Origin of the sequence: Streptomyces sp. NPDC053079 (assembly GCF_044546695.1) — a bacterium.
GTDB lineage: Bacteria > Actinomycetota > Actinomycetes > Streptomycetales > Streptomycetaceae > Streptomyces.
Window position 1 is genome coordinate 1,412,898 of record NZ_JBITZJ010000001.1, and the last position, 56,775, is coordinate 1,469,672.

General features: G+C 70.9%; 50 protein-coding genes (1 of these 50 cut by a window edge). 19 read left to right on the forward strand and 31 right to left on the reverse strand.

Annotated features, from left to right (window positions below; genetic code table 11):
- Window positions 1–121: 121 nt before the first annotated feature.
- Window positions 122–1,060 (reverse strand): LysR family transcriptional regulator, encoded by a 939-nt coding sequence (locus ACIGXW_RS05905; RefSeq protein WP_399570225.1) that lies wholly within the window; start codon window positions 1,058–1,060, stop codon window positions 122–124.
- Window positions 1,061–1,144: 84 nt separating this feature from the next.
- On the opposite strand from ACIGXW_RS05905, the gene ACIGXW_RS05910 reads away from it, so the two are divergent.
- On the forward strand, window positions 1,145–2,371 hold the full coding sequence (locus ACIGXW_RS05910; protein ID WP_399570227.1) for an amidohydrolase family protein: 1,227 nt from the start codon (window positions 1,145–1,147) through the stop codon (window positions 2,369–2,371).
- A gap of 1 nt (window position 2,372) precedes the next feature.
- Complete coding sequence (locus ACIGXW_RS05915; protein ID WP_399570229.1) at window positions 2,373–3,317, forward strand: amidohydrolase family protein; 945 nt, start codon at window positions 2,373–2,375, stop codon at window positions 3,315–3,317.
- A gap of 82 nt (window positions 3,318–3,399) precedes the next feature.
- Here the strand turns inward: ACIGXW_RS05915 and ACIGXW_RS05920 are convergent, their stop codons facing one another.
- Window positions 3,400–3,792 carry a MarR family winged helix-turn-helix transcriptional regulator gene (locus ACIGXW_RS05920; protein WP_399570231.1) on the reverse strand — a complete coding sequence of 131 codons (393 nt, stop codon included), beginning with the start codon at window positions 3,790–3,792 and terminating at the stop codon, window positions 3,400–3,402.
- A gap of 21 nt (window positions 3,793–3,813) precedes the next feature.
- On the opposite strand from ACIGXW_RS05920, the gene ACIGXW_RS05925 reads away from it, so the two are divergent.
- Window positions 3,814–4,686, forward strand: coding sequence for an MFS transporter (locus tag ACIGXW_RS05925; RefSeq protein WP_399570233.1), 873 nt, complete (start codon window positions 3,814–3,816; stop codon window positions 4,684–4,686).
- Between the two features lie 310 nt (window positions 4,687–4,996).
- On the forward strand, window positions 4,997–6,313 hold the full coding sequence (locus ACIGXW_RS05930) for a hypothetical protein (RefSeq protein ID WP_399570236.1): 1,317 nt from the start codon (window positions 4,997–4,999) through the stop codon (window positions 6,311–6,313).
- Between the two features lie 24 nt (window positions 6,314–6,337).
- Here the strand turns inward: ACIGXW_RS05930 and ACIGXW_RS05935 are convergent, their stop codons facing one another.
- The 3 genes from ACIGXW_RS05935 to ACIGXW_RS05945 form a co-directional block, all read right to left on the reverse strand.
- Window positions 6,338–7,240: an alpha/beta fold hydrolase gene (locus tag ACIGXW_RS05935; RefSeq protein ID WP_399570238.1), complete on the reverse strand. Its 903-nt coding sequence runs from the start codon at window positions 7,238–7,240 to the stop codon at window positions 6,338–6,340.
- A gap of 158 nt (window positions 7,241–7,398) precedes the next feature.
- A complete protein-coding gene (locus tag ACIGXW_RS05940; protein ID WP_399570241.1) occupies window positions 7,399–8,997 on the reverse strand; it encodes an amidase family protein in 1,599 nt (532 codons plus the stop codon).
- Window positions 8,998–9,309: 312 nt separating this feature from the next.
- Complete coding sequence (locus ACIGXW_RS05945; protein ID WP_071967230.1) at window positions 9,310–9,780, reverse strand: DIP1984 family protein; 471 nt, start codon at window positions 9,778–9,780, stop codon at window positions 9,310–9,312.
- A 232-nt stretch (window positions 9,781–10,012) separates the two neighbouring features.
- Between ACIGXW_RS05945 and ACIGXW_RS05950 the strand changes: the two genes are divergently transcribed.
- The 3 genes from ACIGXW_RS05950 (at window position 10,013) to ACIGXW_RS05960 (ending at window position 13,876) form a co-directional block, all read left to right on the forward strand.
- On the forward strand, window positions 10,013–10,318 hold the full coding sequence (locus tag ACIGXW_RS05950; protein ID WP_399570243.1) for a hypothetical protein: 306 nt from the start codon (window positions 10,013–10,015) through the stop codon (window positions 10,316–10,318).
- 268 nt (window positions 10,319–10,586) lie between these two features.
- Window positions 10,587–13,325 (forward strand): BTAD domain-containing putative transcriptional regulator, encoded by a 2,739-nt coding sequence (locus tag ACIGXW_RS05955; protein ID WP_399570246.1) that lies wholly within the window; start codon window positions 10,587–10,589, stop codon window positions 13,323–13,325.
- A 143-nt stretch (window positions 13,326–13,468) separates the two neighbouring features.
- The gene (locus ACIGXW_RS05960; RefSeq protein ID WP_071967233.1) at window positions 13,469–13,876 is read left to right on the forward strand and encodes a hypothetical protein; all 408 of its coding nucleotides are present in this window, start codon (window positions 13,469–13,471) and stop codon (window positions 13,874–13,876) included.
- A gap of 298 nt (window positions 13,877–14,174) precedes the next feature.
- Here ACIGXW_RS05960 and ACIGXW_RS05965 read toward each other — a convergent pair whose 3' ends face one another.
- Window positions 14,175–14,708: a GNAT family N-acetyltransferase gene (locus ACIGXW_RS05965; RefSeq protein WP_399570249.1), complete on the reverse strand. Its 534-nt coding sequence runs from the start codon at window positions 14,706–14,708 to the stop codon at window positions 14,175–14,177.
- A gap of 13 nt (window positions 14,709–14,721) precedes the next feature.
- Window positions 14,722–15,099 (reverse strand): SDR family NAD(P)-dependent oxidoreductase, encoded by a 378-nt coding sequence (locus ACIGXW_RS05970; RefSeq protein ID WP_399570252.1) that lies wholly within the window; start codon window positions 15,097–15,099, stop codon window positions 14,722–14,724.
- Between the two features lie 31 nt (window positions 15,100–15,130).
- On the opposite strand from ACIGXW_RS05970, the gene ACIGXW_RS05975 reads away from it, so the two are divergent.
- On the forward strand, window positions 15,131–15,421 hold the full coding sequence (locus tag ACIGXW_RS05975) for an ArsR/SmtB family transcription factor (protein ID WP_399570254.1): 291 nt from the start codon (window positions 15,131–15,133) through the stop codon (window positions 15,419–15,421).
- Window positions 15,422–15,497: 76 nt separating this feature from the next.
- On the opposite strand, the gene ACIGXW_RS05980 is transcribed toward ACIGXW_RS05975, so the two are convergent.
- Together ACIGXW_RS05980 and ACIGXW_RS05985 are read right to left on the reverse strand one after the other, a co-directional pair.
- Window positions 15,498–15,731 (reverse strand): helix-turn-helix transcriptional regulator, encoded by a 234-nt coding sequence (locus ACIGXW_RS05980; protein WP_071967236.1) that lies wholly within the window; start codon window positions 15,729–15,731, stop codon window positions 15,498–15,500.
- Window positions 15,731–16,285 (reverse strand): DUF2975 domain-containing protein, encoded by a 555-nt coding sequence (locus ACIGXW_RS05985; RefSeq protein ID WP_399570256.1) that lies wholly within the window; start codon window positions 16,283–16,285, stop codon window positions 15,731–15,733. The genes ACIGXW_RS05980 and ACIGXW_RS05985 overlap by 1 nt, the downstream gene beginning before the upstream one ends.
- 261 nt (window positions 16,286–16,546) lie before the next feature.
- Between ACIGXW_RS05985 and ACIGXW_RS05990 the strand changes: the two genes are divergently transcribed.
- Window positions 16,547–16,672 (forward strand): hypothetical protein, encoded by a 126-nt coding sequence (locus tag ACIGXW_RS05990; RefSeq protein WP_399570258.1) that lies wholly within the window; start codon window positions 16,547–16,549, stop codon window positions 16,670–16,672.
- A 500-nt stretch (window positions 16,673–17,172) separates the two neighbouring features.
- Here ACIGXW_RS05990 and ACIGXW_RS05995 read toward each other — a convergent pair whose 3' ends face one another.
- The 8 genes from ACIGXW_RS05995 to ACIGXW_RS06030 form a co-directional block, all read right to left on the reverse strand.
- Window positions 17,173–18,450, reverse strand: coding sequence for a hypothetical protein (locus tag ACIGXW_RS05995; protein ID WP_399570260.1), 1,278 nt, complete (start codon window positions 18,448–18,450; stop codon window positions 17,173–17,175).
- Window positions 18,451–19,232: 782 nt separating this feature from the next.
- The gene (locus tag ACIGXW_RS06000; RefSeq protein ID WP_399570263.1) at window positions 19,233–20,576 is read right to left on the reverse strand and encodes a cytochrome P450; all 1,344 of its coding nucleotides are present in this window, start codon (window positions 20,574–20,576) and stop codon (window positions 19,233–19,235) included.
- Entirely contained in the window at window positions 20,560–21,774 is a 1,215-nt protein-coding gene (locus tag ACIGXW_RS06005) for an acyltransferase family protein (RefSeq protein ID WP_399570265.1), read from the reverse strand. Before ACIGXW_RS06005 ends, ACIGXW_RS06000 begins: the two co-directional genes overlap by 17 nt.
- A 29-nt stretch (window positions 21,775–21,803) precedes the next feature.
- On the reverse strand, window positions 21,804–22,802 hold the full coding sequence (locus ACIGXW_RS06010; protein WP_399570267.1) for a hypothetical protein: 999 nt from the start codon (window positions 22,800–22,802) through the stop codon (window positions 21,804–21,806).
- A gap of 11 nt (window positions 22,803–22,813) precedes the next feature.
- On the reverse strand, window positions 22,814–24,229 hold the full coding sequence (locus ACIGXW_RS06015; protein WP_399570270.1) for an FAD-dependent oxidoreductase: 1,416 nt from the start codon (window positions 24,227–24,229) through the stop codon (window positions 22,814–22,816).
- 230 nt (window positions 24,230–24,459) lie between these two features.
- Window positions 24,460–24,990 carry an SMI1/KNR4 family protein gene (locus tag ACIGXW_RS06020; RefSeq protein WP_399570273.1) on the reverse strand — a complete coding sequence of 177 codons (531 nt, stop codon included), beginning with the start codon at window positions 24,988–24,990 and terminating at the stop codon, window positions 24,460–24,462.
- 442 nt (window positions 24,991–25,432) lie between these two features.
- Window positions 25,433–26,116, reverse strand: coding sequence for a hypothetical protein (locus ACIGXW_RS06025; protein ID WP_399570275.1), 684 nt, complete (start codon window positions 26,114–26,116; stop codon window positions 25,433–25,435).
- 367 nt (window positions 26,117–26,483) lie between these two features.
- Window positions 26,484–26,999, reverse strand: a complete 516-nt coding sequence (locus ACIGXW_RS06030; RefSeq protein ID WP_399570278.1) for an EF-hand domain-containing protein — start codon at window positions 26,997–26,999, stop codon at window positions 26,484–26,486.
- 246 nt (window positions 27,000–27,245) lie between these two features.
- On the opposite strand from ACIGXW_RS06030, the gene ACIGXW_RS06035 reads away from it, so the two are divergent.
- Both ACIGXW_RS06035 and ACIGXW_RS06040 read left to right on the forward strand, forming a co-directional pair.
- On the forward strand, window positions 27,246–27,779 hold the full coding sequence (locus ACIGXW_RS06035) for a hypothetical protein (protein WP_399570281.1): 534 nt from the start codon (window positions 27,246–27,248) through the stop codon (window positions 27,777–27,779).
- A gap of 689 nt (window positions 27,780–28,468) precedes the next feature.
- The gene (locus ACIGXW_RS06040; protein ID WP_399570283.1) at window positions 28,469–30,451 is read left to right on the forward strand and encodes an ATP-binding cassette domain-containing protein; all 1,983 of its coding nucleotides are present in this window, start codon (window positions 28,469–28,471) and stop codon (window positions 30,449–30,451) included.
- A 316-nt stretch (window positions 30,452–30,767) separates the two neighbouring features.
- Here the strand turns inward: ACIGXW_RS06040 and ACIGXW_RS06045 are convergent, their stop codons facing one another.
- From ACIGXW_RS06045 to ACIGXW_RS06070, 6 genes are all read right to left on the reverse strand, one after another.
- On the reverse strand, window positions 30,768–31,664 hold the full coding sequence (locus tag ACIGXW_RS06045) for a hypothetical protein (RefSeq protein ID WP_399570286.1): 897 nt from the start codon (window positions 31,662–31,664) through the stop codon (window positions 30,768–30,770).
- Window positions 31,665–31,679: 15 nt separating this feature from the next.
- Complete coding sequence (locus ACIGXW_RS06050) at window positions 31,680–32,534, reverse strand: papain-like cysteine protease family protein (RefSeq protein WP_399570288.1); 855 nt, start codon at window positions 32,532–32,534, stop codon at window positions 31,680–31,682.
- A 35-nt stretch (window positions 32,535–32,569) separates the two neighbouring features.
- Complete coding sequence (locus tag ACIGXW_RS06055) at window positions 32,570–33,178, reverse strand: hypothetical protein (protein ID WP_071967250.1); 609 nt, start codon at window positions 33,176–33,178, stop codon at window positions 32,570–32,572.
- A gap of 86 nt (window positions 33,179–33,264) precedes the next feature.
- Window positions 33,265–35,292 carry an RICIN domain-containing protein gene (locus tag ACIGXW_RS06060; protein ID WP_399570291.1) on the reverse strand — a complete coding sequence of 676 codons (2,028 nt, stop codon included), beginning with the start codon at window positions 35,290–35,292 and terminating at the stop codon, window positions 33,265–33,267.
- A 671-nt stretch (window positions 35,293–35,963) separates the two neighbouring features.
- Window positions 35,964–37,091, reverse strand: a complete 1,128-nt coding sequence (locus ACIGXW_RS06065; protein WP_399570293.1) for a PP2C family protein-serine/threonine phosphatase — start codon at window positions 37,089–37,091, stop codon at window positions 35,964–35,966.
- Window positions 37,092–37,872: 781 nt separating this feature from the next.
- On the reverse strand, window positions 37,873–38,313 hold the full coding sequence (locus tag ACIGXW_RS06070; protein ID WP_071967266.1) for a nuclear transport factor 2 family protein: 441 nt from the start codon (window positions 38,311–38,313) through the stop codon (window positions 37,873–37,875).
- 162 nt (window positions 38,314–38,475) lie between these two features.
- On the opposite strand from ACIGXW_RS06070, the gene ACIGXW_RS06075 reads away from it, so the two are divergent.
- Entirely contained in the window at window positions 38,476–38,907 is a 432-nt protein-coding gene (locus ACIGXW_RS06075; RefSeq protein WP_399570296.1) for a VOC family protein, read from the forward strand.
- Here ACIGXW_RS06075 and ACIGXW_RS06080 read toward each other — a convergent pair.
- Window positions 38,874–39,830 (reverse strand): LysR family transcriptional regulator, encoded by a 957-nt coding sequence (locus ACIGXW_RS06080; RefSeq protein ID WP_399570299.1) that lies wholly within the window; start codon window positions 39,828–39,830, stop codon window positions 38,874–38,876. The genes ACIGXW_RS06075 and ACIGXW_RS06080 overlap by 34 nt on opposite strands.
- A gap of 146 nt (window positions 39,831–39,976) precedes the next feature.
- Between ACIGXW_RS06080 and ACIGXW_RS06085 the strand changes: the two genes are divergently transcribed.
- The 4 genes from ACIGXW_RS06085 (at window position 39,977) to ACIGXW_RS06100 (ending at window position 44,417) form a co-directional block, all read left to right on the forward strand.
- Window positions 39,977–41,221 carry an MFS transporter gene (locus tag ACIGXW_RS06085; RefSeq protein ID WP_399570840.1) on the forward strand — a complete coding sequence of 415 codons (1,245 nt, stop codon included), beginning with the start codon at window positions 39,977–39,979 and terminating at the stop codon, window positions 41,219–41,221.
- 102 nt (window positions 41,222–41,323) lie between these two features.
- Complete coding sequence (locus tag ACIGXW_RS06090; RefSeq protein WP_399570302.1) at window positions 41,324–42,139, forward strand: DUF899 domain-containing protein; 816 nt, start codon at window positions 41,324–41,326, stop codon at window positions 42,137–42,139.
- 246 nt (window positions 42,140–42,385) lie between these two features.
- A complete protein-coding gene (locus ACIGXW_RS06095) occupies window positions 42,386–44,326 on the forward strand; it encodes an asparagine synthase-related protein (RefSeq protein ID WP_399570305.1) in 1,941 nt (646 codons plus the stop codon).
- Window positions 44,268–44,417, forward strand: a complete 150-nt coding sequence (locus tag ACIGXW_RS06100; protein ID WP_104531824.1) for a lasso RiPP family leader peptide-containing protein — start codon at window positions 44,268–44,270, stop codon at window positions 44,415–44,417. The genes ACIGXW_RS06095 and ACIGXW_RS06100 overlap by 59 nt, the downstream gene beginning before the upstream one ends.
- Window positions 44,418–44,574: 157 nt before the next feature.
- On the opposite strand, the gene ACIGXW_RS06105 is transcribed toward ACIGXW_RS06100, so the two are convergent.
- Window positions 44,575–45,045: a hypothetical protein gene (locus ACIGXW_RS06105; protein WP_399570308.1), complete on the reverse strand. Its 471-nt coding sequence runs from the start codon at window positions 45,043–45,045 to the stop codon at window positions 44,575–44,577.
- Between the two features lie 920 nt (window positions 45,046–45,965).
- On the opposite strand from ACIGXW_RS06105, the gene ACIGXW_RS06110 reads away from it, so the two are divergent.
- The 3 genes from ACIGXW_RS06110 to ACIGXW_RS06120 all read left to right on the forward strand — a co-directional run bounded on the left by ACIGXW_RS06110 (window position 45,966) and on the right by ACIGXW_RS06120 (window position 49,257).
- Window positions 45,966–46,247, forward strand: coding sequence for a hypothetical protein (locus ACIGXW_RS06110; RefSeq protein WP_399570311.1), 282 nt, complete (start codon window positions 45,966–45,968; stop codon window positions 46,245–46,247).
- Between the two features lie 134 nt (window positions 46,248–46,381).
- A complete protein-coding gene (locus tag ACIGXW_RS06115; RefSeq protein WP_399570313.1) occupies window positions 46,382–47,071 on the forward strand; it encodes an ABC transporter ATP-binding protein in 690 nt (229 codons plus the stop codon).
- Window positions 47,068–49,257, forward strand: a complete 2,190-nt coding sequence (locus ACIGXW_RS06120; RefSeq protein ID WP_399570315.1) for a hypothetical protein — start codon at window positions 47,068–47,070, stop codon at window positions 49,255–49,257. Before ACIGXW_RS06115 ends, ACIGXW_RS06120 begins: the two co-directional genes overlap by 4 nt.
- Here the strand turns inward: ACIGXW_RS06120 and ACIGXW_RS06125 are convergent.
- The 6 genes from ACIGXW_RS06125 to ACIGXW_RS06150 form a co-directional block, all read right to left on the reverse strand.
- Window positions 49,233–53,054, reverse strand: coding sequence for a helix-turn-helix domain-containing protein (locus tag ACIGXW_RS06125; protein ID WP_399570317.1), 3,822 nt, complete (start codon window positions 53,052–53,054; stop codon window positions 49,233–49,235). The two genes, ACIGXW_RS06120 and ACIGXW_RS06125, sit on opposite strands and share 25 nt — an antisense overlap.
- A 180-nt stretch (window positions 53,055–53,234) precedes the next feature.
- Window positions 53,235–53,705 (reverse strand): DUF2867 domain-containing protein, encoded by a 471-nt coding sequence (locus ACIGXW_RS06130; protein ID WP_399570320.1) that lies wholly within the window; start codon window positions 53,703–53,705, stop codon window positions 53,235–53,237.
- Window positions 53,706–53,765: 60 nt separating this feature from the next.
- Window positions 53,766–54,302 (reverse strand): S26 family signal peptidase, encoded by a 537-nt coding sequence (locus ACIGXW_RS06135; RefSeq protein WP_399570322.1) that lies wholly within the window; start codon window positions 54,300–54,302, stop codon window positions 53,766–53,768.
- 12 nt (window positions 54,303–54,314) lie between these two features.
- On the reverse strand, window positions 54,315–56,177 hold the full coding sequence (locus ACIGXW_RS06140) for an ABC transporter ATP-binding protein (protein WP_399570325.1): 1,863 nt from the start codon (window positions 56,175–56,177) through the stop codon (window positions 54,315–54,317).
- Window positions 56,174–56,725: a TlpA family protein disulfide reductase gene (locus tag ACIGXW_RS06145; RefSeq protein WP_399570327.1), complete on the reverse strand. Its 552-nt coding sequence runs from the start codon at window positions 56,723–56,725 to the stop codon at window positions 56,174–56,176. The genes ACIGXW_RS06140 and ACIGXW_RS06145 overlap by 4 nt, the downstream gene beginning before the upstream one ends.
- A 2-nt stretch (window positions 56,726–56,727) precedes the next feature.
- On the reverse strand, window positions 56,728–56,775 hold the 3' end of the coding sequence (locus ACIGXW_RS06150) for a MauE/DoxX family redox-associated membrane protein (RefSeq protein ID WP_399570330.1). It continues 513 nt past the right edge of the window; only the last 48 of its 561 coding nucleotides appear in the window; its start codon lies beyond the right edge, outside the window; the stop codon is at window positions 56,728–56,730.

Below are 56,775 nucleotides of genomic sequence, written 5' to 3' on the forward strand. Positions count from 1 at the left end.
GCGCCTTCGGCGCCCGCCCCCCCCCCCCCTTCATCCCCCCGGGCCCCCCCCCCCCCGCGGCCCCCCCCCCCCCCCGCCCGCCCCCCGCCCCCCCCCCCCGCGCGGCGCCCGACGGGGGTCTTCAGGTGACGGCTTTGCAGACGAGGGGCTCTTCCGCCTCGAGCCGGCGGGCGGTGTCGTGGGTGAGGGTGCGGAACCAGCGGTGGCCGGTGTCGTGGGTGTGGACGGGGTGCCACCACAGGGCCTCGTTGATCGGTCCCGCGTCGAAGGGGCAGGGGAGCACGCGCAGGGTCGGTGGGAGGGGTACGGCCCTGGTCAGGCGTCGCTGGATGACGGCGACGCGGTCGGTGCCGGCCACGTACAGGGGCAGGGCCAGGAAGCTGTCGGTGACGGCTTCGGGTTGGAGCTGGAGGCCGCTTTCGGCGAGGCGGTGCAGCATGAAGCGGGAGTCGCGCGGCTCGAACTGCCCCAGGACCCATCGAAGTTCACCGATGTCGTTCGCACCGGGTGTGGCGCGGGTGAGGGGGTGGTGCTGGTCGGCGATGAGGACCCATTCGTCGGAGAAGAGCGCCAGGCTCGGCAGTCCGCTCACGCCGCTGTCCCGGGGTGCGATCAGCCCGTCCACCGCGGAGGCGCCGGCTTCGTCGTGCATGGCTTCGGGGGTGCCGAACTGGCGGAATCGCAGCCGGGCGTGCGGTGCCCGCTCCTGGAAGGCGGTCAGGAGCCGGGGGCCGAGGACGGCCATGGCGTAGTCGGAGACGTGGAGGGTGAACTCTCGCTCGGTGGTGGCGGGTTCGAAGTGGGATTTGGTGGCGAAGAGCCGGTCGGACAGCTGCAGGACGCCGCCGGTCTGTTCCTGCAGCTGCTGTCCGAGCGGGGTGAGCCGGTAGCGGTTGCCCTCGCGTACGAGCAGGTCGTCGCCGAAGTGTCGGCGCAGGCGCGCGAGCATGGCGCTGGCCGCCGGCTGGCTGACCCCGATCCGCTCGGCCGCGCGGCTGACGTGCCGCTCTTCGAGCAGGGCCTGGAGGGCGATGAGCAGGTTGAGATCAGGACGGGCCACCCCCCCGACGCTATCAGCTGGACTGATAAACCCATATGGATCATTGATTTCCTTTATGTCGTGTGCGGCAGAAGACTCGATGACATGAACCAGCACGAACCGAGCATCGCGCTCACCAACGCTCTCCTCATCGACGGCACCGGCGGGCCCGTGATCGACGGCGCGACCGTCGTCATCTCCGGCAGCCGGATCGCCGCCGCCGGGACCGACATACCGGTCCCTCCCCGGGCGACGGTGGTCGACCTGGAGGGCAAGGCGGTCCTTCCGGGGCTGATCGACGCCCATGTGCACCTGGGCGGCTTGGGGTTTGGCAGTACGCCGCCGTTCGGCGGCCGGGCCGTCACCGACGACTACGCCGCCGCCCGCGAGGGGGCCTTGCGCTACGGGGTCACCACCCAGCGCAGCCTGGGCGACTTCCTCCACGACAGCATCGCCCTACGCGACGGCATCGAGAACGGCACGCTGACTGGGGCCCGCATCGTGACCAGCGGGCCGAGCTTCCAGGTCGAGGGCGGGCACCCCAACGCCACCGTCTGGGGCAGCGACCCGGCGGCCGTACGGGAAGGCGCCCGCATGCCGAAGACGGCCGAGGAAGCCGCCCGGATGGTCGACGAGCTCGCCGCCGCGGGCGTCGACCTCGTCAAGATCATCATCTCGAACAACGCGATCTTCGGCCCGGCCCGTCCCGAGCTGAAGATGCCCTGGCACCTCACCGAGGCCATCGCCGGTGCCGCTCACGCCTACGGCCTGCGGGTCGCCGCCCACACCGAGACCGTCGAGGACGCCAGGGATGCGGTCGAGCGGGGTGTCGACGACATCGAGCACCTGGTGCTGCGTGCGGAGGAACCGCAGGACGAGGCGGCCGCCGAGGAGCTGTTCGCCCTCATGGCGGACCGCAGCACCTACCTCGTACCCACGATGGTGGCGCACCAGTTCGAGGCGGCCCCCAACGGGGACGCCCGCACCCTGCGCTACGGCAACCACCTGGTCCGCCGCGCCTACGAGGCGGGCGTACGGCTCGGGGTGGGCTCGGACGCGCACTCCCCGGGGCTGCACGGCTGGAAGCTGCGCGACGAGCTGGTGATGATGGTCCACGACCAGGGCATCCCGGCCCCCGCGGCCCTGTCCATGGCGACAAAGGCCAATGCCGAGCTGCTCGGCATCGCCGACCGCCTGGGCACGGTCGAGGCGGGCAAGCTCGCCGACCTGCTGATCGTCTCCGGCAACCCGGCCCAGGACATCACCGCCATCGGCCGCGTCCACCAGGTGATCCGAAGCGGCCGGGTCGTCGTCGAGAGCGAGGGGGCGTGACGTGACGAAGATCGATGTCCATCACCACTTCCTGCCCGACTTCTACCGCCAGGCACTGATCGACAACGGGCACTCCCGCCCCGACGGCATCTGGGGCATCCCCGACTGGGACGAGACCTCCGCCCTTCGCATGCTCGACGAGGCCGAGATCGCCAAGGCGTATCTGTCGATCTCGTCCCCCGGAGTCCACTTCGGCGACGCGGCCGCGGCCCGCGCCCTGGCCCGGCGGGTCAACGAGGAGGCCGCGCGGCTCGCGCGAGCCCACCCGGGCCGGTTCGGGTTCTTCGCCTCGACGCCGCTGCCCGACATCGACGGAGCCCTGACGGAGATCACGTACGCCTTCGACGAGCTCGGCGCCGACGGCGTGGTCTTCGAGACCAACTTCGACGGCCTCTACCTGGGCAACGAGCAACTGGAGCCGGTCTACGCCGAACTCGGCCGCCGCAACGCCGTGCTGTTCCTGCACCCCACCAGCCCTGCCGCCCCCTGCACCGGGCACGCCCCGGCCCTGCCGTATCCGCGGCCCATGCTGGAGTTCCTCTTCGACACCACGCGGACGGTGACCGACATGGTGCTCTCCGGTGTGCTGGAGCGTCACCCGGGTCTCCGCGTGATCGTCCCGCACGCCGGTGCCGTCCTGCCCGCCGTCGCCTCGCGCGTCGACGTCATCGGCGCGCGCACGGCCGGCAAGGAACACAAGCAGCCGCTGCGCAGCGCCCTGCGCACGCTCCACTTCGACCTGGCGGGCATGCCCCTGCCCGAGATGCTGCCGGCCCTGCTGAACGTCGCCGACCCGACCCGTCTCCACTACGGCAGCGACTGGCCCTTCACCCCGCTGCCGGAAGTCCTCAACTGGGCCGAACGCCTCCAAGCGGCCACCACCGCCCTAGGCGAGGACGGCCTCGCCAAGGCCCTGCGCACCAACACCGAGGCGCTCTTCAGCTGAGCATCCGAACATCGCTGCCTGCCGGCTGCACGCGCAGCCGGCAGGCAGCCCCGCACCGCGTGGTGAGCGCGCGGGCGGCCCGTCAGCGCCGACGGTCGCCGGCCGTCTTCTCGACGTGGTCGCCCATCACCTCGGCGAGACGCTCCAGCGCCTCGAGCACCTCGGCGCGGGTCCCGCCCAGCGCCTGGAACATCTCGGCCTCCACCGCCAGGCGCCGGGGAAACAGCGAGTCCATCAGGCGCTTGCCTTCCTCGGTGATGGTCACCAGCGAGGCGCGCCGGTCGGCCGGATTGGGCGTGCGCTCGATCAGCCCCCGCCGCTCCAGCTTCGCCAGCGCCTTGCTCACCGCCGCCTGGGTCAGCCCCAGGTCCTCGGCGAGCCGGCGCGCGATCACCGGCTCCCCCTCGTAACGCAGCGGCACCAGGAAATCCAGCTCCTGCAACGTCAGACGCTCCTGATCCTGCGCCTGTTCCAAGGCGTCGCGGCCGCCACCGGCATGGTCCTTGCCCGCGCTGTCCTCACCGACCGCTTCGACGGCCCCGAGGTCCCCCGCTACTTCGCCCTGCTCGCCCAGGTCCTGGGCATCGCCCCCGTGGCAGCCCCCGTCCTCGGCGGCGCCATCCTCGGCGTGACCGCCTGGCGCGGCATCTTCGTCGCCCTCGCCCTGGCCGGCGCCCTGCTCACCGTGGCGGTGCTGGCCAAGGTCCCCGAGACCCTGCCCCCGCAGAACCGGCAGTCACAGGGGCTGGCAAACACGTTCCGCGCCATGGGCGGCCTGTGCCGCCAGCGCGCGTTTATGGGCTACGTACTCGTCCTCGGCCTCACCTCGGCCGCACTGTTCGCCTACATCAGCGGGTCCAGCTTCATCTTCGAGCACCTGCACGGCGTCTCGTCCACGGCCTACTCCCTGATCTTCGCCACCAACGCCGTCGGCATGCTGATCGCGGGCTTCGCCTTCAGCAGGCTCTCTCGGAAGATCAGCCTCAACACCATGCTGACCACGGGCGTCGCTGTATGCGGCCTCGGAGTGACCGGCCAGCTGGCCATCCTCGGCACAGCCGGTGAAACCCTCGCCGGCACCTGGGCCAGTCTCTTCGTCACCCTCCTCGGCGTCGGACTGATCTTCCCCGCCGCCACCACCCTCGGCCAGGCCCTCGGCCGCACGGCCCCCGGAGCCGCCTCCGCCCTCCTCGGCGGCCTGCAATTCCTCTTCGGCGCCCTCGCCTCCCCCCTCGTCGGCCTGTTCGGCGAAACCAGCTCCACCCCCATGGCCCTCATCATGCTCATCGCCGTCGCCCTCGCCGCCCTCGCCCTGATCACCCTCGCCCGCCCCTGGCTCCGCCACGGCGAAACGCTCACAGACAGCTGACCCCCACTGGGGTCAGGAGCCCACGAACCGTGCCCTGCCTCCGGGCCCCGTGGTGGCCGGAGAGGACCCGAATGCTGAGCGGCCAACCATCCCGCCACAAACGGGCCAACCACGGATCCACACGGCCGCCTGATGTGCGGGGAAGCGAAGACTGCCGACCATCTATCGCTCAACGTCACAGACGCCCCCTGCCGCAATCGCCGTATCCATGACGGATCACGCCCTCCGGTCCATTGACCGCCGCATCCGAGCGGGGTTGGCTGCACCGGCGCCGGTCGGGCGCATGTGTGCGAGTCCACAGGGGGACATGATGCGTTACTTCAGACAGGCCGCCGTGGTCACGGCGCTCCTGGGCGCCTGCGCCACGGTCTTACCCGCGGCCGCGGAAGCGGCCGGGCACCTCCCGCACATCGAGCGGGTGAGCACCGCCGCCGACGGCAGCCAGGCCGACGGGGATTCCGACGCGCCCGTCGTCAGCGCGGGCGGCCGCCACCTCGCCTTCACCTCACGGGCGACGAATCTGGTGCCCGGGGTCCGCGACGGCAGGTACCACCTCTACGTCAAGGACATCCGGACCGGGGCGATCGACCTCGTCGACGCGGCGAGCGACGGCACGCCGGCCGACGGCGAGTCCTACGGCAACTCGATCAACGGCGACGGGCGGTACGTCGCCTTCGCCTCACGGGCCACGAACCTGGCCCCGGGCCGGCACAACACCCTCGGACCCGACGTCTACGTCCGTGACCGGTGGACGGGACGGACCGAGATCCTCACCGAGAACCGCAAGCAGGAGCCCGCGAGCAGCTCCGCCCCGTCCATCAGCGCCGACGGCCGCTACGTCGCCTTCGACTCCTCACGCCGGGACCTCGTCCCGTACGACACCAACGACGTCGAGGACGTGTTCGTGCACGACCGCCGCTCGGGCACCACCGAGCGCATCAGCGTCCGTCCCGACGGCTCGCAGTCCACGGGCCCCTCCTACCGGCCCGTGATCAGCGCGGACGGCAGCCGCGTGGTGTTCCAGAGCATCGGCCTCGGGCCCATCGACTGGGCCAATCCCCAGCGCCCGCGCAACTACGGGCTCTACGCGTACGACATGCGCACCCGGAGCATCCAGGCGGCGGCCCGGACGTACGAGGGGGCGGCCGTGGAGGTCCTCAGCCGGGCCGGGGTGAGCCCTGACGGCCGCCACGTTTTCTTCTCCTCCAACTCGGCCAAAGTCGTGCGCGGCGACACGAACGACCTTGCGGACACCTTCGCCGTGGACCTGCACAACGGCACCACCCAGCGGTTGAGCCTCGCGCCGGACGGTACGCAGGCCAACGGCCCCTCCTCCAGCGGCGCGGTCATGAGCGCCGACGGCAGGCGTGCGTTCTTCGCTTCGGCCGCCTCCAACCTGGTGGCCGGCGACACCAACCAGGAATTGGACCTGTTCGCACGCGACCTGCGCACCGGCCGAACCGAGCGGATCAACCTCGCTCACGACGGCGCGCAGGCCGACGACTCCTCGGACGACGTCTCCGTCGACGCCGCGGGCCGCATCGCGGTCTTCAGCAGCCGGGCGGGCAACCTCGTGCCCCACGACACCAACCGCGTCCGCGACGTCTTCCTCCGCCACCTGCGCTGACGGGGCAGGCCCGGGCGCACGGCCTCAGTCGTCGAGCGAGGTCCCTTCGATGCGGTGGACGAGGTCGGTGATCAGCGAGGCGATCCTGGGCCACAGCTCGCGAGGAATGTTGTGCCCCATGCCGTCGATGATCACCAGTTCGGAGTCGGGGACGGCAGCGGCGGTGGCCCGACCGCCACTGACGTCACACATGACGTCGTCGGCTCCGTGGATCACCAGAGTGGGGACCTTCAGCGACCGCAGCCGTTCCGTGCGGTCTCCGGAGGCCAGGACCGCGACGCCCTGGCGCATGATGCTCAGGGGGTCGTGGCCCCGGTCGTAGGCACGTCCGGCACGTTCGGCCACCGTGGCCTCGTCGAATGCGAACCCGGGGGATCCGATGACCCGGATGGCCCGTACGTACCAGTCGACGTAGCTCTGACGGTCCTCCGGCTGCGCCCCCAGCCCGGCCAGCTTCGCCAGGTCGGCCTGGCCCACACCGCGGTCACCGGTGGAGGACATCATCGACGTGAGCGACCGGGTCCGGCCGGGATGCTCGATCGCGATCGTCTGGGCGATCATCCCGCCCAGGGAGGCGCCGACCATGTGGGCACTGTCAAGCCCGAGCACGTCGAGCAGGCCGACCGTGTCGGCGGCCATGTCCGACAGCGTGTAGGACGCCGACGAGAAGTCGCCGGCCAGCGCCGCCTGCAGATCGGGCACCGGCGCCTCGTGGCAATGCGTCGAACGGCCGCTGTCGCGGTTGTCGAACCGGATCACCTGCACACCGCGGCCGACCAGCTCGGCACAGAACCCTTCCGGCCAGTGGATCATCTGAGCTCCGCCGCCCATCATCAGCAGCACGGGCGGCGCCCCCGGGTCACCGAAACGCTCGTAGACCACCTCGATGCCCGACGGGCCGACACCCAGAGCCTTCTCTTCGCTCACCGAAACACCATCTCCCCCGAAACGCTACGAACCGGCTGATACACGGCCAGAAGCTACCCAGCCTGTCGACGGAAAACGCTCGTCCGCGGGTCTCCGGCGCGACCGTCCGCGGGTCTCCGGCGTGACGCGTCGAGTGAAGTGCTCCCGACGTCGCACCGTCACTGACCCGGCCCCACCGTCGGCAGGTAGCGCGGCGCGCGCCAGGCGCTCAGCCGGTGCTCCACCGAGGCCCCCAGCGACAGCAGTCGGCCGTCCTGGTGGTCACCGGCAATGAGGAGCAGGCCGACCGGCAGCTGGTTCACGAAACCGGCGGGCACGGACAACGACGGGTAGCCGGCCACGGCCGCCGGGGTGGAGGAGGGGATCACGTCGTTGTCGCCCCGCGCACAGTCGGTCGTCCAGGCGGGAGGATTGGTCGGCGAGGCGATGGCGTCCAGGCGGTGGGCGGCCATGGTCTCGTCGATGGAACGCCGTGACAGGTCCTTCAGCTCGGCGCGCATCGCCCGGTACTCCGGGCTGGTGGTGGGAGGCGCGGTGAGGGCCCGCTCGAACAGCTCCTGGCCGGCGAAGCAGGTTCGCTCCGCCGGGTGGGCACGGTTGAACTCGATCAGCCCGGCGAGGTCGCGAGGCCCGCGGCGGGTCGCGAGATAGGCGTCGATGTCCCGGTGGAACTCACTCAGCAGCGCCGGGAACTCGAGCTCGGCCAGCCGCTCCTGATACGGGGGAGTGACCTCGACGACCTCGGCACCCGCGGCGCGCAGCCGCTCCGCCGTACGGGTCATCAGGGCGTCCACTTGCGGCCCGAGCGAGGGCAGGCGCCACAGGCCGATCCGGCGACCGCGCAGACCGTCGCGGTGTGCCGGCCGGTCCATGAGACCGGGGGAGCCGTCGAGGCCCGCGGTCCTGCCACCGCTGAGCACCGAGAGGGTGAGCGCGGCGTCGGTCACGTTGCGGGCCATGGGCCCCGCGGTGTCCTGCTCGGCGGAGATCGGCACCACACCGGCTCCACTGACGAGCCCGAGGCTGGGCTTGTGGCCGACCACCCCGTTCATGCCGGCCGGGCACACGATGGAGCCGTCCGTCTCGGTACCGATCGCCACCTGCGACAACGACGCGGCGAGCGCGGCGGCCGAGCCGGAGGACGACCCGCACGGATTGCGGTCCAGGACGAACGGATTGTTCGTCTGCCCGCCCACCGCCGACCACCCCGACGTCGGCTTCTCCGCACGGAAGTTCGCCCACTCGGACAGGTTCGTCTTGCCCAGGATCACCGCCCCTGCGTCCCGCAACCGGGTCACCAGGGCGGCGTCGGTCTCCGGCGGGCGCCCGGCCAGCGCCAGCGACCCGGCCGTGGTCGGCAAGTCGCGGGTGTTCACGTTGTCCTTCAGCAGGACGGGGATGCCGTCCAGCGGCCCACGCGTCTCGCCGCGCCGGTGCCTGACATCACTGGCGACCGCCTGACGCAGGGCCGTCGGGTCGGTGCGCAGGACCGCGTGGATCCGGGGGTTGACGGCCTCGATCCGCCGCAGATACGCGCTGGTCAGCGCCGACGAGCTCAACGAGCCATCCGCCATGCGACGCTGCAGCTCCGGGATCGTCACCGTATCGAGGTCGAAGCCCAGCGCCCGGGGCGAACCGGCCGGCGGCGGACTGCCGGTGCCGGATGCCTCGGCTTGTGCAGGTGGACCCGGGGCGCCCGTCACGACGGATCCCGCCACCAGAGCGACGATGAGTGCAGCAGTGCTCCTCTTCCCCATGGGACACAGGGCACTACATGCCTGTGTCCGGGCGCAAGGGTGCCGCGGGCCTGCGATGCCCGCTGTGATGTGGAGAGCCCCGAACCCGCCCTCGCCGTTCCGGATCTGCACGCGGTGATGTGCTGTGCGATGTGCACTGTTACCTGTACGCGATGCTGAGCTGCACTGTTGATGGGGAATCGAACCCCCGCGTTGCTCTTCACGCACCAGGAATGGGCTGGAAAAACCGCCGGCCCTCGGTGTGTGCACGCCTCCGAATCGGCTACCTGCTCCACATCTTCATCTCGGCTGGATTCATCTCTGCCGGACTGCTCAGTCCAGCAGATCGACCTCCCAGTTCGTGCGCTGAATGCGCACGTCGATCTCACGTATCTCCCGTGCGAGCACATCCGCTTGACTGCGCAGTTCCGCGACCGGAAGCGCGGAGAGCACCATCAGCTCGGATCGAAGCTGCCGACCGTATCCCCGCTCGCCCGTACCCGCTGCCGCGTCCGCCGCCGCGGTGACCACCGAGTGACGCAGCCGCAGCACGTCCCGGCGCGCGAGCGCGTCGGTGAGCGTGCCGTCCTGGCCCATGTCCACTGCGGCATTGGTGCGGTTGATCCGCCGGATCAGCGACTCCAGAGTGCACAGCACCTCACCGGCCTCGGCCAGCAAATGAGCCGCGTCCTCGGCGGGCGTCTCACCTTCCTGATACCGCGCATTACTGACGACGCGCGCTCGCAACTGCTCCACGCGGCGCGTCGCCTCGGCACGTTCTGCCAGCGCCTCAGCAAGCTTCACTTTCTCCACCTCCCGTCCCTCGTGAGTTCGCGCAAGTATACGGACGTGAACCGGCCCAACCGCACCTGCATTTTCGGGTCCCCTCATGCCGCCACACGCCGCGTGAGGTTCGAACCCGCCCGCGCGGGAAAGGCGGAGAACCCCACTCCCACACGCCCGGCGCACCGGCTACCGACGGCACCGTTCCGAGCCCACCATCAGTGCAAAGGCCAAAACGAGAGAGGGTAACCCCGTGAAATCGAGGAACTTCCGCCTCGCCCCGGCGGCGGCGGTGGTCACCGCGGGACTGCTGTTCGCCGGCACGGCGGGGGCGGCTGTCGCGGCTCCGTCGGAGGAGTCCCCGACCCCGACGAGCAGCGTGAGCGAGGAGGCGAAGGCGGACTGGAAGCCGGGAGCCTGGTACGACGACGAGGAGGCCTGCAAGAAGGCAGGCGAGAAGGGCAAGCAGGACCACAAGTGGCGTGAGTACCGCTGCAAGCGCGAGGAGAGGCACCCCAACCAGTACGACTACCAGTGGCACCTGTACTACCGCCCTTGAAGAACGGGACGGAACGACAACACCGTGCTCTCCGGGCGAACGCCTGGAGGGCACGGGCACGCCTCCTCCGCCTCCGTTGCAGCGCTGCCGATGAGGGTTCGACAGCGGCCGCCCGCAGGAGAGTTCCGCACGTCACGGGCAGGACAGGTCCCGAATGGCCGGGACCTTACTCATGATCCGTAAGGGATCGGCATAGGCTCGACCAGAGGTCTTGAACCGACGAATGGCGAGCGGTCATACGTCGGACGGACGAACAGGGAGAGCCCGCATGGAGTTCCGCGTGCTGGGGACGGTCGCCGTGGTGACGGACCGCGGCAGCCCGCTCCAGCTCGGGCCCGCCAAGCGTCGCAGCATGCTGGCCATGCTCCTCCTGCACCCCAACACGCCCGTCACCGTCGAGCGGCTGACCGAGGCGCTGTGGGACGAGGATCCGCCCCGGCGCTCCCGGACCGTCGTCCAGGGCCACGTCTCCCGCGTTCGCGCGCTGTTCGCGGAACACGGGGCACCGGACCACGGCGTCGAACTCCTCACCCAGGGGCAGTCCTACGTGCTCCGCCTGCCCGAGGCGCGGGTGGACGCCCACCGCTTCGAGGAGCTGCTCCGTCTCGCCCGCGAAGAGCGTGAACCCGCCGAGGCCGTGCCGATGCTCCGCCGGGCACTCGCCTTGTGGCAGGGACCCGCGCTCGACGGGACCGTCCCCAACCGGCTGCTGGAGAACGCCGCCCAAGGGCTGGACGAGCTGCGGCTGACCGCCGTGGAGGAACTGGCCGCTGCCCACGGGCGGCTCGGTGAGCACGGAGCAGCCGCGGCCGTCCTGCGCGCCGAAGCCGTCGCGAACCCCTTACGGGAACCGCTCATCGCCGCGCTGATGCTGGCCCTGGGCCGCGCGGGCCGACGATCGGACGCACTGGAGTTGTTCCACCGCACCCGACGGCTGCTCGCCGACCAGCTCGGCGTGGACCCCACAGCGGTGCTCGCCGACGCCCACACCACCCTCCTGAGAGCCGACGGCCCCCAGCCCTCACCGGCCCTGGCGGCGGGACCGCTGACTCCGTCCGGGCCGACACCGACCCCGCCTGGGCCCGCCGAGCCCCGGGCGCCGGAGGCGGCGGCGACGCCCGCCGCAGGACGCCCCCTCACGGCCGAACCCCAGTTGCTGCCCCGCCGGCCCCGGGCCTTCACAGGACGCGAGAGCGAACTGGCGGCACTCGACCGGGCCGTGGCCGCCGCACCCGATCCCATCGTCGTGATCACGGGCAGCGCCGGGGTCGGGAAGACCGCCTTCGCCGTGCACTGGGCACACTGCCACCGCGCCGACTTCCCGGACGGCCGCCTCTTCGCCGACCTCCACGGCTACAGCCCTCTGCCGGCCAGCAACACCACCGCGGTACTCCGCCAGTTCCTGCTCGCCCTTGGCGTCCCGACCGAGCGGATGCCCGCTTCCCCCGAGGCCATCGGAGCCCTCTACCGCGAACTGACCTCCGGACGCAGACTGCTCGTAGTCCTGGACAACGCCCGCGACTCCGAGCAGGTCCGGCCCCTGCTGCCCGACGGGGAGAACTGCGTCACCCTCGTCACCAGCCGCGACCGGCTCGGCGCGCTCGTGGCCTCGGACGCCGCCCGCCCCGTCCCGCTCGCCGAACTCCCCACCGCGCACTCCACCACACTGCTCGCCGCCGTTCTGGGACCCGACCTGGTCGCGGCCGATCCGGAAGGCGCCGCGCGACTCGCCGGCCTGTGCGACGGCCTGCCCCTGGCCCTGCGGGTCGCGGCCGCCCGCCTCGCCACCCGCCCGCACGTCGGCCTGGCCGCCTTCGCCGGTGAACTCGCCGTCGAACAGAGCAGGCTGGACCTGCTGAACATCGGCGACACCGGCGTCGCCGCCGCCCTCGCCCTCACCGTGCAACACCTGCCCGAACCGGCCCGGCACATGTTCCACCGGCTCGGGCCGCACACCGGAGCCACCCTCGACACCTGCACGGCCGCCGCACTCGCCGGCTGCGCACCCGACCGGGCGGCCGCCGCCCTCGACCAGCTGGCCGCCGCCCAACTGCTCGTGGAGGCGGGCCCCCAACACTACACGCTGCACGACCTCGTGCGGCTCTACGCCCGCAGCCTGTCCCCGGAGCACGACCCGGAGGTGCTGCTACGGCTCATCGACCACTGGCTGCACACCCTCCTCGCGGCCTGCGCCGCCGCGGAACCCGGCAGCGAACCGTGCTGCGTCCTCCCACCCGGGGCCCGGCGCTCAGCCGGCATACGGACGTTCACCGGCCGCAGGGACGCCCTCGTCTGGTACTCCACCGAACGGGACACCCTGCGCGGCGCGGTCGATGCCGCCGTCGCGGCGGGAGCCCACGACCGCGCCTGGCGTCTGGTCCTCCTGCAGTGGCCCCTGATCGTGTGGCAGGTCCGCGACGGCTGGGTGCCGCTGCTCGAGACGGGGCTGGCCTCGGCCGAGCTCGACGACGACCTCGGAGCCCAGGCCCGGGCCCGGGCACTGCTGGGCTGGGTCCTGGCCGAGGAGGGCAGAGCCGGCGAAGCCCTCGTACAGCTGGAACACGCGCCCGGACTCGCCGCCCGGGCCGGGGACACGGTCGGAGAAGCGATCGCCCGCATGAACCTCGCGGTCGCCCTGATGCGGTGCGGCGAACGGGAACGATCCCGGAGCCTGCTGGCCCATGCCCTCACCCTGGCCGAGCGGTCCGGCGTCACCGAAACGGTCACCCTCGCCCACCAGCACCTCACGCGGTACCTCCTGACCGTCGGCGCCGCCGATGAGGCAGTCGACCACGCCGCCCGCGGCCTGGCCCTGGCCGCACCCCCGCTCGCCGCACCCCGTCGCGTGGTGCTGCGCACCCTCTATGGCGAGGCTCTCGCCGCCACGGGCCGCACGCGTGAGGCCGTACAAGAGCTCGGCGACGCCATCCTCGAGGCGCGGGCCCACGCGTACGAGGAGGGTGAGGCCGCGGCGCGGGCCGTGCTCGCCGCGCTGGCGCAGTTCTAGCGCGCATCGGGGGCCGGGGTGCTCGAGCCGGCAACTCCGGGCCGATGTCCGGGTTGTCGTGCGATCTGTCCGGTGTCGCCCGGGCGGCTTTCCGTCCCGCGCGCCTGTCTGCGGTCGGGCGATTTTCGCGATAGCGAGGAGTCATGGCTCAGACTCTGGACGACCCGGCATACGGTACGGCGCTCTGCGAGACCTTCGAGCGTAGCTTCGGGCGACGCGACACCTGGCCTCCCCAGGCCGTCGCCGCCCACGCGCAGCTCAGACTCCTGAGACGGCTGATCGGTGACGAGGACTACGACTGCTTCCTGGAATGCGCGGTAGAGGCCCTCGACGAATGGGTCCGCGACCCAGGGCTTCGCGACATCCCCACCGTCTACCTCGGCCAGGCCCTGGGCCGGCACTACGGCGAGAGCCGGCCGGCGAGCCTCGGGGTGACATGGGGCATCGCCTACGGCCTGTGCGTCATGCTCCAGGAGAACGACTACGAAGTGGTGATCCGTGCCGCGGCACAGGCGTGGAAGGGCGGGCCCCTGGCCGCGGCCTGGGTCTAGCCGCCCTCTCGTTCCCCGGGCGCGTGCCGACGTGGGGCGGCTGTGGGCCGCCCCACGTCGGGGAAGGGCGGGAAGCCCGAGATCCTGGTCGAGTCGGGCAAGGCCCCGCTTGAGGCGTTCGTCCCGCAGACCCACCAGCCTGGTCACGAGGCGGAGGTCGACTTCGGTGACGTCACGATCCGCCTCGCCGGCGAGCTGGTGACCTGCCGCATCCGCTTCTGCCTGCCGACGCGAATGGGGATACCTGTCGCCAGGCGGCACTGCACGGATCCGTCCGCAAGGTCGAACGTCGGGTGTGTCAGAGCCGTCTCGTGGTGAACAAGGTGGTCCCGTGTACCGCGTCCACTTCCTTCCGATCGGTCTCGGTGAACCCGACCTTGGCCAGCACTCTGCGAGAAGCAGTGTTCCAGTCCCAGACGGTGGCCCACAGACGTTCGTACCCAGACGATCGCGCCCATTCCAGAACCGCCAACGAGGCCTCGGTCGCGTATCCCTGACGCCAAATTCGGCGTAGCAGCTCGAATGCCAGTTCCGGTTCCCCTACCGATCCTCGCCCACTGTCGACCAGCCCGCAATAGCCGATGACGTCACGAGGCGCCTTCCGTTCGACCGCCAGCAACCCGGTCGACCATACCTTGTTGGTGCGGATCGAATCCTTGAGCTCCGCGACCGTGGGGTGTCCGTCCGCGTCGATTCGGCGGTGCGGCGGCACTCGTGGATCACGTTCGGTCCACAGTTCACGCTGGACGACAGCCTCGTCTACCCGCCAAGGTCTGAGCAGCAGCCGACTCGTCTCGAGTAGAACCTCGCTGCCCGGCGCGCCAACAGTCATGACAGTAACCATCTCACGGGCGAACGAGCTGTCGTGCCACGGGGCATGGCGCCGATCGTAGACCTCGATATGCGGGACAACCGAGATCCATACCTGAGCGTCCCTTGCCCGCCGCGAGCACGTGCGGGGTGACCAGCCGGGCCATGCGGACCACGGAGAGCAGCAGCATGTCCAGGCCGTCGTGCCAGTCCTGGCCGGTGACCTCGAGCAGTGCGTCGTTCCTGGCGTGACCGGCGCCGTTGACGACGGCATCGATGCGGCCGTACTGCTCGATGGTGGTGTCGACCAGGCGGACGAGGTCGTCGGGGGCCGTCAGGGAGCCGACGGCGGCGATGCCGCCGAGCTCGCCCGCGAACCCTTCGACCCGGGGACCGACATCCAGCAGGGACACGCGGTGGCCCGCGTCGGCGAAGGCGGTGGCGATGCAGCGCGACCAGCTCCAGATCGAGGACGTCCTGGCGGCCCTCGGCCACCCCGTCCGGCTCGGGATCGTGCGCGAGCTCGCGGCCTCCCCCGACGCGCGCATCTGCGGCAGCCTCCCCCTCGCCATCACCAAGGCGACCGCCACCTTCCACTGGCGCGTGCTGCGGGAGTCGGGCATCACCCGGGAGCGGAAACAGGGCCGCTACAAGGTGGTGGAACTGCGCCGCGACGACCTCGAGACCCGCTTCCCCGGTCTCCTTGGCGCGGTCCTGAACGCCACGCCCCCCTGACTGACGCACGTGCCGGGGGATGACCCCTCGGGCAATGCCGCGCCCGGACGCGGCAGCCCACTTCCGCAGCAACGGCCTAGCCCGGCTCGGCGGGCTCGTGGGTGATCAGGTCTCCCGGCTGACACCGGAGGACGTCGCAGATCCTCGACAGGGTCGAGAAGCGGATGGCCTTGGCCCGCCCGTTCTTGAGCACGGACAGATTGACGACGGTGATGCCCACCTGCGCGGACAGCTCGGTGAGCGTCATGCCGCGCTCGGCGAGGAGCCGGTCGAGGTGGATCCGGATCGCGTGGAGTTCCTCTTCGGCCATCAGATGGTCCCTTCGAGGTCCTCTCGCATCCGCACGCCCTCGCGCATGATCTTCCCCATGATCACTGCGGCGAGGCCGGCGAGGACGAGCACCTGCGGCCCGGAGACCGTCGGACCGGAACCCACGACCGGCGCCATGCTTCCGACGAGCCAGGACTGCGACCAACCGACGATCAGGCCGGTCAGCGGCGTGCCCACGGCGACGAACCAGCCGAGAACGGAGAGCCGTCGTGCCACCGTGTCGGTGAACGGGCCCTGCAGCAGGACGGCCTTCAGCAGTCGGGAGAAGAGCAGCAGCGCGAGGGAGCCGAACAGCAGCCAGGGCAGTTCGCCCCCGAGGTCGGCGGCGCGCTGCCCCACGGAGGGACCGTCCTGGCAGAGGCGCGTGGCGCTGCTGGATGCCTCCACGTCCATGCCGACCGGCAGGTTCTCCGGCGCCAGCGAGGCATTGCGCCAGAAGTCCGTCTGCACGCAGACCGCCCCGTCGTCGAGCATGTGAGTGAACCCCGTGCCGATGAAGGCGAGCCCGCAGAGCACTGCCAGCGCAAAGGTCACTGAGGCCAGGGTCCTCGTCAGTCGCGTGTTCATCGCATCCCTTACTTATCGACTTTCGATATGCCCGAGGGTAGAGGAGCATATCGATATTCGACAAGTCCATGGCCGCCGACGAGGCCGCCCCGGCGGGCCGGGAGGCCGGCTTTCACCTGGGATCGGCTGGTGTGAGCGTTGGGGGCGTCGTGTCCGCAGCGGTTCGTTTCGCGTGCCGCTCGCCAGGGGCCCGCGGTGCGGGCAAGAGCGCCCCGATAGCCTCCGGTCATGGCTGATCCACGTTCCGCCGCCTATGAGTCGTACTTCACCCGCACGCCCTTCCAACTCCTGGGAGGGGCGGGCTGGAGACGTCTGGTCGCCTTCCGCGCCGGAGTCGGCCGGCCTGGTCACTGATCCCTCGAGGTCGGCACTCCTCCTCCGCTTCGGAAGGAAGCGCCCCACGCGAGGTGGACGCGCGTTGGGTAGTCCCCGGGGCGCGTCGGGGTTCCCCGCGAAGGTGGCCAGCTAGCCGGCCTGGAGCGAGTCGTACGCGGACAGGAGTTTGTGGCGGCCAGGCGGCGCACCGCCTCGTCCGGCAGCCTAGGTGACCAGGGGGGTGTGTACCGCAGCGCCGAGGCCTGGGACGCTGCCGCGATGGACGTGCGGCACGAGACAGCCGGCGTGTACCTCTTCGCCCGCTTCGGCCCACTGTGGCGCCTCGGCACGATCGAGCACCCCCGTCACGACGGATGGGTGATCCCGGGCGTTCATCAGGCGAGTGCGTTGTCGGGCAACGAGGTGTCGGCTGCTCCAATGGTCCCCAAGGCCGGGCTCGGAGTAGGGACGCGGAGGGCCCCGCACCGAACCGGGAGGTCGGGGTTCACGTGCGGGGCCGCTCACGGGGGTGTGGGCCGTCAGACTCCGATCAGGGTGTACGTACCCGTACCGTCCTGCCTGCCGCTGGAGTACTGGCGTATGAACTCCCCGTCCGCGTACCGGTCGTGGCCCATCATGGAGCCGGTGTACTTGTTCTGCACACCGATCTTCGAGCTGCCGGGTACGTCGCGGTAGATGTAGAACCGCTGGAGGTCGTCCTCCGCGCAGGGGGCCGTCATCAGGACCGCACGATCGGTGGCCGCGTTCTGCGCGGCGATGGTCGCGCACCCGCCGTTGCCCCAGTTCCACAGGGACGCCTCAAGGACCCCGTTGCGCTCCGTCACGTTGCACAGGCGCCAGTTGTCCAGGTGGGCGCTGAAGATCGTCGAGGGTCGCAGGCGGACACCGTCGGACGCCAGGAGCGGCGCGCCCCAGGACAGGGGCTTGCCGGGTACGGCGATCTTGTAGGCGCCGGCCTGGCAGTCGAGAGCGGCCCGCGCGCTACGCCCGGTGGTCTTGGGCTGTTCGGCGGACGTGCCGCTGGTGAGAGCCGGGCGCTGCACGAGGCGGTCCCGCTTCTGCTTCGCCGTCGGCGCCACCGCACCCGCCGGGTGCTCGGCCTTCGCGGCGGCCGAGCCGCAGTCGAGGAGGCTTTGTGCCTTGGCCATGATGCTGCCTGCGGGCACCGTGTCCTGGCAGCGCACCGCGCCTTCCTCGAGGGTGGTGTAGGTGGTGAAGTTGCCGCCGTCCGGCCCCTCGATCCACTTCAACATCCAACTGCCGTCGCCCTGTTGGACGCGGTTGCAGTTCAGGCTTCCGTATGTGCCGGTGACCTTCTTGGTGCCCTTGTAGGCGCCGTAGTAGCCGGGCTGGTTGAAGTTCCACGTGACCGTATTCGACTCGGTGCTGGTGGAGGTGTAGTCGACCTTCACGTTCAGGCCCAGGCTCGCGCCGACCTTGCCGAGGGTCTCGACGGCGAAACCGCCCTCGACATTGCCGTTGAGGCCGACGGAGACCGAGATGGTCGTCTGGGTGCTGGTGCTGACGTTCTGGTTGCCGGTTGTGCCCTCGGTGACGTACCAGCCCTTGAAGTGGGTGATCGTCGGGGACACTTCGGTGGTCTTGATGTACGGGTGGCGTGTGCCGAGGTCGGCCGCCGTACAGGTGTCGCCGGGCTGGGGCGCCGTCGTGTTGGTGGGTGCTGCAGCAGCCGGTGAGGCGGCAAGGCCCATGGCGGTGACCGCTACGGCGGCCGCCTGGGCGGTCACCGCCATGAGTGATCTGCCGATGCGGCTGACGGGTCCTATGGGGCGCATCGTGGTCTGTTTCCCTCTGGTCGTGTGTCTGGCTAGGGGTGAATGTAGCGGCCACAGGGGGTGGTGGCGTGAGGCCTGAACTGGCCACAAATGATCATGGAGGGGCTTGTTCCGCCTCTGGCGCAGACCGTTGCCGGGGGGCGAATAGAGCTGCGCCAGGGCGAGGAGAACCACACCGGAACGCTGTCCTACGAATCCACCGTCCGGGGCGGCGGCCTCAGTCAGCGCACACAGATCTCCTACCGGGGCGAGGTGCTGAGCACCGATACGGCCCCGTCATCAGCCACCAGAGCTGGGCGGGACCCTCGCTGCGCTGTGACGGAAAGGCCTGCCTGTACCCCGGCCGGACGGCGAGAGGGTTACGGGAGCGCCGTGCCGTGCGCCATTGCGAGTGGCTCTCTCGCGCAGACTCCCGAACCTCGAAACATCAGCGGGGCAGCCCCCGCCCGACCCGACGCCGAACCCGATCTGACCGCGCAGCCCATGGACGAGCAGCGCCGGGCCGACTTCGCCCACTTCATCACCGCCGAGTTCACCGCCCTGCGCGCCGACCGCGGCTGCCGCGACCACCTCGGTTCCACCACGACCCGCACCCTGGCGGCCGCCGGCCGCACCACGCCGACGACGGTCTTCGACCTACCAGGCCGCCCACCGCCTGGAAGCGCTGATCGGCCAGCCGGTCATCCCCTTTCCGGGCGGACACAACGGCAACACCACTCACCCGCGTGCCTGGGCGGCGCAACTCCGCACCATCCTCCACACGCGCTAGCCAGGGGCCGGTGTCAGGGGAAACGCGGCTCGGCGGTCATCGTCAGGCCCTTGGGGTGGGTGGTGGCCGCCGCGACTTCTCGTACGGGGACGCCCGGCCGGGGGCGCATGCGCCAGTGGGAGCAGATGACGGCCAGGGCGATGGTGATCTCCGTCAGGGCGAAGGCGTCGCCGATGCACTGGTGAACGCCCGCCCCGAACGGGACGTACGCACCCCGGGGGCCGGCCGCGTTGCGTTCGGGGAGCCAGCGGTCCGGGTCGAAGCGCTCGGGGTCGGGGAAGTGCCGCGGGTCGCGCTGGAGGCCGTAGGGGCTGTAGACGACTTCGGCGCCCTCGGGGAGCGTGACATCGCCCAGCCGCACCGGATGCAGGGTGCGGCGCAGGATGAGCCAGGGTGCGTGCAGCCGCAGGGTCTCGGTGACGACCCGGCCGGTGTAGGGCAGGGCGCAGAGGTCCTGCCAGGTCGGGGGGCGGCCGCCAAGGACGGCATCGAGTTCTTCGTGCAGCCGCTTCTCCGCCTCGGGGTGGCGTCCGAGCTCGTGGAGGGCCCAGGCCACGGTCGCGCCCGTCGTCTCGACGCCGGCGAACAGGAAAGTGATCACCTGATCGCGTATCTGCTGGTCGGTGAGGGCGTCCCCGTCGTCGTCGCGGGAGTCCAGCAGCAGGGTCAGCATGTCGTTGCGCCGCGGCCCGGGGGCGCGGTAGAGGGTGATCGTCTCGTCGATGACCCTGTTCGCCGCCGTGATCGCGCGGCGGTAGCGGCGGTTGCCGGGGGTGGGGAGCTTCTCCCACGCCGTGGGCAGCAGGGTGCGCAGGACCGCGCCGTGGAAGAGGGTGAGGATGCTCTCCCTGAACTCGGCTGAGGCGCGCGGGGTCATCTCCGTGGCGAACAGACATGCCGTCACGGCCTTCAGAGCCATGTCGTTCATGGCGCTGTCGACCCGGATCCGCTGCCCGGGCCGCCAGCCGGCGACCGTGCTCTCGGCGGCGGCCCGCATCGTGTCGGCGTACTCCGCGATGCGGTCGCGGTGGAAGGCCGGCTGGATCAGCCTGCGCAGCCTGCGGTGCTTGCGTCCGGAGGCCGTTCCGACCCCCTCGCCGAGGAACTGGGCGAGCTTCTCGTAGACGCGGCCCTGTGTGAAGTCGTGGTCGCTGGTGACCAGGACCCGCCGCACCAGCTCCGGATCGGTGACCACGTAGGCGGGCATGTGGGCGATGCGCACTTTGACCACGTCGCCGAGGGCCGACAGGGAGGTGATGAAGGGCAGCGGGGCTCGCAGCAGGGGAAGGACGTGACCGAGGCCCGGGAGGGCGCCGGGGGCCGGCGGGAGGACGGGGCTCTCAGCGCGTCGGGGCATAGGGGTCTCCTGCGGGTGCGGGTACGGGTGCCGGTGTGGCAAGCGGTGCGGGACGGGGCCGTGCGTACCGGCGCATGAGCGGTGCCTCGCAGTACCGGTACAGCAGATGGGAAGCGAGCAGGGACAGTGCCACGATGGCGAGGACCAGCAGTGTGCCCTCCAGCGCCCCGAACTTCCGGTCGGGCCCCACGACATGACGCGTGATCATGATGATGGGGTAGTGGATGATGTACAGGGCGTACGAGGACTGCCCGAGGGCGACCAGGCGCGGATGCCGCAGGACGGACCTGCGTGCCGCGATGTCCTTCATGGCCAGCGTGGGGATGACCAGCGCCAGCGGTACGCACAGCGCGGCGCCGAAGACGAAGGTCGCGGGCAGCACGGGGACGAGGGCGAACGCGACCACGGGAAGTCCGATGAGCACCGGGCGTCGCAGCTCGATCCAGCGGCCCTCCTGCACCAGCCGGGCCGTGAGGATGCCCAGGGTGAACTCCAGCACCCTGACCGGCGGGAACGCGTAGACGAACCAGAGCTGGGTGCCGTTGAGGGGCAGCCAGTCGTAGAGCGTCGGCCCGCTGACGAGCAGGCTCGCGAGGGCCATGAGGGGGATCGCCGCGGCGACCGCACCCCACCACCGCCACAGGTGCGGCGCGGCGATGCGGCGGGCGGCCGTCAGGAGGAAGGGGAAGAGCAGGTAGAAGAACGCTTCGCACGAGATGGACCATGCGGGGACGTTGGGGCCCACGTAATAGGTCTCGTCCGGCACCCAGTTCTGGATCAGGACGAGGTTCGCCAGGGCCGGCGCCGGGTCGACATCGGTGGGGGTGGCCAGCATGCCCGTCGTTCCGGCCGTGGTCATGAGGAACACCACGGCGATCAGCCACGCGACCGCGTGATTGGGCACGATCTTCCAGAACCTGCGCCGCCAGAACCGGCGCTTGGGCTCGTGCCGGGGGGCCGACCACGTCAGGATGAAGCCGCTGAGCAGGAAGAAGGAAGCGACCGCTCCGGTGGCCAGGGGGAGGGTGAGGCCGAGGAGGTCGTGGAGTGTCTTGTCGCGGTACACGGAGGAGATGAAGGCCACGTGGCAGACGAGCACCACGAAGGCCAGGACGAAGCGGTAGCCGGTGAGAGTCGGCAGGTCCCGGGGAGGACAGGAGGCGTCCGGCGCCGCCGGTCCGGGGGAAGTCGCGGGCATGACGTGTTCCTCTCGCCGTCCGTTCCCCGTCATTCGCCGAACTGCTGCGGGCCGGTCACGCCGAGGTCCGGGCTCTCCACGTGGTACCGGCCGCAGGTCAGGCTCCAGTCCTGGTTGCCGCGGGTCCACGCGGCCAGTGCGTCGAGGTAGCGCCCGATCCGCGGGTCGTCGCAGGTCTGCCGGAGCCGTGCGCTCAGCTCCTGGAAGTCGGCGAGTTCCCGGTCGTGGTAGGCGACGGCTCGTCCGATCGCCTCTTCGGTGGTGCAGCCGTGGTGCTGTGCCAGGACGGTGATCAGGTTGATGGCTCCCGGCCAGTGCAGTTCGCGGAGCCCGGAGAGGATGTCGTTGATCCAGGAGTTCACCCGGCTCGCCGAGTGGGCGAGTGCCTGGAGCTCCGGCTCGCTCCACCGGGGGCCGGGCAGCGGGAAGCCGCCCGCGGTCTCCAGGAGCACGAACATCACGGAGCGCAGGCCGATGCTGGATTCACGGAGCGCGATGTACTCCTCCAGCGAGGGTATGGCGCGGCGGGAGAGGTAGACGACCTCGGCTCCCGCCCCGGTGAAGTACTCGTGCAGACCGGAGAGGAACCTCTGGAAGTGCTCCGGCCCCGCGTGGCGTCCGGTCCGCTCGCACAGGTCGTGCAGGGCGCGGATATAGGGGTCGTCGCCCGGCGGGGCGCCGGGGTCGTGCAGGACCCGTAGACAGCGCAGGGTGTGCCGCGCACAGTCCAGGAGCCGACCGTCCTCGGCGGCGCGTTCCATGTACTCGTCGTCCTGGAGGAACAGCCAGATCATCCAGTCGCAGGCCAGCTGGGCGCCCTCGAAGCTCGCGTACGGGTACGTCAATGCGGCCAGCCGCCCGAACCGGGCGGCCCGGGCGGCCTTCTCCTCGACCTCGTCGCGGATGAAGCCGAACCGCCGCATCCACGCGATCGCCGAGTCCTCCAGGCGCTCGGCGGCCGGGTGGATGGCAGGGGGGAAGGGGCACCGCAGGTGCGGCACCGGTATCTGCAGGGACTGATCGAGCATCTTGCACGTCCTCAGCGAAGTCGGTCCGGTGTGTTGCCGGGCGCGGTCAGCGCCGGGCGGGCCTGCGGCACGGTCCGTCCCGTGCCCCGGGGGAGCAGGGTCCGGATCACGGTGCGGGGTGCGAACAGGCTCGTCGGGGGGCGCAACGAATGGAGAACCTCGAGAAAGGCCATGTGGACCCGCGGGTCGCGGGTGCCGGCGGCCTGTACCCGGCCCAGGTAGCGGGCGGCCAGGCGCTGGGACCGGGTGGGGGGCGTGCCGTCGGTGCCGGGCAGCAGGTTGTCGGCCGTCGCGGCCATGTCCCAGAAGGTGCTGGTGAGGGCGGCGAGTCGGCGGTGGTACCGGTCGGAGACACTGCTGAGCCCGGCGGGCTCGGAAAGGCATTCGCCGAGCAGGACGGCTCCCAGGGCGGCCGCGGTCATGCCCTGCCCGTACACGGGGTTGAAGCAGCACAGGGCGTCGCCGGTGAGCAGCAGATTGCCGGGCCGGCGTGCCCCGGGCCGGATCAGCCGGCGACGGTTGCTGGTCGCGTGGCTGCCCGAGACGTCGGTCAGCGGTTCCGCGTGGGCTATCGCCTCCGCGATGAGCGGATCGGCCAGACCGCGGGCGTACGGCAGGAAGTCCTCTTCCCGGGTGGTGGGGCGGTCCGCGCCGCTGCCGCTCAGCGTGACGATCCACCGGCCGCCCTCCACGGGGGCCAGGACGCCGCTGCGGAGCGGGCCGGGCGGGCCGCCCTGGATGTAGCACGACCGCCACGACGCCCGGTGGTCCTCCGGCACGCGGTAGAGACGGCTCGCGTACCCGATGTGAGGGTCGATGATCTCCTTCGGCGGGGGTGCACAGCCGAGCCGCTCCAGCCAGCGGTCCACGGCGGAACCCCGGCCGGACGCGTCGACGACGAGGTCGGCGGGCAGGGGCACCGGGTCGTCGTCCGGGCTCCCCAGCGTCCTCACCCGCACGCCGGTGACGGTCGTCGCGTCCCCGACGAGGCCCGTGACCCGGGTCCCCTCGCGGAAGGCGACGTTGGACGCGGAGCGGACCATGCGCCGGACCGTCCACTCCACCAGGGGGCGGCCGGCGCACACGAAGCCCAGCCCCGAGGGGAAGACCGCCGCCCAGCCGTAGGGATTGCGCATCGCGAGGTCCGCGGCGAGGTCCAGCAAGGGGGCGCCCGCGCCGGTCAGTTCGTCCGTGAACCCCGGCAGCATGCCTTCGATGGTCCGCAGGCCCCGCACCCCGAGGCCGTGCACATGCGTGGACTGCGGCACACCGCGCCGTGGCACGGGCCCTTCCGGTAATCGGTCCTGCTCCACCACCACGACGCGGGCGACGTGGCCGGAGAGCACCCGCGCCGTCAGCAGTCCGGCGATGCCCCCTCCGATCACGACCGCTTGGGCGTTCTCGAGGGCCGTGGTCCGGGATTTCATACGACGGAGGTCAGCGCGGCGGCAGTCGTGGTGGCGGTGAGGGCGGCGGTGCGAATTCGATGGGTACGCATGGACTGCACTCCGATGGATGGCGCGATCTGCGGGGCTGTGCCGGTGTGATCACCAGTATGGAAACGCCCGCTGATGTTCCACTCACGCGCCGCTTACGTCCCGCTGACGCGATGGCGCACCATCAGTCCCACGCCGCGAGCCGCTTGCCCTTGCCCACCTCAGCGGCAGAGTTCGTCGATGTCTTCGTCGAACGTCGGGAACTCCGCCCGGGCCGCGGTGATGATCTCCCGGGCGGGCCGGCGCGGAGTGGTCGCATGCCGCTCGGCTATCTCGGTCAGAACGGCGCCCGGACGGGCCTCGCGCTCGTCGTGGAGGGCGGCCTCCCGGGGGCCGAAGCCGTCGGCGAGTACCCACAGGAAGTCGGAGAGGTTCCCGGCCACCACGCCGCGCTCGCCTTCCGAGCCCATGAACACGACGGGCTGCTCGGCGAGGGGCCGCCCCGGCCGCGCGCGCCAGATGGCGGCGAGGCCGCCGCTGCCGTCCTGCCCGAAGACCCGGTAGGCGTCCCCGTCGAGCTCGTGGTTGCCGGTCCAGCAGCGGAACCAGTGGGTGATCTCCTCGGCGGAGTCGAAGGCGTCGTACGGCTCGAAGTCGACGCCCTCGCCCTCGTCCCCGTAGGCGAACTCGACCCGGGCCACATCGGCCAGGGCGGGCGGGAAGCGACGGTCTTCGCCAGTAGTCTCGATCACGCGCGCAGGCTAACCGGCGGCACTGACATCACCGCACTCCACAGCAGCCGGTGCGGCAGTGTGTGCTGCTTGGCCGAGGTCTGCTCTTGTGCGCGGTTGGTACGGGCCAAGCGCTGGTCAAGTGCGCCTGTTGACGCTCGGCGCCTGCTGGTATCCGTGGATGAGGCGACCGATGCAGTGCTGCCTGTGAGCGTCGGCTGGGCGTGGCCGGGGCCAACAGGTGGCTCATTGAGGATGGGGTGGAGTCGTGGAAACGATACTTCTTGATCTTCAGATCCTGGCCGCGGCCGATGCGCCGGAGGCTGAGGCCGCAGGTGCCTCGATCCTGGAGCCGACCAGTGACGTGAGCCTGCTCCTCTGCCACTGAGTAGCGGCGGAGGATGGTCAGCGGATGGTTCCGGTGTCGCGGCAGCAGCGGCACCGGAACCAGCGGCCCAGTTCCTCAGGCCACCGAGAGTGCCTTGACTCCTGACAAGAGGGGGACGAGCGAGAAGTTCCCGTCGCCCGAACCGCACGATGCCTGTGTGTCTGCCGTGCCGGAGACCTTCGTCCCCGTGGCGAACCGTCCGTCGCCGCCCGTCACCAAGGTCGTGAAGTGGTCGGTGGCCGAGGACGAGTAGTACACGCACTGGTGCAGGTTCGCGTAGCTGCCCGACGTGAGGTCGAGTGCCTTGACGCCCGACAGGAGGGGGATGAGCGAGTAGTTCCCGTCCCCCTGGCCGCACGATGCTTGCGTGTCTGCCGTGTTGGAGACGTTCGTCCCCGTGGCGAACCGTCCGTCGCCGCCCGTCACCACGGTCGTGAAGTGATTGTTCGCCGAGGACGAGTAGTACACGCACTGATGCAGGTTCAGGTAGCGCCCCGAAGCGAGGTTCAGTGCTTTGACGCCCGACAGGAGGGGGATGAGTGTGTAGTTCCCGTCCCCCGAACCGCAGGACGGCTGGGTGTCGGCGGTAGTGGAGACGTTCGTCCCTGTGGCGAACCGTCCGTCGCTGCTCGGCACCACGGTCGTGAAGTGGTTGGTGGCCGAGGACGAGTAGTACACGCACTGATGCAGATTCAGGTAGCCCGAGGCGGCGGCCTGGGCCTGCTGTGGCTGCGTGGACGCCGGGGCGGGCGCTGTCATGCCCACGAAGGCACACGTACCCGCCACAGCCGCGACCACGGGCCGCCATACACGTCTGATCACCGATCGCAGCATTCCTGGTTCCTCCCCAATACCTGACGGCACCGGACACCCCGGCCCGCGACGCAACCAAGCCAAGGAGACCACCGACAGCGACAGAAGGAAACGGATCGAACGTCACGACCCTCCCATTAAGTGACGAGTCGACCAGGCTTGCGTAATCACTGGCAAGGCGCCCGAGGTTTGCCATGAGGACCCCTATACGGACACAGAAGGCGTCACCTGCTCCTTGGGCAGCCCTCCCTGCGCTCCAGCCGGATGACAGGCTCCGCCGTGTCGCCGCAGTCGCGGCATCCCGGCGGCCTCCTCAGTACAGCGCCTCGCCCATCGGGGAACTGTCACCAACGATGTAGGCGCGGATCGATGCGAGGTACGCGTCGCGGCCGACCCGGCCGTCGCCGTCGGCGTCCAGCGCGTCGAACGCGGCGGCGGCGTTCCCCGGCGGGTTGTTCAGTGCGGTGCGCAGCGTGGTGAACTCGGCCTTGTCCAGGGCCCCGTCCCCGTCCGCGTCGGCGAGGTCGAAGAGCGCGCCGAGCGCGAACCGGCAGATGTTGTCGAACTTGTCGGCGCCCACCCATGCGTTGTACTCGTCGAAGGTCAGCCTCCCGTCGCCGTCCGCGTCCATCTCGCCCCAGGCCTTGAGGCCTTCCGCGCGGGCGGCGACCACGAGCGGATCGTCCTCCGTGCGCCCCGTGGCCACAACGGTCCGGTCGATACGGGAGAGGTAGTCGTGCCGCGTGACGACCCGGTCCCCGTCGGCGTCCATCATGGCGAACACGCGCACTCTCGCGGCGGTGGCAGCGGTGTCGGTCGTACGGCTCACTCGGAATTCCTCCTGCTCGGTTCATGCTCCCGCTCGACGAGCTTTCGTCCGGCGCTTTCTACCCGGCCCGTTCCGGGTGCCAAGCGGCCCGCCGGGAGGACAGGCGTGTCCGGCGGGGCACTGAGGCAGGCGTGCGCCGGTGGTTCACTTCTAGACGCCGGGAGTCGCCAGGAGATGTCGGATCAGTCGAGGTGACGCAGGGTAGTCACGTCTCGTCAAGCAGACGACTTGCTGGAGGGGCATGTGTTGAGCAGGCGCGGTACGACGGTGACGCTGGGGTCCCTGGCGCTGATGGTCTTGTCGCTGGTGTGGGCGCCGGCCGGCCAAGCCGGGACAGGGGGGTACGAGGCCGTCACCTGCACGGGCAACTCCCACAGCCGCTACGAGCCACCGCTCACCCTCGCACCCCGGGAAACCCGCAACCACGCGGACGTGCGCTACACCTGCACCACCGCCCCCGGCCGCACCACCCCGGCGACAGGCTCATGGGACTCCGTCGCGCCGGCGGCATCCTGCTTCTCACTGAGCAGCGCCAGCGGCACCGAAACCGTCCGCTACGCCGACGGCGGCCGGTCGGTGATCGTCATCGACGATGCCACCATCGCCCGAGCCGCAGGCGTCCTGTCCGCTGTGCAATCGGGCCGGGTCACCGAGGGACGCGGTAAAGGCCACTTCGTACGCCGGACCGTGGCCTCGCCGCCCCGCCAACTGCCCACGGACTGCCTTGCTTCCGGCCTCCAGGGCACCCGGAGCGCGGTGCAGCTGGAGATCCTGCCGTAGCCGAACGCCCATCCCCTCCCCGACCCCTCGGGTCCGTCGAGTCATCGGTGGGCCCGAGGGGTCGCGGACGAGATGGGCGTTCGGCTACGGGATCTACGTACGGCCTACGTCCCGGACGAGGCCGACGCGGACGGGGCGCCGGTGGCCGGCTGGTACTTCCACGCCGAGGAGCGGGACGGCAGGTCGTAAAGCCGTGAGGCAGGGTGCTGTTCAGGGCTGACGTGGTTGAGCCCGGCTGCCCTGGACGGAGTGGATCGAGGCGATGGACTGGTGCCCGGTGCAGGAGTGGACGAAGGGTGCGGCGACCGGGCGGTCGAAGCCCGGCGGGGCGGGCCTGCGCGAGGGGTGAACGATACGCCAGCGCCGGTGAGGCGGCGTACGTCAGTGCCGTGGGGCGCGTAGGCGCGAGGGGCGATACCCCATCGGCAGAGGGCGCTCGCCGGCGCTGTGACCTCTGGCGATCACGCTCGGCGAGCGGAAGGATGCGGCGCGTTCCAACTCCCGTCCGTTCAAGGAGACTCCCTTCCGTTCACAGGAGGGAGCCGCGCCGGCCGATGCCGCCGGCGCCTCGGGCGCATGACCCCCGCAGCACCGGGCCGGCGGAGGCAGAGATCGCTCACCCGCGCCGGCCACGTGCTGCCCGACATGCCCAGCACGTACCCCCACCCCACCATCCCCCCGGAGGCGCGATGAAATTGCTCCGAAAACCGACCGCCAGTCAGCCGTCCATCTCCTCCAGCGAACAGCTCCTCTTCAGCGGCACCCTCCGCCACGACAAGGCATGGGCGCAGTACGAGGACCCGCTGCTGCGCATGAGCTTCTGGTCCATGGCCAAGCAGTTCCCCGCCATGCTCACCGTGATCGCCCGCGTCGCCTGGCGTGAGGACCCGCGCGCCCTCGTCGTCCTCCTCGGCGCGCAGCTCGCTTCCGGCGTCATGACCGCGTTCCTGCTCGTCTCCATCAACGGCGTCCTCGTCGCGCTCTTCTCCAACGGGCCGACCACGGACAAGTTGTGGGACGCGCTGCCCGCCCTGCTGACCGGCGGCGCGGCCTCCAGCGGCTCGGTGCTGCTCGGCTGCCTGATCGTGAAGGTCGAGGGACGCCTCTATCCGAAGATCGAGCTCGCCTGCACGACCGCGTACTACGACATGATGTCGCGGGTCGAGATGTCCGCCATGGAGGACAAGGACATCCACCGCAAGCTCGCCATGGGCCGCTACGGCACCAACTCGGTGCGCCGCATGCTGTCCCACTCGGTATGGGTCATCAGCGGGCTGATGAGCCTCGCGGCCGCCGCCGTCGTCCTTGGCTCGCTCCACCCGCTCCTCGTCGCCGCGCTCGCGCTCATCGCGGCCCCCCGGTGGTGGGGCGCGGTCGTCGTCATGCGCCGCGCGTACGCCTCGCGACACGTGTGGATCGACCACACCCGCGCCGTGGACGTGATCACCTACCCGATCACCCGGGCCGACTCCACGCCGGAACTGCGTGTCCACGGGGCCGGGAGGGTCCTGGTCAACGCCTCGCAGGACATGGGCCGCACGGCGGCCGGGGAGAAGGAGCGCCTGGCCAGGGCGGAGGCCGGAACCGAACTCCTCGCGGCGTCGATGGCCGGGGTCGCGCGGGTGCTCGCCTACGGGTTGCTGTGGTGGCTGCTGGTGGCCGGGGGCATGCCGCTGGCCGCCGCCGGTACGGCCGTCTTCGCCATCCGCAATGCCACTGGCTACCTCAACACGGTCGTCAGCCAGCTGAACTACATGTTCGAGGAGTCGCTGTACCTGACCGACATGAACGAGTCGATCAGCCTCGGCAGTCGGCACGCCATCCCCACCGGCGGCGCCCCGGTGACGGGGACCGGTGTCGAGGTGGTCCTTGAGGACGTGACGTTCCGGTACCCGGGAGCGGACACCGACGCCCTGAAGGGGGTGTCGCTGACGATCCCGCCGGGCAAGGTCGTGGCCCTGGTGGGGGAGAACGGCTCCGGCAAGACCACGCTGTCCGCCCTGGTGGCCGGGCTGTACCTGCCGACGTGGGGCCGCATCCTCTACAACGGCGTCGACATCGGGGACGCCGACCGGGAGACGGTCTTCGACAAGGTCGCGCTGCTGTCGCAGAACGTGCAGGCATGGCCGATGACGGTGAAGGCCAACATCCACATCGGCGACGGCACCAAGCCGATGGTCCAGAAGAACGTCGAGGCGGCCGCCGAGCGGGCGGCCGTCCGCACGGTCGTCGAGGAGCTGCCGCACCAGTGGGACTCGATCGCCATGAAGGGCTTCGAGCGGGGCGTGAAACTCTCCGGCGGACAGTGGCAGCGCGTCGGCGTCGCGCGGGCCGTCTACCGGCGCCGGGAGCTGAACATCGTGGACGAGCCGACCGCCGCGCTCGACCCACGGGCGGAGATCGACATGTTCGAGTCGCTGCGCGAGCTCACCGACGACGGCGTCACCTCGGTCCTGCTCATCACGCACCGCCTCGCCGCCACCGCCTCCGCGGACATGATCTACGTCCTGCACCACGGCCGGCTGATCGAGTCGGGCACCCACCAGGAGCTCATGGCCGTCGAGGACGGCCACTACCGGGATCTCTACGAGCTCCAGGCCTCCCAGTACGACACGACGACGGCGACGGTGACGGCGACCGGGAAGGTGCCCGTTTCCCCTCAGCGGGCGTGACCCGGCACATCCGCGACTTGAAGCTGCCGCAGCGGCAACTTCTACTGTCCTTACCAGGGCCGTGGGGGGGGGGGGGGGGGGGGGGGGGGGGGGGGGGGGGGGGGCCGCCGGCGGGCGGGCCCGGGGCCCGCGGGGGGGGGGGGGGGGGGGCGGGGGGGGGGGGGGGGGGGGGGGGGGGGGGGCGGCGGGGGGGGCCGGGGGGGGGCGGGGGGGGCCGGGGGGGGCGCCCCCCCCCCCCCCCCCCCCCCCCCCGGTCCGGGTCCCCGCTTCGGGGGGCCGGAGCGCCGGGCATGCGGTGCCGGGGAGGGGGGCGGGATCAGGCCGAGCGGCGCCGACGCCGCAGGTGGAGGACCGTCGCACCCGAGGCCGCCAGGGCGGCCGCGCCGGAGGCGGCGGGGAGCCAGGGGAGGGCGGTGGCGGTCGCGGCCCGTTCCTCGGCCTGGGGCTGGGACCGGGTCTGGCTCTCGGCCTGGTTGTAGCCGCCGGCGAGGCCCTTGCGGTCGTAGGCCGAGCCGGGGAGCTTGTCGCCGTAGCGCTTGGTGACGAGCTGCTGGTACGCGGCGAGGGTGACGCGAGGCTTGTCCTGGAGGGCCACGCGGGCCTCCTTGTTGAGCGGCTCGACGGAGCCGCTGCCGGTCAGCCGGTACCAGGCGTGGATCTGCGGCTCCATGAAGGTCTGCGCCCGGTCCGTGCCGCGCTCGGCGGCGCTGATGTCGGCGTCGCCGTCGCGGATGCCGGCCAACTGCCAGGTGCGGTCGCCGCCGCCCTTCCCGGGGGCGAGCAGCACCGCGGCCTGGTGACCGTTGGCGGCCGAGACGCGTGAGGCGAGGTAGGACAGCCGCAGGGCGGACCCGGCGGTGGGCTTGGTCTTGCCGGTGACGAACTCGGGGGCGAGCTCGTAGAGGGGGACCGGCTTCTTGAGGTCGAAGCCGGGCGCCGCGGCGGGGGCCTTCGCGAGACCGCGGGGGGCGGCGGAGGTGCCGCCGTCCGCCCCGGCGGCCGGGGTGCGCTGTTCGGCGGCCGTCAGGAAGCGGGAGACGGTGTCGTGGACCGGGCCGGAACGCAGCACCTGCTGGGCGGTGTCGTAATCGGTCGTGGCGGGCGCGGCCGGCACGGTGGGGTCGCCGGCGGCCTGTGCGGGAACGGTTCCGCAGAGGATGGCGGCGGCAGCGGCCGCGAGGAGGGTGGCGGTGCGCCTGGTCGTACGGTGCATGGTGGGTCGTCTCCTCTAGCCCTGGATGCCGATGCGCGAGTGGGTCCACCGGAAGGAGTTGTTTCCGGAGTAGGCGGAGTAGTTCCACCAGGTGTACGTCTGGGTGCTGGGCCAGGGGTCGCCGACCGCGACCATGTTGCTGGTGCTGTCGTAGCCGTAGATGACGTTCATGTGGCCGCCGCCGGAGGTCCAGCCGATGCGGACGGCGAACGGCCGCCCGTTCGCGATCTCGCTCTGCGTCTCGCTGAAGGAGGCGTTGCGCCACAGGTCGGTGCCGCTGTTGCGGAAGCCCATGTTGCGCAGACCGTTGGCCATGTCGCCGAGCGTGGCGGGCTGGTTGTTGCAGTCCAGACCGCCGTTGTTCTGGGCGGCCAGGCGGCAGAAGTCGTACTGGTTGTACTGGGTGTAGCCCCAGTAGTTGGCGATGGTCAGGCCGGAGGCGTCCCAGCACCACTGGTCCCGGACCTGCTTCTGCATGCCGATGTTCAGGAGCTTCTGTCCGGCGGGCTGACTGGAGCCGCAGACCGGCAGTCCGCCGGTGTCCTCCCGGATGAAGGCGTCGGCGACGTAGAAGGTGCCGGACCAGATCCAGCGGGAGTTGTTCTCGACGACGTCGCCGGTGGTGCGGCAGGACATCGAGATGCGGTCGCCGACCCGTGAGGTGCCGGTGATGCTGGAGGACAGGGACGGCTGGGACCGCTGGTTGACGGTGCTGAAGTTGCCCTGCCCGCCGACGATCGTGCCGCTGACGGCGGCCTGGGCCTGGGGGGCGGAGCCCAGCATGAGTCCGCCGGAGAGGACGGCGGCCATGGTGGAGAGGAGGGTCTTCCTGCGGCCCGGTATGCGGGCCGCCAAACGGAATCTGCTCATGGGGGGTTTCCTTTTGTCGTTCAGGAGTCGGGCGTTCAGGCGCTGCGACGGCCGCGACGGCGGCGCAGCAGGAACGCGACGGATACGCCGACGGCGGCGATCGCCAGGGCGGTGACGCCGAGAGTCACCGCGCCGGGAGCCGATCCGCCGTCGGAGTCGGAAGCGGCCGCTTCCGACTCGGCAGGTGCTGTGTGCGTGGCCTTGGCCGAAGGCGCCGCTGCCGCGGCGGCGGTGGGCGGTCCGGCCGGCGCACCCGTGGGGCCCGCCGCGTCCGCGGCGGTCACCTCGGCCTGGTGCTCGGTGCGGCCGAGTGCCGGGAAGGCCGTCTGGGCCGTGATGGTCCAGTGGCCGGCGGGCAGTGCCTCGACGGTTGTGAAGGTCCCGGGCTGGCCGGGCACCGGTACGAACCGCCAGGGGCCGAGCGTGGTGCCGTCGTCCGAGGTGGCGGTGAGGGTGCCGGCGACCTTCTCGTTCACGGGGTGGCCGTCGTCCTCCCAGGTCGCCTTGGTGGTGGGGTGGCCGGCGGACACGCCCGTCACGGTCAGGTGGATGGTGTCGCCGTGGGCGTACGCCGTGGCGGCGGGTCCCAGGACGAGCAGGCCCGCGAGCGTGGCGGCCGCTGCCGTGAAGCGGCGATCGGGCATGAGGGAGTGGCTCCGGTGTGAGGGGGAGGGGGTGGCCGGGGCCGCGCGGGGGCGGCCCCGGCCACCGTGGTGGGTCAGGCGGTGGGTCAGGCGGTCTTCTGCAGGGTCCAGGCCTGGTAGCCGGAGCTGTCCGGGTTCTGGAGCTCGAGCAGCCAGGCCCCGTAGTACGGCCGCTTGCTCACGCCCAGGACGAGGGAGCTGTTCTTGGCCGTGAGGCGCAAGCCACTGCCGGACTTGCTCAGTTGCCACTGCTGGGCGGCGTTGCCGGAGCAGGTCTGCTGGGAGACCCACTGGCCGGGGCCGGCGGCCCCGGCGATCTGCAGGCACTTGCCGGACGCGGCCGAGCGCAGCCGCAGGGCACCGCCGCCGGCGTCGTCCAGGTACCACTGCTGGAGGGTGAGGCCGTTGGACTGGTTGCCGACCAGGACCGTGCCGTCAGCGGACTTGCCGCCCCAGACCTCGGCCGCGAGTCCACTCTGTCCGTTGGTCAGCGTGTACCGCGCGCCGGGCTTGGCGGTGGTGCTGCCGACGGCCGGGGTGTGGAACGACACCGTACGGCCGGGCTTGGCGTCGCGACCTGCCTGGTCGCGGACCGCGACGGCGACCGTGTAGTCGGTGTCGGGCCGCAGGTTGTAGATCCGCGCCGAGTTCGGCTGGACCCAGGCCAGGTGGCTGCCGTTGAGCAGCAGCTGGTACCAGGCCGCGGAGGGTGCCGCGGGCCAGCTGAGCACGACCGAGTCGGACGTCAGCTGCCCGACGACCGGGACGGGGCCCGACGACGGACCGGTGCTGCCGGTCGGCTTCGGCGTCGGGGTGGGGGTGGGGGAGGGGTTCGGGCCGGGGTCCGGCTTGGTGCCGCCGCCCGTCATCAGAAACTGGTTGTTCGCTACGTTCCAGTGCGTGGCCAGATAACTTCCCGGCTTTGGACTGGTGTGGAAGTAGTCGTCGTGGTTGCAGTCGAGGCGCTCGTCGTGGCCGCGCTCGGTGCAGACGTTGCGCATCGTGGGGTAGTACGGCGCGTCCGAGTAGCACATGACGTCCCACTCGTCGGTGCAGTGCGCGGCGCGACTGGTGTTGGGCGCGCTGTTGTTCACCGCTCCGAGGTTGTGCCCGAGCTCGTGCGCGGCGGTGGAGCCGCCCCAGCATCCGGCGTCCGTACGACCGTACGACGGACCGAAGTTGCTGAGATTGCTGGGGCCCGGGCGCTCGTCGCCGTTGAAGGTGCCGATGCCGCAGTAGACCTTGGCGTCCGCGAAGATCATGTACTTGCGGTCGCGCCGGTCGAAACCCTTCGCCGCGAGCGCCGAGTTCGTCGCGCTGAACTCCGCCAGGGCGGAGTCCGGCACCTCGACGTTGAGCACCGTCGGCGTGCAGTCGGCGCCGGTCACGTACCGGATGTGCCGTACGCCGCCGGTCTCCTGTGCGCTGGCGAAGTAGATGGTGTCCGCGTCGGCGGCCCACTTGCGGAACGAGGCCAGGTACTCGGCGTACCGGTCGTTGCCGGGGCTGTGTACGTACACGACCTGGACGCGGTTGCCGGTGGTGCCGTCGCCGTCGCACTGCACCGTCTGGCCGGACGGCCCGGCCGCCTTGCCGGAGGCGGGGTCGGGCTTCGGGGCCGCGGGCGGCTTCTTGGCCGCCGCGGTGCCGGCCTGGCGGGCGTCGACGGAGGCCGTCGTGCCGGCGGACGGCTTCCCCTGGGACGGCTTGGCCTCGGACGGCTTCCCGTCGTCCGGGCTGCTCGGGGTCTCGGCCGTGTCCTGTGTCTTCGCTGCGGGCGGGGTGTCCTTGCTGATGTCCACGCCCTTGGGCGGCTTGTCGGGCCCGTGCGTACACCGACCGTCGGTGGTCCGCAGGACACCGGCGCAATGGTCGCCCTTGGGTGCGGGCTTGAGGCCCTTGTAGACCAAGCCGCGCTCACGGTCGTCGTCGGGTATTCGGGTCACCGGTTCCGGTGCCTTGTCGTGCGCGGGGGCCGGAGCCGGGGTCGGACCGTCGGCCGTCGTCTGCGCGGCGGCGACCGCCGGCTTCGAGGGCTCGTGGTCGAAGACGCCACCGAGCGCCGCCGTCCCGGCGAGCGCTCCGACTGCGACGGCGACCGCGACGACGAGCATGCCGCGTTTTCGTCTTCGTTCCTGTGCATGTCTTCTACGACCGGACAAAGCCACACCTCATTTCCGTGGGGGGAGTTGTGGGTGGCCGGAAGTGTGCCAGAGCAGACGGGCCGTCAGACAGATTGTTTAAGGAGGTGAAATTGAGTGCATGATCCAGGGGAGGGGGATGGGCGCGGTAAGCGGGGTGAGTCAAATCCCTTTAGAGGGCGGTGAGTTGTGTGCGCGGCCGGTAAAGGTCTATTCCAATCATCCCTGATTTCAAGGGGGTTGGCTTGGTGAGATCTTTACTGTGGAGCCAGGTGCTCCGCTTGTGTACATCGCGTAGCGTGCTGGCGCTATCACCCTTGATCACCTTCCTTGGGAATTTCGTTGGGCGCAGCCAAGGAAGACTTGTGGAGGGCAATTGAGGTCGAGTCAGGCATTGCGACTGTCTGCGCAGGGGTATGAATCACGCAAAGCGCCGCAGTGATTGATGACGCATTGCGCGTAGATGATTACCGGCGGTACGGCGAAGTGCGGTTCGAGGCCCTCGGGCAGGACGATCCGAGGGCGGTTACGAGGGCGGGACGGAGACGCGCGTCTGCTGGGAGGCCATCGCCCGGAGGGCGGATGCGCCGTGCCTTCGGCGCTCAAGTCCGTCAGCGGGGGCCTCGTCGCCCGGCCGCAATCGTCTACACGGACTGCGCCCGCTGGCTGTCCATCGGGTCCGGAATTTCACGCAAGCGCACGGAAAGGGCGGCGATGTCGTCGTCAAGACCTTTGTCGCTGTAGAGGAGGAGGTCGCGGTGGAGCCTGTCGAGGAGTTCGCGGGGCCGCGCCGGGGTTTGCCTCGCCATCCAGTCCGCCAGGGGGAAGAACTCGCCATTGCGCCCGCGGGCCTCGGTGACTCCGTCGGTGTAGAGGAGCAACTGGTCGCCGCGGGCGAAGTCGAAGGTGTCGATGCTGTAGTGGTCGCCGATCAGGTCCGCGAGGTTGAGGAGTGGCGAGGGAGAGGTGGGATTCAGGATCCGGATCCCCTCCCGCTCCAGGAGCAGCGGCGGTGGATGCCCGCAATTGAGGATCCTGACGGAGCCGCCCTCGTACGGGATCTCGACGAGAACCGCGGTGGTGAAGCGCTCCATCAGATCCTCAGGGGGAAACGCGGCGTTGTAACGGGTGCTGCTGGCCTCCAGACGGCGTGCAATGCCGCCCAGATCGGGCTCGTCGTAGGCCGCTTCCCGGAAGGAGTTGACCACGGCCGCGGCCGCTCCCACCGCCGGCAGGCCCTTGCCCCGCACATCGCCGATGAGCAACCGGGCCCCGAACTGCGTATCGGCCACCTCGTAGAAGTCGCCGCCGATACGGGCCTCCTTGGCGGCCGCGAGGTACAGCGCCTCGATCTCGATGCCCCCGAAGCAGCGCGGCATCGGGCTCAGGACCACCTTCTGCGCCGCGTCGGCGACGAGCCGGACCTGGAAGAGGGCCTGCTCCCGCTGGAGCCGGACGTGACTTCCGTAGGCGGCCGCCACGGTGACCGCGACGATGCCCGCCACCGTGTACCAGGCCCCCAGGCCGGGGAACACGAGGCTGAGGCCGATCATGAGCAGAAAGCAGACCGTTCCCAGCAGCACGGTGGGAAGCACGGGCCACATGGCGGCCGCGAGGGCCGGGGCCGCGGGCAGGATGCGGCTGAAGGCCATGTCCGGGGGCGTGGAGTACGCCAGGCTGGCGATGACCACGGTCAGGATCACCGGGGACAGCTGGACAGGGGACCACCGGCCGTGGGGGCGACGGAGCCGCGGCTGTCCAGGCTTGACCATGATGCATATCATATCCGCATAACATGGACATGTGGCTTTTTGTAGGCAGGCTCTACGCTGCCCGGGGCCATGTCACCCGAAACGACCAAGGCCGGCTCTCGACCGGTCGATGCCTCCGTCTGCCCTAACGGCGCCACGCCCGAAGTGCGGGGTCGCCGCCCTCCCGGTACCTTGCCGCGCCCATCGGCTTGAGCCGTCTTTGTCCGTGTGGCTCCTTCAGTGTGTGGAGAGAGGCCGCCGTCAGCCGGGAAGACGCCGGGGCGCCGGACGTGAGGCGCTGAGGTACTTTCCGGCGGGGACGCGAAGAGTGCTGCGCACGGAGGCCTTCCGTTCAGCTCCTCTCGGACTGCCGGGTCCTTGGCCTCTTGGGTGCCGGTACGGGCTGGCTGGTTTCCTCGATGAGGACGGCGCCGTCGCCGCCGGCGGTGCCGGATGTGCCGCCGCTGCCCGTTCCGCCCGCGTGGCCGTCCGCTCCCTGGCGGCGTCCGGTACCGCTGCCGCAGGCGCCGCCTCCACTTGCGCCGTTGTTTCCACCCTTGCCCGCGGCACCGCCGGCACCACCCGTGACCTGGCCCCGGCCGGTGCCACCGTAGGCGTCGGCCGCCCTCACACCACCGTTGGCAGGACGCGACCGTACGACCGGTCGTCCACTCCTCTGGCATACCGCGGATACGCGTGCCGTATCGCAGTTACTTATGGTTACTTCAATGCGTGCGGAGGCGTACGGAGAGTCGAGAGCGGGCGAACCTGTCCGAAGATCGCTCATGGCGCGGTGGGTCGGTCAGCTTGATGCCGCGCAGGCGGCGGCGATCGCCGCCGTGTCCCAGTAGAAGGGACGGACCTCGACGATCCGGTCGTCCTTGACCTTGATCGTCTGCAGGATGGGGAAGGCGAGCTCACGGCCGGTGGCCCGGGCACGGGCGCGGACCTGGGTGAGCACCACTGCGGTCTCGCCGGTGGCGAGGAAGTCCTGCTCGGCCATGTCGAAGGATTCCCAGACCTGACTCATGGTGAGGAAGAAACGTTCGATCCCCGCGTGCCCGCTCCAGGTACCGCCGTAAGGCAGAGCGTCGGCTTGATGCAGTACGACGTCGGGTGCGAAGAACGGGGCGAGCAACTCGAACGAGGCCCGCCCCGGGCCCCCGGCCGCCAGGTACGTCGCCTCCGCCGCGTACATCTTGGTCAGCACGGTCATGGAGTCGGTGGTGTGTGATGTCGTCATGCCGCAATCGTGATCAGTCGAGGCAGCCCGCGCTGGCGGCCATCGGACATCGTCAGTCCCGCACTGGCGTTTCGACGTGCGCGAGGGCTCATTCGTGGGCGACGGTGGTTGGGTCAGCGGTGGTCAGGTCAAGCCCATCGGCGTTTTCTGAGGAGGCTCACCGTGAACTGGACGCTCGAAGTCATCCCGGTCCCTGTCAGTGACATGGACCGGGCGAAGGAGTTCTACGCCGACAAGGCCGGCTTCAAGCTCGACCTCGACGACGAGGTCGCCCCCGGCATGCGCATCATCCAGATGACCCCGCCCGGCTCGCGGTGTTCGATCGCGATGCTCCAGGGGATGCCCGCGCTGCCCGGTACGAAGGTGATGGCCCCCGGCACGCTCAAGGGCCTTCAGCTCTGTGTCACGGACATCGAGGCGGCCCGGGAGGAGCTGGTGGGCCGGGGCGTGGACGTCACCCCGATCCGCCACGTCGGCGCGACGGGCTGGGAGGACGGCAAGGGCGGGACCTGGAACTCCTTCATGTCCTTCGAGGACCCGGACGGCAACGGTTGGACGGTTCAGGAGGCCCCGTCGGAGCTGTCGGAACGCTGAGCCCACCGCGGCACCCAGACGTCGGCGTCGTCACGGTCCGGTCGTGCGGAGGCGAGATGGTTGCGGAGTGCCGTGAGGGCGGGGTGCTGGTTGTCGGCGTGCCAGAGCAGCGAGTGCGGGTAGACCGGGGTGGGGTCACGCAGGGGGATGCGCCTCAGGTCGTAGCCCACGGGCCAGACGAGAGGGGTCTGCTCGCTCAGGAAGGTCGCCAGCGTTGAGGAGTCGGCAATGGTGTCGAGGAGGGCGTCGGGTCCGAAGTTGGGGCCGGTCACCTCGATGGTGAACCCGAACGCGGCGGCGAGGTCGTCGTAGTAGGCGGTCCACTCGGTTCCGGGAACGTTGCCGGGCATCCAGATCCGGTGCCCGGCGAGCTGGGCGGGGGTGACCGCGCGGGCGGGGGCGAACTCGTGGGCCGCCCCCGTGACGAGCTGGAGGGGTTCGTCGAAGGCCCGGGTGGCGTTGACTCCGTCGGGGAGCCGCTGCCCGGGCGGGGTGACCGCGCGGAAGGAGGCGTCGATCGTGCCGGAGTGGACGGCGGCGACGGCCGCGTCGGCGTCGAAGAGGGTCACGACCTCGAGCTCGACGTCGGGGTGCGCGCGATGGAAGTCGCGCAGCAGGCCTGCCGGCGCGGCCCGGCGGCCGATCACGTCGACGCGCAACGCGCGAGTGCCGGGCCGTACGGAGGCGGCCGCCCGTTCCTCCGCCTGCAGGAGAGCGCGGGCGTGGGGCAGGAACACCTGGCCGTCGATGGTGAGCTGGGCTCCGTGCGCGGTGCGGACGAACAGCCGCACACCGAGATCCTTCTCCAGCGCGGCGATGCGCTTGGAGACGGCCTGCTGGGTGATCGACAGATCGACGGCGGCGTGCCGGAACTGGCCCGTGTCCGCGACGGCGGCGAAGGTGCGCACGGCATTGAGATCCACGTCGAGCGACCCTAATGCACAACCGATGGTTGTTGCCCGCCGTCGGAGTAGTTGTTTGATCCCCCGGTCTGCTGCTCGCTTTAATCTCGCAGGTCAACGTGAGGTTGTCCGCGGTAGGCCGGCGAGGGTGGGGGTGCTGGGGCGTGGTGGTGGCCAGGAGACCGCTGGGTCGGCAGTTCGGGTGGCTGTGGGCGGCGTACGGGGTGAGCGCGTTCGGCACATGGCTCGCGTTCGACGCGTTCGCCCTGATCGCGGTCCTGGTGCTGCACGCCGGGCCGACACAGGTGGCGGTGCTGGCGGCCGCAGGGCCGGCGGTGGGGGCGGTGGCGGCGGTGCCGCTCGGCCCGTGGGTGGAGTTCCGCCGAAAGCGGCCGGTGATGGTCGCGATGGACCTGACCCGATGCGTGGCCCTGATGAGCGTCCCCGCCGCGTTCGCGCTCGGCCGGCTCGGTTTCGTCCAGCTGCTGGTCGTGTCGGTCGTCGTCGCCGCGGCCGACATCGCCTTCACTGCGGCGAGCGGCGCCTGCCTGAAAGCCCTCGTACCGCCCGAGGACCTGCTCGTCGCGAACGGAAGGTTCGAGTCCACGACCTGGACCGCCACCGCGCTCGGACCGCCGCTCGGCACGGCCGCGATCGGACTGATCGGCCCCGTGGCGACCGTGGTGGTCGATGCGCTCAGCTACCTGCTCTCGGCAGCCGGAATCCGCGCGATCGGAGACAGTGAGCCGATCCCCGCGCGAACCGACGCACGACGGCTCCGCCCCGGCGACCTGCTGGAAGGGTGGCGGTACATCCTGGCCCACCCGACCCTGCGTCCCCTGTTCTTCAACACGATCCTGGTCAACGGCCTGATCATGGCGGCCGCACCGCTGCTCGTCGTCCTGATGCTCGGCGATCTCGGGTTCGCCCCCTGGCAGTACGGCCTCGCGTTCGGGCTCCCGTGCGTCGGCGGCCTCATCGGCTCACGGCTGTCCCGCCGATTGGTCGCGCGGTTCGACCGGCACAAGGTCATGCTCATCGCCGGGGCGCTGCGCGCGTGCTGGCCGCTGGGACTGGCCTTCGTGCGCCCCGGCACCGCGGGGCTGGTGCTCGTCGTCGCCGTCGAGCTCGGCCTGATCACCTGCATCGGCGTGTTCAACCCGCTCTTCGCGACCTACCGACTCGAACAGATCCCGGCGGACCGCGTCGCCCGCACCCTGTCCGCCTGGTCGGTCACCGGCAAGCTCACCACTGCGGCGGTGACCGCCCTCTGGGGGCTCCTCGCCGGCCTCACCGACCCCCGCACCGCGATCGCGATCGCCGGCCTCCTTGCCCTGGCGACCCCGTTCCTGCTTCCCCGACGGGACCACAGACCACAGCACGAGCAGAAACTCGCCGGGAGTCACGCGTGACACGCCGCAGCCACAGCCGCAGCTCGCCGCGGAGAGGGGGCTGTTCTGGTGTCGTAGAACTTCGTACGACGCCGCCCGGCACGAGACACCACGGAGGACGCCATGACGACCACGCCCGGCAACACGAGCAGCAACCTCCCCGGCAAGCCGCCCGTCGTCGCCCTGGCCACCTGGCAGGCGGCGCGCGAGGAACTGCTGGTCCGCGAGAAGGCGCACACCCATGAGGGCGACGCGATCGCCGCGGCCCGACGGCGGCTGCCGATGGTCGAGTTCGACGGCGCGGTCGAGGTCACCGGCGCCGACGGGCCGGTCCCGTTCCTCGACCTGTTCCAGGGGCGCGACGAGCTCGTGGTCTACAAGCACATGTGGTACGACGGCGCGCCGCACCAGGGGCAGTGCGAGGGCTGCACCACCACGGCCTGGCACGTGAAGGACGCCGTCTACCTCAACGCCCGGGGCGTCTCGTTCGCCGTCCTGACCTCGGGCCCGTGGGACGAGGTCGCTCCCTACGTCGAGTTCATGGGTTACACCCAGCCCTGGTACTCGGTGCGGGGCGTGGCGGAGCCGGTCGGCGGAGAGATGGGGTACCTCACCTGTTTCCTGCGCGACGGCGACCGCGCGTTCCTCACCTACTCCACGACGGGCCGTGGCAACGAGCGGGTCAACGGGTCCTTCGGTCTGCTCGACATGACGCCCTACGGCCGCGGCGAGGCATGGGAGGACAACCCCGAGGGCTGGCCCGTGATCGGCCATGTCCGCGAGGGGTACCCGGCCGAGGGCCGCCAGGCCTGCTGGTACTGGCGCTCGGACGCCGACGGCGTCGCCACCTGGGGCCCGACCAGCCGGCCCGTGCCGCAGTGGACCCGCCCCGGAGCGACACCCGTGGAAACCCTCGGCCGGCACGGCCACGACCACTGACACGACCACTGACACGACCACCGACACGACCTTCGTCGACGGCGTCGGTAGAAGGTATTTGCCGTCTGTGGCCGACGCCGAAGCCGACACCGACACCGCCGCCACGGCGTCTTATTATCCGACCTTCTCCCTGCTTGAGTGATAATGCCCACTACCTGGCGTTGCGCGTGGAATGCTGATTTCCAGCCGCTGCGCTGACGAGCACGGCCCGGCAGCGGTCGTGACCGGGGGAGAGGGGCGCGCGATATGACCGCCGCCGACACGTGGTTCGCGGTGCTCCCCGACGGAGACGCGGCCCTGCCCGCCGCCCAGGAGCTCCGTCGCCGCGCTGCCCGAAGCATCACGCACGCCTCGGGCAGGTTGTGGCTGGTGGGTGACTGGCCCGACGGGTGGGTGACGGCCGCCGAAGCGGGACCGGCGCGGCTCGCGGTGATCGGACGGTGCCCCGTCACCGCCGACGGCCTCGCGGTGGGACTGCAGCACGTACGGCGCGTCGACGAGATGGAGCAGGCGGTCCGTGGCCTGGCCGGCAGCTTCTACGTCGTCGCCTCGATCGGCCATCGGGTGGCGGTCCGCGGCAGCGCGTCCGGAGTGCGCCAGGTCCACCACGCGCGGGTCGGCGAAGCAACAGTCGCGGCCTCCACAACGGACGCGCTCGCCGCTCTCACCGGGGCACGCTACGACGAACAGGCGCTCGCGTTGCGCCTGCTGTCCGCGCCACCCCCCTACCCTCTCGATGCCCGGAGCGTGTGGAGGGGCGTCGAGACGGTCCGGCCCCACGACTGCCTGGTCATCGAGCCGGACGGACGGGCCCGCACCCGCCGCTGGTGGACCGTGCCCGAGCCGGAACTGCCCGCGGCAGAAGGCGCCCACGCGGTGCGGCGAGCGCTGGAGGCCGCCGTCGGATCCTGTACGGCGGCGGCCGGCGGCACGATCAGCGCGGACCTCTCCGGAGGCATGGACTCCACCAGCCTCTGCTTCCTCGCGGCGCGCGACGACAAGGCCCGCCTGGTGACGATGCGCTGGGCCAGTCGCGACGCGGGCAACGACGACACTGCCTGGGCCGAGCGCGCCATGACCGAACTCCCCGCCGCCGAGCACGTCGTGGCCGACGGCGACCGAGCACCCTTCTGGTACAGCGGCCTCACCGACGTGACCGACACCGGCGGAGAGCCCGGCCCGTGGGCCCGCGACGCCGCCCGGATCAGCGCACTCACCCAGTGGATGACCGAGCGTGGCTCGCGCCTGCACATGACGGGCGGCGGCGCCGACGAGCTGTTCACCGCCCTGCCCCACCACCTGCACGACTACATCCGCAGCCACCCGCTCGCAGCGCTCGCCCGCCTCCGCAGGCAACGCGCCGCCTTCCGCGAACCGTTGTGGCCCGTACTGCGGGCCCTGGCCGACCGCAGCACCTTCAACCAGTGGCTGGCCACCTGGGCCGACGGCCTCACCGGACCGCACCCCTCCCTCTCCGGGAAAGCCCACGCACCCCCGCTCTCCTGGGGCGACGAACTGCGCATGCCGGTCTGGGCGACCCCCGACGCGGTCCGGGCCGCCCGGGACGCCCTGCGCGAGGCCGCCGGCGCCGACGCGGAACCCCTCGCCCGGCAACGCGGCCAGCACATGGCGCTCGTCTGCGTACGGGCAGGAGCCTTCGGGGTGGCCTGCACGGACCGACTCACCGCCGCCGGGGGGCTCGAGTACGCCGCGCCCTTCCTGGACGACGGCGTCGTCGAGGCGGCCCTGTCCGTACGGGTCGCCGAGCGCAACGCTCCCGGGCGCTACAAACCCGTGCTCGTCGACGCGCTGCGCCCGATCCTGACGGCCGGCGTGCTGGACCGGTCCACCAAGGGGGATTACAGCACCGAGTTCCACCACGCCGTGCGCCGCAACCGCGCCGAGCTCCTCGACCTCTTCGACGGCTCGGCGCTGGCCCGCGCCGGCTTGATCGACGAGACCGCCTTCCGCGCGGAGCTCCTCGCCGTACACCTGAGCCCCCACCGCCTGGCCTCCGCCCTGGACACCACCCTGGGCTGCGAGATCTGGCTCCGTGCCCGTGGGCAGGGAGCCGCCAGGACCGGAGTTCCTGCCCACGACCAGGCAGGAGACGAGGAAGGACACCGAGATGGAACAGCAGCAGGAACAGCCCGTCTACGAGCCGCCGGCGATGGCGGAAGCCGGTGACTTCGCCGAGCTGACCATGGGGACGCCCGCCGGAAACCACTACGAAGGAGGACAGCCGGGCCGCGCCTGGTACTACCAGCCGATGAGCTGAGCCGCGCACCGAAAGGCGAGAGGCGCGGCGCACGACCCTTCGGGCGGGCGGACCGTGCCTCTCTGCGCGGCGGGACAGCTCAAAGGCCACCCGCGTTCGCCATCGCCGCGTCGCCGGGGCTGCCTTGAGGTCGCCGTCACTGGTGGAGCCGCGGTCATCACGACGGTGCCGGCGGGACGGGGAGCACGCGGTCCGGCCGCCCGGCCTCGCGGGCCTCGTCGTCCGCGTAGACACACAAGGTGTCGCCCTCCACCTGCAGGACGGGATCGGTCCACGTCTCCGTGGCCTCGGGCACGAGGAGCCGCGTCGTGGCCCGTGCGACGTCGTGGACGGCCAGCGACAGGATGTTCCAGCCCAGGTTCCCCATCACCGGTCCCTGCTCCGGATGGTCCTCCGGACCCGCGGCCTGCACCACGTAGAACCGCTCACCGGCCCAGTACCCGCACTGCTCCAGCGAGATGCCCTCCGCCACGCGGACGCCGTCGACCCAGACACCCACATAGGAGAAGTCGGACGGGTCCTGGATGTGCACGGCGCGGTGCCGGTCGCCGATGGTGAACTGCACGTCGATCCCGTACGCGGTCCAGCAGTCCTTGAAACCGCTGCAGGCACCCGGGACCGGGCCCATGCGATACCGGACCGCCTCGCCTGCCGGGCCGTCGGCCGGATCCTGGCTGCACGTCCTCGGATCACGGCACGGCCGGTCGATACGACGAGTGCACCCGATGCCCAGGGCAGCCACGTCCCGCGGCTCGGCGCGGGACAGCAGCTCGGCCAGTCGCTCCCGGTACCGTTCCGGCCCGACGCGGGAAAGGAATTCGCCCCCTTCGTCCCTCCACCACAGCAGCAGACCGGTCCCTACAGGGGAGTGGCGCAGCCACCCCTGCCACTCCTCACGCCACGGGTCCCGGTGGTGCCCCCACCGATGCCTCTCCACCGCCCCGGACGTCCCCTCGGGTGCCGGTGCCGGTGCCGGTGCCGGTGCCGGTGCAGGCTCCGGCGCGTCCTCGGCCTCTGATCTACGGCTGCTCCTTCTGCACCATCGCCACGTCACGGCCGCACCCCCGGCTCACCCTCGACAACGGCGGCCCCGCGAAAGCGGCAGCCGGCCGACGACCCCGCGATTGTAGAAGGAGGTTCTCGAATCGTCGGGTGGTTCACGCCCTCGGTAGGGAACCGAGGCTCGGCCAACCCGTCCCCGCCCATCCGAATCTGCGCAGGTCAGCCGCGGTTTCCCTATTTCCTGCCGGTCGAGGGGGCAGGGAAACCCCTCGACCGTCAGCATGCCCTCCGGCTGAACTGCAGGAAGACAACGGCGGCCTGGCGACTCATACATCAGCGCCGGCCGACGACACGATGACCGGCTTCTCCGCACGGCACTCCAGCCCAGGGATCAACGGGGGTGGGCTGGAAAGCACGACGCGGCGGGGCCGGCTGAAGAGAAAGGGACTGATCAACATGAGACCGATGACCAAGCGGCTCGCAGCTACCGCTGTGGGCGCGTTCCTCGCCCTTGGCACCGTCGGAACTTCCACGGCATTCGCCGATATGGATCTCTACGATTCCGGTGCCGTGCACTCCTGGCGCTCCTACAAGACGAAGGCCGCCGTCGAGGACATCAAGGCTGACAGTCACGCCGTATACACGAGGTACAACCGCAACTACCCCGACAACGAGGTGTACACCCTCTGGAACAAGAGCGGCTACGGCTCCTCGCCGGTCTGGAGTGGCAGCGGCGGCCGCATATGGGACATGCGTGCCTGTGTTTCCCTGCAGGCCGAGCCGGACTCCTGCAGTGACTGGTGGACCGACAACCACCCGCACGGATAGTCCCCCGTTCAGCAAGGGGGAGTCCTGACCACGGGTGAGGCGGCGCGGATGAGTGAGCGCCACCTCACCCGTGGTCGCTGCCGTGCAACACGCGTCATGCACTCATGCACTCATGCACTGGTGAAAGGACAAGGATGGAGCCCGAAGCCGTCCCACTGGATATCCAGGGACTGGATTACCGGATCGGCGACCGAAAATTATTGAGCAGCCTGGACCTGATCGTTCGAGCGGGCGAGTCCGTGGCCGTCATGGGACCGTCCGGGTCGGGCAAGAGTTCTCTCCTGTCGCTGGTGCTCGGGCTGGTGAGGCCACAGGCGGGGCAGGTGCGGATCGCCGGGCGGGACCTGGTCGGCATGCGCCACGCCCACGTGACCCGGCTCCGGCAGCGGCACATCGGCATGGTCTTCCAGTTCGGCGAGCTGCTGCCCGAGCTCACCCCGGTGGAGAACGTGATCCTGCCCGCCCTGCTGGCAGGCGAGGGGCAGACGACCGCCCATCGCCGGGCCCGCCAACTGCTGGAGGAACTCGGCGTCCCCGTCGACGGCGTGGCGACATCCGACCTGTCCGGAGGCGAGCGGCAGCGAGCCGCCGTGGCGCGGGCCCTCATGGAGAACCCGTCGCTGCTCCTGGCGGACGAGCCCACCGGGGCCCTGGACGAAGGGTCCCGCGACCACGTCGCCGACGTGTTGTTCTCGGTGCCGGAGCGCCGCGGTTGCGGCCTCCTCGTCGTGACCCACGACCGGACGGTGGCAGCCAGGGCGCACAGGACCCTGCACCTGCACCACGGTCACCTGGTACAGGTGGCGGGGAGGGACGACCGGTGAGAGCGTCCCTCACGCTGCCGCTGGCCATGCTGCGCGTCGGCAGGGCGGCATCGCACAGGAGCGAGGGCGGCCGGGGGCGGTTCGTCGCCCTGCTCATGGCCACCGCCGTCCTGGTACTGGCCGGTGCCGCGCTGGTGCTCACGGCCGCGACGTTCGACGGGCGCGAGGTCCGCGGCCAGGCCCGCAACCCCGTCATGGCCGGAAAGGGCCAGAAACCCACGGCCTTGTGGGGCCGCTACTGGGAGAACTACCAAGGCCGGCAGTTCACCGTCGTAGTGGTGGAACCGCTCACCGACGACGCACCGCTGCCGCCCGGACTGAGCCGCTGGCCCGGACCCGGCGAGTCGGTACTGTCACCGGCCCTGGCCAACGGCCCGGCTGCCGAGGACTACCACCGCCGCTACGGCACGGCGACGGCGACCATCGCGGACTCCGGTCTCGCCACCCCGGGAGAACGCCTCGTCTACACCAGGCCCAGCAAGGCGATGCTCGACAGCAGCTACCTCGACGCCATCGTCGGCTTCGGATCGCCCGGCCCCAGCTTCGGGGATCTGCGACTGATCGAGCCGGAACGCCGCCAGCAGCTCATGATGCTGCTCGTCGCGCTGCTGCTCTTCCCTGCCGCCGGACTCGCCGTCGCCGCGGCCCGCACGGGGGCGCAGGGCCAGGACCACCGCACCGCGCTGCTGCGCGCGCTGGGAGCCGGCCGCAGGGCCCTGGCATGGATGAGCCTCGGCGCCGCCGCCCTGCCGATCCTGGCCGGCACCGTGCTGGGAGCCGCCCTCCTGCTGCCCTTCCTCGCAGGTAACGTGCGCCTGCCGTGGATCGACTTCTCCGTCGCCGTCGGCGACGTCCGGCGGGCCACGGGAACGCTCGCCGCGACCACTGTCGGCGCCGCAGTGGCCATGGCCGCACTCGTCGTACTGCTGCGCCCGCGCCACGGGAGGAACTCGACACGTGTCCGGGCCGGCGACGGCAGGTTCACCCGCCGCCTCGCCCTCGCCGCGTGCCCGGTGTTCGCCGTCATGGCACTGGTCCTCGGCTCCCTCGGAGGGGGCGGCTCCGCGTTCGGCTATCTCGTTGCCGTCATCGGCGTGTGGGCCACGCTCCCTTCCGTCCTGGGGTGGGCCGTCGCCTCACTCGCCCCTCGCATGGCCAAGGCTGCCCGGCGCCGCGGGAACGCGGCCCTGCTGATCGCGTCGAGAAACCTGGCCGCTCATCCGGGTGCGATCGTCCGGCTCGTCGCCGCACTGGTGATCGCCGTCGGCGTCGTCGGCCAGGCCCAGCTGACCAGCTCTCTGCTGACGACGCGGGGAGGCGACCCGGCGCTGCTGCGGTCCGGGCAACCGCAGTCCATGGCGCTGGTGCAGGCGGCGGACCGCGCACGGCCCGCCGAAGCGTTCCGTGCGGCCCTGCCGGCCGGCACCCACATGGTCGCCCTCGGCCATGCCAGTTCCGGGAACGCAGGGCAGGAGGGCACACGGATCATCCAGGCGCCCTGCGCGGACCTGCGGGCCCTGTCCCTGCCGTGCCCGCGCTCCGGGGAAAAGGCGGCCGTCGCCTTCACGGGCCTGGACCGGCGCCTGAAACTCGCGACGTACACCTACTTCGGCACCACCGGCGCCACGGTCCGCGTCGGCCAGGCGACGCGGCTCGACCGGGACGACGCCTGGTACGTCGTCTTCACCCGCGCCGCACGGCCACTGGATGTGCCGGCCGTGAAGAAAGCCGCCCGGCTGGCCTTGAGCACCGATGCGACCATCAAGCCCATGCTCGAGGGAAACAAGTCCTTCACCCTCGGCCACCAGTCGCGCTGGCTGCCCTTCCTCGGACTTCTCGGGACGGTGGTGCTGGTCATCGCCATGGTGTTCGCGGCCTCGTCCGAGTACCTCCGTTTCGCCCGCTCGCTGGCCCCGCTGGCCGTACTCACCGGCAACAGCCGTGTCTTCCGGACGACCGCGGTGTGGACCCTCGGCGCGCCCGTCGCCCTGGCGGGTGTGCTGGGCCTGATCGTGTACGTGGCTCTCGGCCAGGCCGTCACCGGTGGCCCTTACGGCGCCGAGCTGTCGGGGGCCCTCTGCCTCACCCTGCTCCTGGCCTCAGTGGTGATCTCGGCCGTGGTCGCCTGGACCGCAGGGGTGGAGGCGGAACGCGGCAGCCGTCACTGGACACCTCGCGCGGACTGAACGAGCAAGCTTCCGCCACCGGCTCGTCCGCAGGGAGAGCTGTCGGGGAAATCTGGAAGGAGCAGGTTCCAGCGATGGGTCTTCGCCAGGTCGCACACGTGGCCGGCGACGGCTTCGGTGTCGAGATTCCAGGTCTTCGCGAGTCCGTCCTGTCCGACGGTGACGAGAGCTCGGCCGTCGGGTGTGAAGGCCGGTGACTTTTCGCCGGCGCGTGTGGTGAGGACCGTTGTGGTCCGGCCCTTGACGAGGTCCCACAGACGGATGGTGCGGTCCCCGCTCGTCGTGGCCAGCGTCCGGCCGTCCGGCGAGAAGGCGACACCGGTGAGGTTGAGCGTATGTCCCGTCAGCTTGGCGGCCTTCTCGCGCGTGGAGACGCGCCACAGCTGCAGAGTCCGGTCGTTGCCGGCCGTCGCGAGAGTGGTGCCGTCCGGGGAGAAGGCCAGGGCCGTGACGGCATCCTGGCTCGAGGTGAGGGTCGCTGTGCTCTGCCAGGTACGGGTGCTCCAGAGTTTGACCGTCCCGTTGTAGCCGGCGGTGGCCAGTGTGCGGCCGTCCGGTGAGAACGCCACGTCGGACAATTCGCGCCGGTGCGAGTTGAGCATGATGATCAGTCGTTGCTTTTCCGTATCCCAGACAGCGGCCGTGCCGTCTGCGGCGGCGGTGGCGAGCGTACGGCCGTCAGGGGAGAAGGCTGCGGTCTGGAGTGCGCCGGAGTGTGCGTTGAGGGTGGCGGTCAGCCGTCGGCTGGTCGTGTCCCACAGACGCACCAAGCCGTCGGCGTCAGCGGCTGCGATGCGGCGGCCGTTCTTGCTGAAGGTAAGGCCCGTGATGGCCGCCGAACCCTGCGCGAGAGTCGCAACCCGTCGCAGGGACCGCGTGTTCTGCAATGTGACCGTGCCGCGGGAGTCGGCGATGGCGAGAATCCGTCCGTCCGGGCTGAAGCGGGCCATCGCGGCGGTGTCCGATTGCCCCGACAAGGTGGTCAGACGCTTGCGTGTGGCGACGTCCCAGACGGAAGTGAAGTCCACTCCTGTCGTCGCTATCGCCAGTTTGCGGCCGTCGGGGGAGAACGCCACCGCCGTGACGACGTCGTCGCCGCTCGCTGCGGTGAGCGTCTGCGCCCGGCGGTCGCCGTCCCCCCACAACCTGACCCCGCCGTCGTAGCTGCCCACGGCCAGGGTATGGCCGTCGGGGGAGAAAGCCACCCCCGAAGTGGCTTTGACGAAACCTCCGAACCGGAAGGTCTCTTGGCCGGTGGTTGCGTCCCACTGGCGCACCGAGCGGTCTTGACCGGTGCTGGTCAGAGTGCGGCCGTCGGGGGCGTAGGCGACTCCCAGCACCGCGTCAGCGTGATTCGTCAGTGTGGTGCGGGTCTTCCGAGTGCTCAGGTCCCACAAGCGGACTGTACGGTCGCCGCTCCCCGATGCCAGCGTGCGGCCGTCGGGCGAGAAGGCCACCGCGTGGACGAGATCGGTGTGCCCGGTGAGTGTGGCGGTCTGCCGGCGACCCGCGACGTCCCACAGCCTGACCGTCCGATCCAGTCCCCCGGTCGCGAGGGTGCGGCCGTCGGGGGAGAAGGCGAGAGAGGTCAGTTCGCTGTCCCCTCCCCCCAGGGTGGCCGAGTGCCGGCGTGCGGCCACGTCCCAGAGTTTCACACTGTGGTCGAAGCCCGCGGTGGCCAGCGTCCGGCCGTCCGGTGAGAACGCCACTGCCTCCACCGAGTCGGTGTGCCCTGACAAGGAGGCCAGCAGTTCGTAGCCGGAGGCGTCCCAGAGCTTCACCGTGTGGTCCACGCCCGCGGTCGCCAGCAGGCGGCCGTCGGGGCTGAAGGCGACCGCGTTGATGTGCCGGGCATGGCCCGTGAACTGCCGTGCGTTGTACTGGGCGTAGGCGCTGAACAGGCTGCCGCGGGCTTCGGCGGACGGCGCCTTACGGTATCCGCTCAGCGCCAGCATCATGGCCGCCTCGGGGCGTTCCGGGACCAGGATGTCGGCACGCGCCGCCAGCTCGCGGGAGAGGGCGACACGGCGCTGGTCGTGTGCCGTCCGCGTCTGCTGGAAGGCGATGGCGGTGGAGATGAGGGAGAGCACGGCCAGGATGGCGAGGCAGCCCACCAGCCGGCGCAGACGCCGCAACCGGCGTTGTTCCTTCCGCTTCTCGGTCGCCTCGTGCGCGATGCTCGCTTCCAGAAACGCCCGGGCCACGGGAGTGAGGGGAGCGTGGTGGGGCGAGCCGGCGATCCACTCCCGTACGGAGGCGAGGCGGGCCCCGCGGTACAGCAGCCCCGGGTCCTGTCCCTCCTGCTGCCAGCCGGAGGCCGTCTCGGTGAGGAGCTGGCGGGCGCGCAGTCCGGCCCGGTCCTCGTGGATCCACCGGTGCAGGCGCGGCCACACCCGCAGCAGCACTTCATGAGCCAGTTCGACGTGGTCGGCGTCCACGGTCAGCAGGCGCTCCCGCGCGAACGCGTCGAGGACGGCCTCCGAGGCCTCACGGGCGTGGCCGCCCTCGAGCAGATTGCCGCGGTGGGCGCGGTGACTGGTCTCCGTCTCTTCGCCGATGTGCACCAGTTGCAGGAGGAGCTGCCGGGCCGCCAGGTGCAGTTCGTCGGGCAGCGAGGTGTAGGCGCGCTCGGCCGTGGCCGCCACGGCCCCTGAGATGCCGCCCGTCAGCTGGTAGCCGGCCACTGTCAGCGTGGCGTTCTCGCGTTGCTGCCAGGTGCTCAGCAGTGCGTGCGACAGCAGCGGGAGAACGCCGGCCCTGGAAAGGCCGGCGTTCGCCGGGTCGCCCGGAGCCTGGCCGATGTCGCGCAACAGGACGTCGACCAGCCCTGGCTCCACGTCCAGGCCGGCCTGACGGGCCGGCCCCGTGATGACCTCGCGCAGGTCCTCCCCATTCATCGGTCCCAGGGCCATGTGGCCCTGCTGGAGGGCGGTCGCCAGGCCGGGATGCTCCAGGCAGCGGTCGTAGAAGTCCGCGCGCATGCCGAGGATGACCAGCGCCGTCGGCATGTCGCCCTCCGGCCTCCCGGTGCTCAGCGCGAGCAATGCTTCCACGAAGGCAGCCCGGGCGTGCTCGTCCGCGCAGAGAGTGAACGTCTCCTCGAACTGGTCGACCACGACGACCAGCGCGGCGGGGCGCGCGAGCGGAAGCTGTTCCACCGCGGTGCGTACGGTCGCTGCCAACGCTTCCGGGCTGTCCCTCAGAGCCGTGTCCAGCTGCTGTCGTGAACATCCCGTCGCAGCGGCGATGCGGCCCACAAGTTCCTCGGCGGGGCGTTCTCCCGGCGTGAGAAGTGCCACCGGCCAGGTGCCGGAACCGCTGACGGGCAGGACCCCACGAGCCAGGGCCGGTACCAGGCCCGCCCTCAGCAGAGACGACTTTCCGGCTCCGGACGGGGCAGTGAGCAGCAGAGGACCGAAACGCCTCAGCCGCGTGGCCAGTTGTTCCACGAGCTCCGCCGTCGCCTTGGCCCGCCCGAAGAACCAGCGGGCGTCTTCCGGGTCGAAGGAGGACAGCCCCCGGTACGGGCACGCCTCATCGCGCTCCCGGTCGGAACCGGCATCGGCTTCGGCCGTGGACCGGACGATTTTCTCCAGCAGCCCGCCGGTCTCCAGCGACTGGTCACATGCACGTGCCAGCTCCAGGGACAAGAGCTTTTCGCCATTCTCGACTTTGCTCAGATACCCCTTGCTGTAGAAGGCCATTTTGGCGAGCTGTGCGAGCGACACTCCCCGCTCGTGGCGTAATCGTCGCAGCTCCTCGCCGGCCCGGTCCTGGCCAGACTTTCCGTACCGCATCCCCGGTCCCTTTCGGTGTCACCACGCCCTCGAGGGAGGGCGCTGCCCGGCATGCGACGGATCTTGTCAGGGCGGAACAGGGAACTCAACGGCACTTTCCGGCGCTTGTTGGCGATCGGTAATGCGTCGGTGACCAGCCGAGCCATGGCAATCGAGACGACTTTCTCCGCCCCCTCGGTGTCACGGCGTCTTCGGCAGGCCGCGCCTGAGGAGCCAGGGGATGACTGCGTGGTGGACCGGCGCGGCCAGGCCCCATATGGGCCGGGCGATCGGCCGGTTGAAGCGCACGAAAGTGACCCACACGACGCTCCCCTCGCGCACCAGCACGACGTTACGCGCCCCGATCAGCCGCGAGTGCGCCTCGAGCGTGAGCGTTCCGGGGCCACGATCGGCAACCGACCACCCGAGAACGCTTTCCGGCGACGAAAGCCTCAACCGAAGTCCCAGCACGCGGCGCCACCCCAGGAGCAGAATCCATCGCACCACGGCGGGAGCGCCTTCGAAGACAGCCCGCGCCCACTGCTCGGGCGTCAAGGACGCTACGTTGGCCGCGGACAGCTCGAACGCCGAAGAGTAGGCGGACCGCGCGAATTCTTTGCCCCCATCCATTTCTTGCGGCACCCGCGTACGACGTACGGGCGAAGAGCTCATGGGAGTCCCCCTTCATCAGCAGTGGCATACACACCCAAGCAGCCGTCAGCGAACGGAAGTCTAGGGGCGGCCTTCGAACCTGCGGATGACCACTCCGAGGATGTCGCTGCGTTCGACGTAGCCCGTGTGGCGGGAGTCGTGGCTGTGAGCGGTGTTGTCGCCCAGGACCACGAACCGGTCCTGAGGTACGGGCTTGCCGGCTTCAGTGCCAAGGGCGGGTCCCAGCCCTATCGGGACCGGGTCGCCGGGGACCGCCACCACGCGCTTGATCATCCAGCGTCGGGCGCCGAGCGGGCCGCCGAACGGCACATCGGCCGACCGGCCAGGAGCGCCGTGCGCCACCGCAAGCTCACCCGGCGGGGCGCCGGAAGGCGGCCGCCACGCCGCGACGACGACCCCGTCCCTCTTGACGTCCGTGCCCCCGTTCCGGCTGAGCCGCCGGATCAGCACCCGGTCGCCGCTTCGATAGGCCGGTTCCATGCTGGCACCGGCGACCGTGATCACGGCGAAACAGCGCCGCACCAGCAGAACGCCCAGCAGGGGCGCCCCGAACGCGACGACCGTGAACGGGAGCAGCCGTCGACCGGCTGGCTGCATGGGAACACCTCCTCACGTGTCGACGGCGGCGGAGGCCACCGGTGTTCCGGGCCGGTAGCCGCGGGCCTGCATCGTGAACAGCCGGGCATAGGCCCCGCCGTCCCGCATCAGCCGGTCGTGAGTGCCCTGTTGGGTGATCCGGCCGTTCTCCAGCACCACGAGGAGATCGGCGTCCCGGAGCGCGCCGAGCCGGTGGGAGATCAGCAGACTGGTGCGGCCGGCCCGGTGGTCGCGCAGACGCAGATGGATCTCGTGCTCGGCCTCGGCGTCGAGCCCGGAGCTGGGCTCGTCGAGGATGAGGAGGTCGGCGCGGTCGCGGAGGAACGACCGGGCCAGGGCGAGGCGCTGCCACTGTCCACCGGACAGGACGACGCCGGTGCCCGGGTCGTCCTTGTCCTCGGAGAAGAAGGTCCGGCTCAACATGGTGCGGTAGCCGTCGGGCAGGCGGGCTATGGAGTCGTGCACCCCGGACAGGCGCGCGGCGCGTTCGACGGAGTCCTGCTCCGCCAGCCGGTCCAGGTCGCCGAGCCCGATGTTCTCGCCGGCCGTGAAGTCGTACTCCATGTAGTCCTGGAAGGTGGCCCCGATGCGCCGGCGAACCTCGGCGGGATGGAACGCCCGCAGGTCGGTCCCGTCCCACAGGACCTGGCCGCGGTCCGGGTCGTACAGGCGACACAGGAGTTTGACCAGCGTCGTCTTTCCCGCTCCGTTGAGTCCCACCAGGCCGACGGAGCGGCCCGCGGGAATCGTGAGGTTCACCCCGCGCAGCACCCAGGGGTGTTCGGGGTTGTAGCGGAACCAGACGTCACGCAGTTCGATGCCCTTCCGGAGGCGCGGCACCGGCCTGGGGCGGGTGCTGACCGGCAGGTCGTCCTTGGCGTCCCGGATCGCGACGTAGTGGTCGAAGAGCAGGAGCGCCTGGTGCCCGTTGGCGATCTCGTTGGCCAGTCCGGCGAGTGCCGTCTGTACGGCGGGCAGGGCGGCCACCAGCAGGGACACGCCGCCGATGCTGATGCGGCCCTGTTCCGCGGCACGTACCGCCCACAGCAGGCCCAGGCCGGCGACCACTGCCGAGAACACGCCGAGGCCGAGCTGGATCGCCAGCTCCCGGCGGTCCACCGCCTGCTTGGCCGCGTCGGCCTTACGGCGTTCGGTGAGCATCCGCCCGCGCAGGAAGCCGCCGATGCCGAACAGCCGGATCTCCTTCGCGGCCTGCGTGCTGGTCAGCAGCTGGAGGTAGAAGAGCTCCCGGCGCTCGGCGGGGCCGATGTCCCAGAGCATCGCCGCCCGCCGGCGGCTCATCGCCAGTTCACCGAGCAGCACCGGCACACCGGCCAGGAGCACGGCGGCGGCCAGGAGCGGGCTCAGCACGATCAGCGAGCCGAGGAATCCGCCGACCGTGATCAACCCGTGCAGGCCCCCCAGCGCGCTGTTGACCGCCTGGGTCGGCGTCAGGCCCCCGGCCTGCTGCGCCAGCCGCAGCCGGTCGAGGAACCGCGGGTCCTCGAATCTGCTCAGGCCGGTCAGGCCGTCCACGGATCGGTAGAGGTCGTCCTGGGCGCGGAGCCCGGCCGCGCGCTGCGTCTGGGCCTGGACGTACTGGACGACGTGCGGCACCGCGGCGGCCGCGACTCCCGTCGCGGCGAGCAGCCCGGCCGGTACGAGGAGCGCGTCGAGCCCGCCGCCGGCGGCCAGCCGGTCCAGCACCGCCCGCACGGTCCACGCGGCGGCGATGGGCAGCACTGCGCCGACGGCGGTGAGGAGCGTGAGCGCCGCGAGGTGCCAGGGCGCCGCCTTGAAGGCGAGCCCGGTCGCCGCACGGAAGACGTCGGCCAGCCGCCGCAGCCCCGGCGACGGAGCCCCCGCCGTGCTCATGGCGCGGCGGGGACGGGGGCCGGCAGGACGTGCTCGCCCACGGCCTCCACCACGAGTTCGTCACCGACGGCGCGGACCCGGCACATGGCGGGGAAGCCGCGGACCGCGAACGCCCCGGACACGGGCCCCGTGTCGCCTTCGTGTACGACCCTGGTGACCGGACCCAGTCCCTCGAGCATCTGCTTGGTATCCGCGTCACCGTCGGCGCCGCCCGCGACGACGGCGACGGCCTCAGGCGCAGGCGCCGCCCCCAGCGCCGCCACCACCCGCGGCAGCTCCGCGTGGCACGGAGGACAGCCGGGGGACAGGAACACCACGACGGTGCCGGTCCCGAGATCGCGGTTGCGCAGGGGCCGGCCGTCGACGGTCCGGGTCTCGAAGGCCCCGACGACCGCGCCCGGGGGAAGCATCCCGTCGTCGACGAACTGCTCCGCGGACGTACGCCGGGCCTGCTGCCCGCGGAGCCGTCTGATCAGCCCCACGGTCAGCAGGAGGTCGAGCAGGCACAGCGCGCCGACGAGCACGACGGCCGCGATGAGATACGGCATGATCACCTCTGCCCTTTCCGTACGGCGACGGGGAAGGAGGAAAAGGAGTC

Coding starts and splice junctions, on each gene's coding strand:
- ACIGXW_RS06055 (WP_071967250.1), bottom strand. CDS start 33,178: ATGCCCGATCGCCGCTTCACGGCAGCGGCCGCCACGCTCGCGGGCCTG.
- ACIGXW_RS05910 (WP_399570227.1), top strand. CDS start 1,145: ATGAACCAGCACGAACCGAGCATCGCGCTCACCAACGCTCTCCTCATC.
- ACIGXW_RS05990 (WP_399570258.1), top strand. CDS start 16,547: ATGGCTGATCCACGTTCCGCCGCCTATGAGTCGTACTTCACCCGCACG.
- ACIGXW_RS06025 (WP_399570275.1), bottom strand. CDS start 26,116: ATGACAGCGCCCGCCCCGGCGTCCACGCAGCCACAGCAGGCCCAGGCC.
- ACIGXW_RS05965 (WP_399570249.1), bottom strand. CDS start 14,708: ATGACTGTTGGCGCGCCGGGCAGCGAGGTTCTACTCGAGACGAGTCGG.
- ACIGXW_RS06100 (WP_104531824.1), top strand. CDS start 44,268: ATGGAACAGCAGCAGGAACAGCCCGTCTACGAGCCGCCGGCGATGGCG.
- ACIGXW_RS06065 (WP_399570293.1), bottom strand. CDS start 37,091: ATGGTCAAGCCTGGACAGCCGCGGCTCCGTCGCCCCCACGGCCGGTGG.
- ACIGXW_RS06125 (WP_399570317.1), bottom strand. CDS start 53,054: ATGCGGTACGGAAAGTCTGGCCAGGACCGGGCCGGCGAGGAGCTGCGA.
- ACIGXW_RS06000 (WP_399570263.1), bottom strand. CDS start 20,576: ATGCCCCGACGCGCTGAGAGCCCCGTCCTCCCGCCGGCCCCCGGCGCC.
- ACIGXW_RS06060 (WP_399570291.1), bottom strand. CDS start 35,292: ATGCTCGTCGTCGCGGTCGCCGTCGCAGTCGGAGCGCTCGCCGGGACG.
- ACIGXW_RS05960 (WP_071967233.1), top strand. CDS start 13,469: ATGGCTCAGACTCTGGACGACCCGGCATACGGTACGGCGCTCTGCGAG.
- ACIGXW_RS06105 (WP_399570308.1), bottom strand. CDS start 45,045: ATGGGCCCGGTCCCGGGTGCCTGCAGCGGTTTCAAGGACTGCTGGACC.
- ACIGXW_RS06040 (WP_399570283.1), top strand. CDS start 28,469: ATGAAATTGCTCCGAAAACCGACCGCCAGTCAGCCGTCCATCTCCTCC.
- ACIGXW_RS05975 (WP_399570254.1), top strand. CDS start 15,131: ATGCAGCGCGACCAGCTCCAGATCGAGGACGTCCTGGCGGCCCTCGGC.
- ACIGXW_RS05930 (WP_399570236.1), top strand. CDS start 4,997: ATGCGTTACTTCAGACAGGCCGCCGTGGTCACGGCGCTCCTGGGCGCC.
- ACIGXW_RS05940 (WP_399570241.1), bottom strand. CDS start 8,997: ATGGGGAAGAGGAGCACTGCTGCACTCATCGTCGCTCTGGTGGCGGGA.
- ACIGXW_RS06010 (WP_399570267.1), bottom strand. CDS start 22,802: ATGCTCGATCAGTCCCTGCAGATACCGGTGCCGCACCTGCGGTGCCCC.
- ACIGXW_RS06005 (WP_399570265.1), bottom strand. CDS start 21,774: ATGCCCGCGACTTCCCCCGGACCGGCGGCGCCGGACGCCTCCTGTCCT.
- ACIGXW_RS06045 (WP_399570286.1), bottom strand. CDS start 31,664: ATGCACCGTACGACCAGGCGCACCGCCACCCTCCTCGCGGCCGCTGCC.
- ACIGXW_RS06115 (WP_399570313.1), top strand. CDS start 46,382: ATGGAGCCCGAAGCCGTCCCACTGGATATCCAGGGACTGGATTACCGG.
- ACIGXW_RS05925 (WP_399570233.1), top strand. CDS start 3,814: ATGGTCCTTGCCCGCGCTGTCCTCACCGACCGCTTCGACGGCCCCGAG.
- ACIGXW_RS05980 (WP_071967236.1), bottom strand. CDS start 15,731: ATGGCCGAAGAGGAACTCCACGCGATCCGGATCCACCTCGACCGGCTC.
- ACIGXW_RS05955 (WP_399570246.1), top strand. CDS start 10,587: ATGGAGTTCCGCGTGCTGGGGACGGTCGCCGTGGTGACGGACCGCGGC.
- ACIGXW_RS06145 (WP_399570327.1), bottom strand. CDS start 56,725: ATGCCGTATCTCATCGCGGCCGTCGTGCTCGTCGGCGCGCTGTGCCTG.
- ACIGXW_RS05995 (WP_399570260.1), bottom strand. CDS start 18,450: ATGCGCCCCATAGGACCCGTCAGCCGCATCGGCAGATCACTCATGGCG.
- ACIGXW_RS06015 (WP_399570270.1), bottom strand. CDS start 24,229: ATGAAATCCCGGACCACGGCCCTCGAGAACGCCCAAGCGGTCGTGATC.
- ACIGXW_RS06095 (WP_399570305.1), top strand. CDS start 42,386: ATGACCGCCGCCGACACGTGGTTCGCGGTGCTCCCCGACGGAGACGCG.
- ACIGXW_RS06090 (WP_399570302.1), top strand. CDS start 41,324: ATGACGACCACGCCCGGCAACACGAGCAGCAACCTCCCCGGCAAGCCG.
- ACIGXW_RS06135 (WP_399570322.1), bottom strand. CDS start 54,302: ATGCAGCCAGCCGGTCGACGGCTGCTCCCGTTCACGGTCGTCGCGTTC.
- ACIGXW_RS06050 (WP_399570288.1), bottom strand. CDS start 32,534: ATGAGCAGATTCCGTTTGGCGGCCCGCATACCGGGCCGCAGGAAGACC.
- ACIGXW_RS06130 (WP_399570320.1), bottom strand. CDS start 53,705: ATGAGCTCTTCGCCCGTACGTCGTACGCGGGTGCCGCAAGAAATGGAT.
- ACIGXW_RS06140 (WP_399570325.1), bottom strand. CDS start 56,177: ATGAGCACGGCGGGGGCTCCGTCGCCGGGGCTGCGGCGGCTGGCCGAC.
- ACIGXW_RS06070 (WP_071967266.1), bottom strand. CDS start 38,313: ATGACGACATCACACACCACCGACTCCATGACCGTGCTGACCAAGATG.
- ACIGXW_RS06110 (WP_399570311.1), top strand. CDS start 45,966: ATGGATCTCTACGATTCCGGTGCCGTGCACTCCTGGCGCTCCTACAAG.